Source organism: Marinobacter sp. M5B (assembly GCF_042604615.1).
GTDB lineage: Bacteria > Pseudomonadota > Gammaproteobacteria > Pseudomonadales > Oleiphilaceae > Marinobacter > Marinobacter salarius.
This window is the reverse complement of the sequence record NZ_CP156894.1, coordinates 807403-864443: the sequence shown is the minus strand read 5'-3', so window position 1 is coordinate 864443 and position 57041 is coordinate 807403. Positions and strand designations below refer to the sequence as shown.

53 protein-coding genes and 1 pseudogene (2 of these 54 only partly in view) are annotated in these 57041 nt (G+C 58.5%); 30 read left to right on the top strand and 24 right to left on the bottom strand.

The features are described from left to right. From AAGD24_RS03860 to AAGD24_RS03850, 3 genes are all read left to right on the top strand, one after another. Positions 1–33: the final stretch of an Ig-like domain-containing protein gene (locus tag AAGD24_RS03860; protein WP_379866623.1), read on the top strand. It extends 3123 nt beyond the left edge of the window; the window shows 33 of its 3156 coding nt (coding positions 3124–3156); its start codon lies beyond the left edge, outside the window; it ends in the stop codon at positions 31–33. A 279-nt stretch (positions 34–312) separates the two neighbouring features. Next, complete coding sequence (locus AAGD24_RS03855; RefSeq protein WP_379866621.1) at positions 313–2607, top strand: molybdopterin-dependent oxidoreductase; 2295 nt, start codon at positions 313–315, stop codon at positions 2605–2607. A 20-nt stretch (positions 2608–2627) separates the two neighbouring features. Beyond that, positions 2628–3089 carry a DUF2489 domain-containing protein gene (locus tag AAGD24_RS03850; protein ID WP_379866620.1) on the top strand — a complete coding sequence of 154 codons (462 nt, stop codon included), beginning with the start codon at positions 2628–2630 and terminating at the stop codon, positions 3087–3089. A gap of 336 nt (positions 3090–3425) precedes the next feature. On the opposite strand, the gene AAGD24_RS03845 is transcribed toward AAGD24_RS03850, so the two are convergent. The 3 genes from AAGD24_RS03845 to AAGD24_RS03835 form a co-directional block, all read right to left on the bottom strand. After that, positions 3426–4790, bottom strand: coding sequence for an HDOD domain-containing protein (locus AAGD24_RS03845; protein WP_379866618.1), 1365 nt, complete (start codon positions 4788–4790; stop codon positions 3426–3428). Between the two features lie 129 nt (positions 4791–4919). After that, positions 4920–6995, bottom strand: coding sequence for an ATP-dependent DNA helicase RecG (gene recG / locus AAGD24_RS03840; RefSeq protein ID WP_126810644.1), 2076 nt, complete (start codon positions 6993–6995; stop codon positions 4920–4922). A gap of 8 nt (positions 6996–7003) precedes the next feature. After that, a complete protein-coding gene (locus AAGD24_RS03835; protein WP_036203181.1) occupies positions 7004–7963 on the bottom strand; it encodes a hydrogen peroxide-inducible genes activator in 960 nt (319 codons plus the stop codon). 89 nt (positions 7964–8052) lie between these two features. On the opposite strand from AAGD24_RS03835, the gene AAGD24_RS03830 reads away from it, so the two are divergent. Continuing rightward, a complete protein-coding gene (locus AAGD24_RS03830; RefSeq protein WP_136633686.1) occupies positions 8053–8925 on the top strand; it encodes an NAD-dependent epimerase/dehydratase family protein in 873 nt (290 codons plus the stop codon). A 69-nt stretch (positions 8926–8994) separates the two neighbouring features. Here the strand turns inward: AAGD24_RS03830 and AAGD24_RS03825 are convergent, their stop codons facing one another. The 5 genes from AAGD24_RS03825 to AAGD24_RS03805 all read right to left on the bottom strand — a co-directional run bounded on the left by AAGD24_RS03825 (position 8995) and on the right by AAGD24_RS03805 (position 13729). Next, the gene (locus AAGD24_RS03825) at positions 8995–9381 is read right to left on the bottom strand and encodes a RidA family protein (protein ID WP_036205609.1); all 387 of its coding nucleotides are present in this window, start codon (positions 9379–9381) and stop codon (positions 8995–8997) included. Positions 9382–9484: 103 nt separating this feature from the next. Beyond that, complete coding sequence (locus tag AAGD24_RS03820; protein WP_379866616.1) at positions 9485–11632, bottom strand: RelA/SpoT family protein; 2148 nt, start codon at positions 11630–11632, stop codon at positions 9485–9487. Positions 11633–11807: 175 nt separating this feature from the next. After that, entirely contained in the window at positions 11808–12020 is a 213-nt protein-coding gene (rpoZ, locus tag AAGD24_RS03815; RefSeq protein ID WP_007153543.1) for a DNA-directed RNA polymerase subunit omega, read from the bottom strand. Positions 12021–12111: 91 nt separating this feature from the next. Beyond that, the gene (gmk, locus tag AAGD24_RS03810) at positions 12112–12744 is read right to left on the bottom strand and encodes a guanylate kinase (RefSeq protein WP_085681671.1); all 633 of its coding nucleotides are present in this window, start codon (positions 12742–12744) and stop codon (positions 12112–12114) included. Between the two features lie 118 nt (positions 12745–12862). Then, positions 12863–13729: a YicC/YloC family endoribonuclease gene (locus AAGD24_RS03805; protein WP_036203167.1), complete on the bottom strand. Its 867-nt coding sequence runs from the start codon at positions 13727–13729 to the stop codon at positions 12863–12865. 162 nt (positions 13730–13891) lie between these two features. On the opposite strand from AAGD24_RS03805, the gene rph reads away from it, so the two are divergent. Next, entirely contained in the window at positions 13892–14608 is a 717-nt protein-coding gene (gene rph / locus AAGD24_RS03800; protein ID WP_036203164.1) for a ribonuclease PH, read from the top strand. Positions 14609–14774: 166 nt separating this feature from the next. Here rph and AAGD24_RS03795 read toward each other — a convergent pair whose 3' ends face one another. After that, a complete protein-coding gene (locus AAGD24_RS03795) occupies positions 14775–15581 on the bottom strand; it encodes an exodeoxyribonuclease III (RefSeq protein ID WP_036203162.1) in 807 nt (268 codons plus the stop codon). An 81-nt stretch (positions 15582–15662) separates the two neighbouring features. Between AAGD24_RS03795 and pyrE the strand changes: the two genes are divergently transcribed. Beyond that, a complete protein-coding gene (pyrE, locus tag AAGD24_RS03790; RefSeq protein WP_075195032.1) occupies positions 15663–16301 on the top strand; it encodes an orotate phosphoribosyltransferase in 639 nt (212 codons plus the stop codon). Positions 16302–16380: 79 nt separating this feature from the next. Continuing rightward, positions 16381–17028: a DUF4124 domain-containing protein gene (locus AAGD24_RS03785; RefSeq protein ID WP_036203157.1), complete on the top strand. Its 648-nt coding sequence runs from the start codon at positions 16381–16383 to the stop codon at positions 17026–17028. An 86-nt stretch (positions 17029–17114) separates the two neighbouring features. Here the strand turns inward: AAGD24_RS03785 and AAGD24_RS03780 are convergent, their stop codons facing one another. Beyond that, positions 17115–17537 carry a hypothetical protein gene (locus AAGD24_RS03780; protein WP_075195031.1) on the bottom strand — a complete coding sequence of 141 codons (423 nt, stop codon included), beginning with the start codon at positions 17535–17537 and terminating at the stop codon, positions 17115–17117. A gap of 338 nt (positions 17538–17875) precedes the next feature. On the opposite strand from AAGD24_RS03780, the gene AAGD24_RS03775 reads away from it, so the two are divergent. Next, positions 17876–18400 carry a fibronectin type III domain-containing protein gene (locus AAGD24_RS03775; RefSeq protein ID WP_127402122.1) on the top strand — a complete coding sequence of 175 codons (525 nt, stop codon included), beginning with the start codon at positions 17876–17878 and terminating at the stop codon, positions 18398–18400. 16 nt (positions 18401–18416) lie between these two features. On the opposite strand, the gene AAGD24_RS03770 is transcribed toward AAGD24_RS03775, so the two are convergent. Next, positions 18417–18743, bottom strand: a complete 327-nt coding sequence (locus tag AAGD24_RS03770; RefSeq protein WP_273624496.1) for a DUF2782 domain-containing protein — start codon at positions 18741–18743, stop codon at positions 18417–18419. A gap of 129 nt (positions 18744–18872) precedes the next feature. On the opposite strand from AAGD24_RS03770, the gene polA reads away from it, so the two are divergent. Both polA and AAGD24_RS03760 read left to right on the top strand, forming a co-directional pair. Further along, positions 18873–21608, top strand: a complete 2736-nt coding sequence (polA, locus tag AAGD24_RS03765) for a DNA polymerase I (protein WP_379866612.1) — start codon at positions 18873–18875, stop codon at positions 21606–21608. 221 nt (positions 21609–21829) lie between these two features. After that, entirely contained in the window at positions 21830–22198 is a 369-nt protein-coding gene (locus AAGD24_RS03760; protein ID WP_041332636.1) for a hypothetical protein, read from the top strand. Positions 22199–22227: 29 nt separating this feature from the next. Here the strand turns inward: AAGD24_RS03760 and AAGD24_RS03755 are convergent, their stop codons facing one another. The 3 genes from AAGD24_RS03755 to AAGD24_RS03745 form a co-directional block, all read right to left on the bottom strand. Further along, positions 22228–23634, bottom strand: coding sequence for an OmpP1/FadL family transporter (locus AAGD24_RS03755; RefSeq protein WP_177190611.1), 1407 nt, complete (start codon positions 23632–23634; stop codon positions 22228–22230). A 115-nt stretch (positions 23635–23749) separates the two neighbouring features. Beyond that, positions 23750–24871, bottom strand: a complete 1122-nt coding sequence (locus AAGD24_RS03750) for a PilT/PilU family type 4a pilus ATPase (protein ID WP_036203149.1) — start codon at positions 24869–24871, stop codon at positions 23750–23752. 173 nt (positions 24872–25044) lie between these two features. Beyond that, entirely contained in the window at positions 25045–26079 is a 1035-nt protein-coding gene (locus AAGD24_RS03745; protein WP_027830795.1) for a type IV pilus twitching motility protein PilT, read from the bottom strand. Positions 26080–26224: 145 nt separating this feature from the next. On the opposite strand from AAGD24_RS03745, the gene AAGD24_RS03740 reads away from it, so the two are divergent. From AAGD24_RS03740 to AAGD24_RS03695, 10 genes and pseudogenes are all read left to right on the top strand, one after another. Then, entirely contained in the window at positions 26225–26917 is a 693-nt protein-coding gene (locus AAGD24_RS03740) for a YggS family pyridoxal phosphate-dependent enzyme (RefSeq protein WP_085681675.1), read from the top strand. An 83-nt stretch (positions 26918–27000) separates the two neighbouring features. After that, positions 27001–27834 carry a pyrroline-5-carboxylate reductase gene (gene proC / locus AAGD24_RS03735; RefSeq protein ID WP_036203143.1) on the top strand — a complete coding sequence of 278 codons (834 nt, stop codon included), beginning with the start codon at positions 27001–27003 and terminating at the stop codon, positions 27832–27834. Between the two features lie 23 nt (positions 27835–27857). Then, positions 27858–28439: a YggT family protein gene (locus AAGD24_RS03730; protein WP_036203140.1), complete on the top strand. Its 582-nt coding sequence runs from the start codon at positions 27858–27860 to the stop codon at positions 28437–28439. A gap of 243 nt (positions 28440–28682) precedes the next feature. Beyond that, positions 28683–29444 (top strand): annotated as a pseudogene (locus AAGD24_RS03725) (dynamin family protein); the annotation flags it as partial. Positions 29445–30816: 1372 nt separating this feature from the next. After that, positions 30817–31965: a homoserine O-acetyltransferase gene (locus tag AAGD24_RS03720; protein WP_036203135.1), complete on the top strand. Its 1149-nt coding sequence runs from the start codon at positions 30817–30819 to the stop codon at positions 31963–31965. Then, positions 31962–32564 carry a methionine biosynthesis protein MetW gene (metW, locus tag AAGD24_RS03715; protein ID WP_036203131.1) on the top strand — a complete coding sequence of 201 codons (603 nt, stop codon included), beginning with the start codon at positions 31962–31964 and terminating at the stop codon, positions 32562–32564. The genes AAGD24_RS03720 and metW overlap by 4 nt, the downstream gene beginning before the upstream one ends. Beyond that, the gene (locus tag AAGD24_RS03710; RefSeq protein ID WP_036203129.1) at positions 32561–33016 is read left to right on the top strand and encodes a DUF4426 domain-containing protein; all 456 of its coding nucleotides are present in this window, start codon (positions 32561–32563) and stop codon (positions 33014–33016) included. Before metW ends, AAGD24_RS03710 begins: the two co-directional genes overlap by 4 nt. Then, positions 33016–33627 (top strand): RdgB/HAM1 family non-canonical purine NTP pyrophosphatase, encoded by a 612-nt coding sequence (gene rdgB / locus AAGD24_RS03705; RefSeq protein WP_041332631.1) that lies wholly within the window; start codon positions 33016–33018, stop codon positions 33625–33627. The genes AAGD24_RS03710 and rdgB overlap by 1 nt, the downstream gene beginning before the upstream one ends. Positions 33628–33629: 2 nt before the next feature. Then, complete coding sequence (gene hemW, locus AAGD24_RS03700) at positions 33630–34784, top strand: radical SAM family heme chaperone HemW (protein WP_379866608.1); 1155 nt, start codon at positions 33630–33632, stop codon at positions 34782–34784. Further along, on the top strand, positions 34784–35317 hold the full coding sequence (locus AAGD24_RS03695) for a hypothetical protein (protein ID WP_379866607.1): 534 nt from the start codon (positions 34784–34786) through the stop codon (positions 35315–35317). Before hemW ends, AAGD24_RS03695 begins: the two co-directional genes overlap by 1 nt. Before the next feature lie 25 nt (positions 35318–35342). Here the strand turns inward: AAGD24_RS03695 and trmB are convergent, their stop codons facing one another. The 3 genes from trmB to AAGD24_RS03680 all read right to left on the bottom strand — a co-directional run bounded on the left by trmB (position 35343) and on the right by AAGD24_RS03680 (position 37973). After that, positions 35343–36059, bottom strand: a complete 717-nt coding sequence (trmB, locus tag AAGD24_RS03690) for a tRNA (guanosine(46)-N7)-methyltransferase TrmB (RefSeq protein ID WP_007154277.1) — start codon at positions 36057–36059, stop codon at positions 35343–35345. A 76-nt stretch (positions 36060–36135) separates the two neighbouring features. Further along, positions 36136–37659 carry a YifB family Mg chelatase-like AAA ATPase gene (locus tag AAGD24_RS03685; RefSeq protein ID WP_379866605.1) on the bottom strand — a complete coding sequence of 508 codons (1524 nt, stop codon included), beginning with the start codon at positions 37657–37659 and terminating at the stop codon, positions 36136–36138. A gap of 59 nt (positions 37660–37718) precedes the next feature. After that, positions 37719–37973, bottom strand: a complete 255-nt coding sequence (locus tag AAGD24_RS03680) for an accessory factor UbiK family protein (protein ID WP_036203113.1) — start codon at positions 37971–37973, stop codon at positions 37719–37721. Positions 37974–38391: 418 nt separating this feature from the next. On the opposite strand from AAGD24_RS03680, the gene glnK reads away from it, so the two are divergent. Both glnK and AAGD24_RS03670 read left to right on the top strand, forming a co-directional pair. Beyond that, positions 38392–38730, top strand: a complete 339-nt coding sequence (gene glnK / locus AAGD24_RS03675; protein WP_004578958.1) for a P-II family nitrogen regulator — start codon at positions 38392–38394, stop codon at positions 38728–38730. A gap of 72 nt (positions 38731–38802) precedes the next feature. After that, on the top strand, positions 38803–40083 hold the full coding sequence (locus AAGD24_RS03670) for an ammonium transporter (RefSeq protein WP_036203109.1): 1281 nt from the start codon (positions 38803–38805) through the stop codon (positions 40081–40083). A 58-nt stretch (positions 40084–40141) separates the two neighbouring features. Here the strand turns inward: AAGD24_RS03670 and speE are convergent, their stop codons facing one another. Then, entirely contained in the window at positions 40142–41023 is an 882-nt protein-coding gene (gene speE, locus AAGD24_RS03665; RefSeq protein WP_085681682.1) for a polyamine aminopropyltransferase, read from the bottom strand. A 198-nt stretch (positions 41024–41221) separates the two neighbouring features. Here speE and speA point away from each other — a divergent pair, with 198 nt between their 5' ends. Continuing rightward, the gene (speA, locus tag AAGD24_RS03660) at positions 41222–43132 is read left to right on the top strand and encodes a biosynthetic arginine decarboxylase (protein ID WP_379866602.1); all 1911 of its coding nucleotides are present in this window, start codon (positions 41222–41224) and stop codon (positions 43130–43132) included. 6 nt (positions 43133–43138) lie between these two features. Here speA and AAGD24_RS03655 read toward each other — a convergent pair whose 3' ends face one another. After that, positions 43139–44170: an AraC family transcriptional regulator gene (locus AAGD24_RS03655; RefSeq protein WP_036205596.1), complete on the bottom strand. Its 1032-nt coding sequence runs from the start codon at positions 44168–44170 to the stop codon at positions 43139–43141. 243 nt (positions 44171–44413) lie between these two features. Between AAGD24_RS03655 and AAGD24_RS03650 the strand changes: the two genes are divergently transcribed. From AAGD24_RS03650 to AAGD24_RS03635, 4 genes are all read left to right on the top strand, one after another. Continuing rightward, positions 44414–45013 (top strand): sigma-70 family RNA polymerase sigma factor, encoded by a 600-nt coding sequence (locus AAGD24_RS03650; protein WP_036203098.1) that lies wholly within the window; start codon positions 44414–44416, stop codon positions 45011–45013. Then, entirely contained in the window at positions 45010–45654 is a 645-nt protein-coding gene (locus tag AAGD24_RS03645) for a ChrR family anti-sigma-E factor (RefSeq protein ID WP_041332624.1), read from the top strand. Before AAGD24_RS03650 ends, AAGD24_RS03645 begins: the two co-directional genes overlap by 4 nt. A gap of 298 nt (positions 45655–45952) precedes the next feature. Beyond that, positions 45953–46780 carry a tRNA cyclic N6-threonylcarbamoyladenosine(37) synthase TcdA gene (gene tcdA, locus AAGD24_RS03640; protein ID WP_036203092.1) on the top strand — a complete coding sequence of 276 codons (828 nt, stop codon included), beginning with the start codon at positions 45953–45955 and terminating at the stop codon, positions 46778–46780. 29 nt (positions 46781–46809) lie between these two features. Continuing rightward, positions 46810–48669: a sodium:proton antiporter gene (locus tag AAGD24_RS03635; RefSeq protein WP_126810656.1), complete on the top strand. Its 1860-nt coding sequence runs from the start codon at positions 46810–46812 to the stop codon at positions 48667–48669. Positions 48670–48674: 5 nt separating this feature from the next. On the opposite strand, the gene AAGD24_RS03630 is transcribed toward AAGD24_RS03635, so the two are convergent. The 4 genes from AAGD24_RS03630 to AAGD24_RS03615 form a co-directional block, all read right to left on the bottom strand. After that, positions 48675–49664 carry an NADP-dependent oxidoreductase gene (locus tag AAGD24_RS03630; RefSeq protein WP_036203087.1) on the bottom strand — a complete coding sequence of 330 codons (990 nt, stop codon included), beginning with the start codon at positions 49662–49664 and terminating at the stop codon, positions 48675–48677. Positions 49665–49719: 55 nt separating this feature from the next. Then, entirely contained in the window at positions 49720–50196 is a 477-nt protein-coding gene (locus AAGD24_RS03625) for a thioesterase family protein (RefSeq protein WP_036203084.1), read from the bottom strand. After that, on the bottom strand, positions 50189–51280 hold the full coding sequence (locus AAGD24_RS03620; protein WP_379866598.1) for an SMP-30/gluconolactonase/LRE family protein: 1092 nt from the start codon (positions 51278–51280) through the stop codon (positions 50189–50191). The genes AAGD24_RS03625 and AAGD24_RS03620 overlap by 8 nt, the downstream gene beginning before the upstream one ends. A gap of 91 nt (positions 51281–51371) precedes the next feature. Continuing rightward, positions 51372–52163, bottom strand: a complete 792-nt coding sequence (locus AAGD24_RS03615; RefSeq protein ID WP_228210347.1) for an alpha/beta fold hydrolase — start codon at positions 52161–52163, stop codon at positions 51372–51374. 433 nt (positions 52164–52596) lie between these two features. Between AAGD24_RS03615 and AAGD24_RS03610 the strand changes: the two genes are divergently transcribed. From AAGD24_RS03610 to AAGD24_RS03600, 3 genes are all read left to right on the top strand, one after another. Further along, positions 52597–53661 (top strand): AraC family transcriptional regulator, encoded by a 1065-nt coding sequence (locus AAGD24_RS03610; protein ID WP_087148992.1) that lies wholly within the window; start codon positions 52597–52599, stop codon positions 53659–53661. Next, the gene (gene cls, locus AAGD24_RS03605) at positions 53658–55094 is read left to right on the top strand and encodes a cardiolipin synthase (protein ID WP_136634177.1); all 1437 of its coding nucleotides are present in this window, start codon (positions 53658–53660) and stop codon (positions 55092–55094) included. The genes AAGD24_RS03610 and cls overlap by 4 nt, the downstream gene beginning before the upstream one ends. Before the next feature lie 108 nt (positions 55095–55202). Next, entirely contained in the window at positions 55203–55877 is a 675-nt protein-coding gene (locus AAGD24_RS03600) for a GntR family transcriptional regulator (RefSeq protein WP_036203076.1), read from the top strand. Between the two features lie 12 nt (positions 55878–55889). Here the strand turns inward: AAGD24_RS03600 and AAGD24_RS03595 are convergent, their stop codons facing one another. Next, on the bottom strand, positions 55890–57041 hold the 3' portion of the coding sequence (locus AAGD24_RS03595) for a patatin-like phospholipase family protein (protein ID WP_199446909.1). It continues 1053 nt past the right edge of the window; 1152 of the gene's 2205 nt are visible here — the last part of the coding sequence; its start codon lies beyond the right edge, outside the window; the stop codon is at positions 55890–55892.

The following is a 57041-nucleotide window of genomic DNA, read 5'->3' as shown; positions in this document are numbered from 1 at the left end:
AACCCCATCAAGGAAATTCCAGCAGAGTACTAACTTCAGGCTCCGCTACTTATGGCCAGCCCTCGGGCTGGCCTTTTTTGTGGCCGGAAAGGCCATAAACCGGTTTTCCACTCTCCTGCGTTTCCTGCTAATCTGGTTGCCTGTTGAAACCAACTCCGAAGTCCGGGGCCAAGCGGGGACGGTGTTCCGAAACCGTGCGGAGCCATGGATGGCGGAGCCCGAGCGTTACAGGGACGTATTCAAAGCGTGTTTCGGAACACCGTCCCTGCTTGGCCATGCTCAGAACAATAACAACCAGTTTGGAGAGACCCCATGGAAAACGGCACCCACTACCGTACCTGCCATCTGTGTGAAGCCATGTGCGGCGTGGCCATCGAGGTCAGGGATGGCCACGTCGCCTCCATCAAGGGCGACGAGGACGATCCGCTGAGCCATGGCCACATCTGCCCCAAGGCCGTCGCCCTCCAGGACCTCCACGAAGACCCGGAGCGCCTGCGCAAACCGGTACGGCGCACCGCCGACGGCTGGCAGGAAATGGAGTGGGACGAAGCCTTTGACCTGGTGGCCAGCCGACTGCACCGGGTACGCAAAGAGCACGGCCGCAACAGTATTGGCGCTTACCTCGGCAACCCCAACGTACACAATCACGGCTCGCTGGTGGCTACCATGCCATTCCTCCGGGCCCTGGGTACCCAGAACCGGTTCTCCGCCACCTCCAACGACCAATTGCCCCACATGCTGGCCAGCCTGGAAATGTTCGGGCACCAGATTCTCTTCCCGATACCGGACATCGACCGCACCGACCTGTTCATCTGCATTGGCGCCAATCCGATGGCCTCCAATGGCAGCCTGATGACCGTGCCGGACTTCCGTGGGCGACTCAAGGCACTCAAGGGCCGTGGCGGCAGGATGGTGGTCGTGGACCCACGCCGCACAGAGACCGGCAAACTGGCCGACGAGTTCCACTTCATTCGCCCTGGCACCGATGCCCTGCTATTAATGGCCATGGTGCACACCCTGTTTGAAGAAGACCTGGTGAACCTCGGCCATGCAGAACAATGGACGAAAGACGTAGACCTGGTCCGGCTGGCCGCAATGGGCTTCACCCCCGAAGCCGTCAGCGAACAGACGGGCATGCCGGCTGCTGATATCCGCAACCTCGCGCGGCAACTGGCCACAACACCGAGGGCTGCGCTGTACACTCGCATGGGCACCAGTACCCAGGCCTTTGGCGGCGTTGCGACCTGGCTTGCCTACGTGCTCAATATCCTGACCGGGAAGCTGGACAGCACTGGCGGCATGATGTTCACGCAACCTGCGATTGATCTGATCGCACTCGGTGGCATGTCCGGCCAGAAGGGCCATTTCGGCAAGCGGTTCAGCCGGGTGAAAAAACTGCCTGAGTTTGCCGGCGAATACCCTTCAAGCACCATTGCCGATGAGATTCTCACGCCGGGCGAGGGCCAGATACGGGCATTCGTGACGGTGGCGGGCAACCCGGTGCTTTCAAGCCCCAACGGTGGACGGCTCGACGAGGCCTTCGGCGGCCTCGATTTCATGGTGTCGGTGGATTACTACCTCAATGAAACCACCCGTCATGCGGACGTCATACTGCCTCCCACCGCCGGGCTTGAACGCAGCCACTACGACCTGATCTTCAGCATGTTTGCCGTTCGCAACACCGCCAAATACAGCCCTGCCCTGTTCGATGCGGGCAAAGACGCCCGCCACGACTGGCAGATACTGCTGGAACTGGCCCACCGTCTGGAGAAGAAGCGAAAAGGTGGCCGCCTGCCCCTGCGTTCCGAGATGGGTTGGCGTGCGTTCAAACAGATCGGGCCGGACCCGATCCTTGATCTTATGTTGCGGGCCGGGCCCTACGGAACCGACATCGGTCCTGCACGCGGCCTGGTCCAGCCCGCCATCGACCTGGTGATGGATATACTTCCGGAGCGCCATCCCCTGCGGGGTCTGGCAAAAATGAGCCCACTGAACCGCCACTGGCAGGACCTGCCCAAGGGGCTGTCCATCAGCGCCCTTAAGGAACTACCCAACGGTGTGGATCTCGGGCCACTTCGCCCATGCATGCCCGGCAGGTTGTTTACCCGCGACGGCAAGGTAAACCTCGCCCCACGCCGCTACTTACAGGATCTGGGGCGGCTCCATGCCTTACTCACGGCACCGGCCTCCGACGGTCTGCTACTGATCGGGCGCCGGCACGTTCGCAGCAATAATTCCTGGATGCACAACAGCCAGCGGTTGGTGAAAGGCAAAGACCGCTGTACCCTGATGATCCATCCGAAAGATGCTGCTCGCTGTGGCCTTCAGGCTGGTGATTCCGCCGAGATTGGCTCCACCTCCGGGCAGATCGTATTGCCGGTGGAGATCACCGAGGATGTGATGGCGGGCGTGGTTTCAGTACCCCATGGCTGGGGCCACCATCGGAAGGGTACCGGGCAGAGTGTGGCGGTTGCCCACGCTGGCGCCAGCATAAACGACGTGTTGAGCGATCAGGAGATTGATCCGCTTGTTGGCACGTCCGTACTTAATGGGCAGACCGTGTCTGTAAAAGTCTGGCGTGCGGACCGCCAGCGTAAACAGGCCTGACATTCTCAAGGGAGACTTCTATGCCGCCGTGGCTTCAATGGACACTGATTATTGCCGGCCTGCTGGCCATCGCGCTGCTTGTCGCGTTTATCGGCCGCCAGTCCCGTGCCCTGCAGGACAGCAGGAGGCGGCAGGAGAAAGCAGAGTCTTTCCAGAAGGAACGCCGCGACAGCATGATTGAAAGTATCCGGGTATTGGCCATGGCGGTGGAAGAGAATCAGGTTGAATACTCCGAAGCCTGTCTGCGAATCAAGGGCCTATTGGACCACGTGGCACCGGAGTTGCTGGACCAGTCTCCTTTCCGGGTGTTCCAGCAAGTGCATGAGCAGATCCAGCACATGCCGACCCATCGCGCCCGCCAGGAAACGGATGCCCGCTTCGTGGAAAAGATGGACCGCGAGCGCCTGGCAGTCGAAAAGGAGCACGCCGACGCCATTCGCCGCGCCGCAACGGCCATTCGACACCATCCGTTCCAGGCCTGACCCTTACCAATATGAGTCTGACGCCCCAGTATTTTGTAACAGTTTGTAATCGAATTTCATCGCTGAAGGTTTGATTAGCTTTACAAATCAATCTCTTCAGATGTCACGAAATTATGACGCCCGGCTCATTCACCAAACACCAACGTAGCCAGCTTTTATTTCACTCCATATTGGCTAAGTTTAAAAAAGCACGTTGCCACTACTGACCCTGCAACTGCTCACGTTGTTTTCTCCTGAACACGTTTGGTTTGATCTGCAACAAGCGGGTGAGCTTGCCGGCCTTCGGGCCGGCTTTTTTGCGGGGCTAAACTAGAGAGGTTTGGCGGTAGAGAGGACCTACTGATTCATCATCCCCGCCATCGCCATAATGCTGTCCTTGTTTCCGACCAGTTCATCAAACTGCGCTTCCACCTTTTCCCTGTTCAGACCGAGAGATTCGTAGAACGCGTCCGACACCTCTTCCCCCGCACCCAACGCAACACCGCGCTTGGTCAGCAGTTGCCGACTCAGCCAGAGCAGTTTGCTGTATACCGCGTGAGGGCCGTCGTAACCAGGATTCTTCTGGTTGCGGATTGCCAGGCAGACCTCTCCAGGCATACCCCAGTTCTGCATCAGTTCCGCCGCAATCTGCTCCCGGGTCACGCCCAGCAGATAATGCTCAATCATTGAGGAGTCGAGATGGGGGTTTGCTTCCAGCGACCGGCACACCAACTTGAAATGGGGAGGAAACACCTGTGCCAGCACCAGGTAGCCAAAGTTGTGCAACAACCCCCCCAGGTACGCAAGACCAAAGATAGGACGTTCGCCACGAGGCATCATGCTGGCCAGGATACCGGCCGACTGAGCCTGCCATATCGCCTGTTGCCAGTAATCCACATAGCCTTCCGGATGATCCTGGGGCTGCTTCAGGGCACGCCCCAGAGACAGGCCCATGGCCAGGTTCATCACCAGGTCGAAGCCCAGAATCCGAGAGACCGCGTCGTGCACAGAACGCACCTGCCCCGCCGCCGCATAAAAGGACGAGGACGCCCAACTGACCACCTGAGCCGCCAGGCTGGGGTCACTTTCCACGACATCCACCAGATCCCCCATCACAGCATTGGGGTTCACCCGCAGGTGAATAATGCGCTGGGCGGTCTCGGGTAGAGGAGGCAACTCAAGAGTATCTTCCAGGCGCTGCTGAATGCGCAGCGAGGTAAACCGTCGAATGGCGGAATGCAGCTGGTCCCGGTCTTTTTCCGGGCTGTTGAGATTCACGGCAATGGTATCCCGCGCCACCGAAAACGAATGGCGGTCGGCCGCGACGGTGATTCCCCGGAACTCGTCGCCGGGCATGACCATACAAAGATTCTGCTCGCCCAGGACCAATGCCACAGACGCCAACTCATCCACCCGCGCGTCCACAATCGTGGGCCAGCCGGTCAGAGACGGTAAGGCGGGCAGCTCGGTCAGGCCAGAGCGCTCACGAACCCGGACCTGCTCCCGTCGCTTCATCACCCGCAGGTCTCGCCCCAATTGTTTGTTCAGGGCACTGATATCGAGCAGGTCACCCTCGCGGCAAATGGCCTGGAGATTCCCCTCCTCATCCGTGAGCAACACCATTCGCAACAGTTCGTCGTCCCGGGCCTGGCTCACATCCCTAAGGGAAACGCCGGCAGCAGACTCACCCAACGCCTGCCTGACTACGACAGGTAGCTCCATAAGTTTCTCCCAAAATGTAGACGGTGCCCCGTTGGACACATTGGTTTCACTCAGTATAGGGCACGAACAGCGACCCAACTTTGACATCAGGCGGGTTTTCACACGATTTTTTCTACCGGCGCGGCGCAGTTACACGTCGCCGTAACGAATTCGTTCCCCCAACCAACGGCGAATCAAACCGTTCACCAACGCCGGCTGCTTCATCAGCGGCGGCGCCATTTCACGGATTGGCTCGATCCAGCCCTTGTCCCGTTCAAAGTCTGCCAGCCGGAACTGCATCATACCTGTCTGGCGGGTGCCTAACACTTCTCCCGGCCCGCGTATTTCCAGGTCTTTCTCGGCAATCACAAAACCGTCCTGACTGTCGCGCAGGGCCTGCAAACGCGCCTTGCCATTCAGCGATAATGGTGGATGGTACATCAACACGCAAAAACTGGCCTCTTCGCCCCGGCCAACCCTGCCCCGCAACTGGTGCAACTGCGCCAGGCCCAGGCGCTCCGGATTCTCGATGATGATCAGCGAGGCATTGGGCACATCCACCCCCACTTCAATTACGGTGGTCGCCACCAGAAGGTCGAGCTCGCCGTTCTTGAACTGTTCCATGACCGCTGCTTTTTCGGCCGCCTTGAGGCGACCATGAACAAGCCCCACCTTCAGATCTGGCAGACGTTCCGCCAGCTCCTGCGCAGTCACTTCCGCCGCCTGGCACTGCAGCGCTTCTGACTCCTCAATCAGCGTGCACACCCAGTATGCCTGCCGGCCTTCCTTGCAGGCCTTTCGTACCCGATCGGTCACATCGTCACGCCGGCTGTCGGGAATGGCGATGGTTTCGATAGGCTTGCGGCCGGGGGGCAGCTCATCAATCACCGACGTATCCAGGTCCGCATAGGCGCTCATGGCCAGCGTACGCGGAATCGGGGTCGCTGTCATAATCAACTGGTGTGGCGCCATGGTGCCGCCGACGCCCTTCTCCCGCAGGGCCAGCCGCTGATGCACGCCAAAACGGTGTTGTTCGTCCACAATCACCAGTGCCAGGCGACTGAACGCAACATCTTCCTGGAACAGGGCATGGGTACCTATCACCACGGTGGCTTCGCCACTGCCAACGGCCTCCAGAGTTTCCTTTCGTGCCTTGCCCTTAATCTTTCCCGACAGCCACGCCAACTGGATGCCAAGCGGCTCCAGCCAGCCACGAAAATTCTGGTAGTGCTGTTCCGCCAGTATTTCCGTGGGCGCCATCAGCGCCACCTGCGCGCCAGCACCAATGGTCTGCAGTGCTGCCAGCGCCGCCACCACGGTTTTACCAGACCCCACGTCTCCCTGCACCAACCGCAACATGGGTACCGGCTGGCTGAGATCCTGGCGGATCTCGGTCATAACCTGTCGCTGTGCCCCGGTAAGGCTGAACGGAAGCAGATCAAGAAAACGTTCCGGCAGATCACCGGTTGGCAGTAACGGCAGCGCTTCCCGGGCCTGAACCTGTTGCCGTACCTGCAAAAGGCTTAGTTGGTGGGCCAGCAGCTCTTCCATAACCAGTCGCTGTTGGGCCGGGTGCCGCCCCTCCATCAATAGATGAACCGGCGCATTGGCCGGCGGCGAATGCACCAGCTCGACCGCTTCGGTGATACCCGGCAACTGGTAACTGGTGAGCAGTTCTTCCGGCAACCAGTCACGGATCGGGTAACGTTTGAGGTAGCCCAGCGCTTGCTGGCACAGAGCGCGCACTCGCGGCTGCTGAATGCCTTCAGTCAGGGGATAAACGGGCGTTAGCGTGGCCTCACCCTGCGCGGGCATCGGCGGCGGATTGACCTGGTATTCAGGGTGGTAGAATTCGTAACCGGCCCGCCCCGGCCGAACTTCGCCGAAACAACGCACCCTCGCGCCTTCCGTGAGTTGGTTCTTCTGGGCGGCATTGAAATGGAAGAAACGCATGACCAGGAAGCCACTGTGATCCTTCAGGGTCACCTGCAGGCTTCGGCGCCGGCCCATCACCAGATCGGTTTTCATCACCTCGCCTTCCACCACCCCGACGTCGCCAATGCGGAGGTTGCCCATGGAGATAATGCGTGTGCGATCCTCGTACCGATGGGGAAGATGGAACAGCAGATCCTGCAGCGAACGGATGCCCAGCTTCGACAGCTTGTCGGCCAGGGCATTACCGACGCCCTTCAGGGTGGTAACGGCAATGTCGTCCAGTGACATCATGGCCTGGCTCAGGCGTTTGCGGCCGCAGCCGGGGTTTCAATCTTCGCCTTCTCGATTACCCGACACTGGCTGGCCGCCAGCGACAGCACATCAATCGCCTTTGGTCGTGGGAAAGTGACCCGCCAGGCCAACGCCACCGTGCGATAGGGTACTGGCGCCGCAAAAGGCCTGACCGCAAGTATGCTCTCGTCATACTGCATCGCCGTTGCAGCGGACAAAGGCAAAACGGTGATACCCAAACCAGAGGCAACCATGTGACGTATGGTCTCCAGGGAGCTGCCTTCAGTCACCAGTGACGGCGCCGCGGCACTCGGATTACGGGTGACCGCATCCACCAACGGTGGGCAGGATTCCAGCACCTGGTCACGGAAACAGTGGCCGGGGCCAAGCAGCAGCAACTGTTCCTTCGCCAACTCCTCGGCGGTCAGGCTGTCACGCTTGGTCAGTGGATGACCTCCCGGCAGCAGCACCACGAAAGGCTCGTCGTAGAGCGGCAGGGTAACGACCTCCGGCTCTTCAAACGGCAGTGCGATGATGATGGCGTCCAGTTCTGACTGGCGCAGTTTCTGCCGCAGTGTGGCGGTGTAGTTTTCCTCAATGTAGAGCGGCATGTCAGGCGCCGCGCGGCGCAGCTCCGGCAGCAGATGTGGGAACAGGTAGGGGCCGATGGTGTAGATGGCACCCACCTTAAGGGGGGCATTGAGCTGGTTTTTGCCATCCTGAGCCATGTCACGGATAACACCCACCTGATCCAGGACCCGTTGGGCCTGGTCGATGATACGCTTGCCCGTTTCGGTGACCCGGATACTGTTTTTGCTACGCTCAAACAAGGGTATGCCGAGTTCGTCCTCCAGTTTCTTGACGGCCACACTCAAAGTCGGCTGACTGACATGACAGCGCTCGGCGGCACGGCCAAAATGCCTTTCCCGGGCAAGGGTAACAACGTATCTTAACTCGGTCAGAGTCATGGCGGGCTCCGGTCAGAATTCGTCCAGGTCAGGGATCGTACAAACGTTCCGTTAATTTATTAGCCAAAGCATAAGGATTGATATTGTCTATGGCAATCACTGAGCACCAACAAACGCCAAGAATACTGGTTGCGGGCTGTGGCAAGCTCGGTGGCGCCATTGCCTCTCAGCTTACCGGAACGGCGCAGGTATACGGCCTACGGCGCAGTCCGGACAAGGTCCCAGAGGGCATCCAGGCGCTGGGGGCGGACCTCATGGTGCCGGAGCAGGTGCGTTCAGTACTGCCGGACAACCTCGACATTGTGGTTTATTGCCTCACGCCAGCAAGCTACGACAACGAGGGCTATCACAATGCCTACGTAAAGGGCCTGCGGAACCTGATCGACGCACTGGACGGGCGCCAGCTCACGCGGCTGGTGTTTATCGGTAGCAGCAGTGTCTACGCTCAGGACGACGATTCCTGGGTGGATGAGACCAGCCCAACCGACCCCACCCGATACAGTGGCCAGGCGATACTCGCGGGTGAGAGGATCGCCCTGGAGAGCGGCAGTCCGGCAACCGTAATCCGTTTCAGTGGCATCTACGGCCCGTCGCGGGCGCGCTTCCTCGATGCCGTGATGAACGGCAACATGAACCCGACCTCTCCCGGCCCCTACAGCAATCGTATCCACGAAGCGGATGCGGCCGCGGCCACCTGCCATATCGTGGAGCGGGCACTCGCCGGCCAACCACTTGAAGACTGCTACCTTGCCAGTGATTGCGAGCCTGTGCGACTGGATGAGGTGGTGGCGTGGGTGCGTGAACAACTACCCTGCGCCAAGCCTGGCCCCGACGCCCGCCAGGGTGGTCGCGCAGGGAGCAAACGCTGCAACAACCAGCGGCTGCTGGACTCTGGTTTCCATTTCCGCTATCCGGACTTCCGGGTGGGCTACCAGGAGATGATTGCCGAAAAAACCCGGTAGGCCTGGCGAGCCCCCTACCAACGAAAAAGGCGGCCCATGGGCCGCCTTCGGTGTTTGCTTGAACGAGTATCAGCTCAGCACCATCACCGCTTCCATCTCAACCGGGACACCCTTGGGCAACGCCGCGACACCCACGGCGGCACGCGCCGGGTACGGCTCCTGAAAATAGGTGGCCATGATTTCGTTCACCGTTGCAAAGTTGCTCAGATCCGTCATGTAGATGTTGAGCTTAACGATATCCTTGAGCTCGCCGCCACTGGCCTCGCAGACGGCTTTAAGGTTTTCGAACACCTGGCGGGTCTTGGCGGCGAAATCACCCGCGACCACTTCCATGGTTTCCGGCACCAGCGGAATCTGCCCCGACAGGTACACGGTGTCCCCGGCTTTCACTGCCTGGGAGTATGTGCCGATGGCCTGTGGCGCGTTATCAGTCTGTATTACGGATTTGTTGGTCATGACCTTGGGGTCCTCTTTATCAAAACGCCAATCCTCACCTCTGGGTGGCAGGCGTGTCAACAGGCCAAACGTCGCGGCTCTGGCCCGTTGCACCACGGTTGCGTCAGTGCCTTACCCGGTTGATATGGGTGACAGCGCGAATATTCCTGATCCGCCGCATCACCCTGGCAAGATGCCGGCGACCGTTCACATGCACCACAAGGCTGACAATGCCCAGCTTGGCGTTCTGCTCTTCCACGTTGATGCGCTCGATATTGCCATCCGCCATGGCAACTGCGTTGGCAAGCTCTGCAATGACCCCGCGCTGGCGCTCAAGCTCCACTCGAAGTTCAACGGAGAATTCGTTGGCAATGTCCTTGGCCCACTTCAGATGAGTGAGGCGCGCCCTGCCTTCATCGTCCTCTGGCAACCGTGAGCAGGTATCCGAGTGGATCACCATGCCATTGCCCGAGTCCATGGCACCGACCACCGGATCACCGGGAATCGGCTTGCAACAGCTGGCAAACCGAACCAGCAAGCCTTCGGTGCCACGAATGGTGACCGGGCTGTTATCGGCCTTGTCCATGATTGTCGCGGGTGCCACGTCCGATGCCTCATCGTCTATACTGCCGCTGACCAACTGGCGCGCCACGAGATAAGCCATGCGATTGCCCAGACCAATATCGCTGACCAGATCCTCGAAACTGTCCACCTGGTTGTGGCGGACCACCGCCTGGATCTGATGCTCGTTGATCTCGGACAGGCTGGTACCAAACCCTTTGAGGGATTTCTTCAACAGGGTTTTGCCCAGGTCCAGGGATTCGGCACGCTTCTGGTTCTTGAGCACATGACGAATACTGCTGCGAGCCTTACCGGTTACCACGAAACTGAGCCAGGCGGGATTAGGCCGTGCTCCGGGTGCGGTAATGATTTCAACGGTCTGGCCACTTTGCAGCGGCTGGCTCAGGGATCCGAGGTTGCGGTTGATACGGCAGGCCACGCAGGCATTACCGATGTCCGTATGGATGGCGTAGGCAAAGTCGACGGGGGTCGCTCCGCTGGGCAACTCCATGATTTTGCCCTTGGGCGTGAACACGTAGATCTCGTCCGGGAACAGGTCGACTTTCACGTGTTCGATGAATTCCAGGGAGTCGTCCGCGCGCTCACGCATCTCCATCAAGCCCTTCACCCAACGGTCCACCCGTGTCTGGTTGACGCTGGTCACACTGGAGGGCTCGTTCTTGTACATCCAGTGGGCCGCAATACCGTTGTTGGCGATGTGCTCCATTTCCTCGGTGCGGATCTGGATTTCAATATTCACATGCATGCCGAACAGAGTGGTGTGCAGGGACTGATAGCCATTGGCCTTGGGCATGGCAATGTAGTCCTTGAAACGGCCCGGCAGCGGCTTGTAGAGGCTGTGTACGGCGCCGAGGATGCGATAGCAGTCGTCCTCGGTGTCGGTGATGATGCGGAACGCGTACACATCCATGATTTCGTGGAAGGATTTCTGCTTGAACTTCATCTTGTTGTAGATGCTGTTCAAATGCTTTTCCCGGCCCAGGATGCGGCCGGGCAGGCTTCGCTCTTCCAGCTTCTCCTGCAATTTGCCACGGATATCGTCAATGATTTCCCGGTGGCTGCCCCGAAGCTTTGCGACCGCCTTGGAAATGTATTCTGACCGCATCGGGTACAGTGAAGAGAACCCCAGATCTTCCAGTTCGGTGCAAATGGAGTGCATACCCAGGCGATTGGCAATCGGGGCGTAGATATCCAGGGTTTCGTTGGCGATGCGCTGGCGCTTCTCATAAGGCATCGGGCCCAGGGTGCGCATGTTGTGCAGGCGATCCGCCAGTTTGACCAGGATCACGCGGATATCCCGTGCCATGGCAAGCGTCATTTTCTGGAAGTTTTCGGCCTGGGCCTCGGCGCGGGAACGGAACTCAATCTGAGTGAGCTTGCTGACGCCGTCTACGAGTTCAGCCACATCCTCGCCAAACTGCTCCGACAGCGCATCCTTGGGGATGCCGGTATCTTCGATGACATCGTGGAGCATGGCCGCCATCAGGCTCTGGTGATCCAGTTTCAGGCCAGCAAGGATTCGAGCAACCGCCAGGGGATGGGTAATATAGCGATCGCCGCTTTTGCGCATCTGCCCTTCGTGGGCCTGTTCGGCATAATAGTAGGCTCTTCGCACCTGATTGATGCGATTGGTATCAAGATACGTGCTGAGTTCATTGGCCAGCACATCAACCGTTGCCTCTGCCGACACCGCGCCTCCGTGGGGATCATAAATGCCAGGGATAAAAAAACCCGAATGCAAGCATTCGGGTCCTTCCGACGTTCTTCCAGTCATGCCTATAGATACACTATAAAACCGCAAGAACAGATTTCAATGCTTTGGACGGGTAACCAGAAAATATTCCCGTCTTCGGCCACATTCAACCTTATTCGTCGTCATCCTCAGTGAGGAGATCGCGGGAGATCTTGCCTTCCGCGATTTCACGCAGGGCGATAACGGTAGGCTTGTCGTTCTCTTCGGCGACCAGCGGCTCGAAACCTTTGGTTGCGATCTGGCGGGCACGCTTGGTGGCCAGCATAACCAGCTGGAAGCGGTTATCAACGTTTTCAAGGCAATCTTCAACGGTAACTCGTGCCATAACTTCCCCGACAATAGCAAAATGACTGATTTCAGCAGACCGCGTAGTTTACTGCGGCCGGTTCAATTTGTATACAGGCAATGTGCGCCGATCAATGGCGCTCGGACAGCCTGACCAATAGCCCGGAATGCCTGACCTGCTGGGCCTGCATGCGCAGACGATGGCAACGAACAATCGCCAGCAGGTCGTCCAGCGCAGTGTCGAAATCATCGTTAACCACCAGATAATCGAATTCCACCGCGTGGCTGCATTCATCCGCCGCCTCATTGAGGCGACGCGCCACCACCTCCGGTGCGTCTGTGCCCCGGCCAGTCAGGCGGTCTTTCAAGGCCTCCGGAGACGGTGGCACGATGAAGATACTGACACAGTCTGGCATCAGGTGGCGGACCTGCTCCGCACCCTGCCAATCAATTTCCAGGATTACATCCTGACCCGTGGCCAGTGTTTGCTTCACCCAGACCTGGGAGGTGCCGTAGTAGTTCCCGAAGACATCCGCATGCTCCAGGAAGTCGCCCCGGTTGATCATCGCCTCGAAGGCCTCCCGGGTGACAAAGTGGTAGTTGACGCCATCCTGCTCCCCCTTCCGCATAGGCCGGGTTGTATGGGACACGGAAACACCCAGCTTTTCGTCCTGCTTCAGCATTTGAGCCACCAGGCTGGTCTTACCGGCTCCCGAGGGGGCGGAAATCACATACAGCGTGCCTTGTTCTGATTCCTGGCTCATGGGACTAACAACTCCGGGCATTGACGGGCTTTCAGTTGGCGCGGAACAACCCCGGCGCCACCACAATAACGAGGGCGGGATTATACGGCGTTTGCGCCGCCCCCGCATCCAAGTGAGGTTACTCCAGGTTCTGGACCTGCTCCCGCATTTGCTCTATCAACACTTTCAGGTCAACCGCTGCCCTTGTCACCCGGGCATCGATGCTTTTGCTGCTGAGCGTATTGGCCTCGCGGTTGAGCTCCTGCATCAGGAAATCCAAACGGCGACCGATGGCATCGTCGGACTGCAGAGTGTCCGACACCTCGGTGATATGGGCTTCCAAGCGATCCAGCTCTTCGGCGACATCGCTTTTCTGGGCCAGCATCACCATTTCCTGGGCCACGCGATCCGGGTCAAGCTCCACCTTCGCCTGCTCAAAGCGGTTTTTCAGATGCTCTTCCTGGGCACGAATCAGTTCCGGCATTCGCTCCCGAACCTCAGTCACCCGCTCACCCATGGTGGTGAGCCTGTCTTCAAACAGCGGCCGCAGGCGTTCACCTTCCCGCTCCCTGACCGTCACCAATTCACTCACAGTACGCTCGAATAGTTCGCCAGCCGCTTTCCTGGCGGGGCCAAAATCCTGTTCAGTGGAGGCCAGCACTCCCGGCCAACGGAGTATATCCAGTGCGCTAATGTGGGCCGGGTTGTCCAGCATCCTGTTGATGTGGTTGGCCGCCTCATTGACAGCGTTTGCCACATCTTCGTCGATCTCGAAGCCCTGGGTTGCCGATTCATTGGCCTGAAGACGAATGGCCACGTCTACCTTGCCGCGCCGCAATTGCTTGCGCAGTTGCTCACGGAAACTGTTCTCCAGCTCCCGGAGCGCTTCGGGCAAGCGAAAGGACGGCTCCAGGTACCGGTGGTTAACCGTGCGAATTTCACAGGTGAGCGTTCCCCAGTCTTCCTGGGTATCCTGGCGGGCGAAGGCCGTCATACTTCTGATCATGGTGACTCCACGTTTGCGAAGAAGCAGATTTCAAGTTTAGCAGGCTGGCCGCTCCAACATCGAACAGACGCCACAGACTGCGTGTTATACTCCGCAATCTTTCGACTTTGCAATCGACCGGGGATTCACCCCGGACACTCACCACTGATACCAGGAACAATTATGAGACCGAGCGGAAGAACGCCGGAACAATCCAGAGACATTCGCATCACCCGTCACTACACCCGCCACGCCGAGGGTTCCGTGCTGGTGGAATTTGGCGACACCAAGGTGATCTGCACCGCCTCTGTTGAAAACAAGGTCCCCCCTTTCCTGCGGGGCGAAGGCAAAGGCTGGATAACCGCCGAGTATGGCATGCTGCCCCGCTCTACCGGCAGCCGTATGGGGCGGGAAGCTGCTCGCGGCAAGCAGGGCGGCCGCACCGTGGAAATCCAGCGACTGATCGGCCGTTCATTGCGTGCAGCGGTTGATCTGAGCGCTCTTGGCGAGCATTCCATCACCATCGACTGTGACGTCATCCAGGCCGACGGTGGCACCCGCACCGCTGCGATTACCGGTGGCTGCGTGGCGCTTGTGGATGCGCTGAACCATCTGGTGAAAGAAGGCCGGCTGAAAAAATCGCCGCTGAAGCAGATGATTGCAGCGTTTTCTGTGGGCGTTTACAAAGGCACACCGGTATTGGACCTGGATTACCCGGAGGATTCCGAAGCCGAAACCGACATGAATGTGATCATGACGGATCAAGGTGGTTTCATTGAAATTCAGGGAACTGCCGAGGGTGCGCCGTTTGAACAGGAAGAACTGGACGGCATGTTGAAGCTGGCGAAACTGGGTATTGGCCAGTTGTTTGAGGCGCAGAAGGCGGCGCTGGCCGACTAAGGTGCAGCCTTTTCGCGTGTCCGGAGAGGATCTCTTTTCCGGACACGCTACAAGCACATCCCTGTGCGCTCGACTCCGGCCTTCCCTGGCCGGAGACGTTCCGGAAAAGAGATCCTCTCCGAACCCGCTTACTTTCCGATATCCCTCTACTCTGGACTAGCTCGGATCAGAAACCGATTCCGATGTCGTAATCCATGATCACCGGCGCGTGATCGGAGAAACGGGTACTGTCGTCAATCCAGCCATCCTGAATGGTCTTGCGGATACCCGGCGTCAGAAGCTGATAATCCACCCGAATACCAGCGCTCTTGCGGGACCCTTCAGCCTGCTCTGGCCACCAGGTGTACTGGTTACTCTGCTTGTTGATATCGCGGAATGCATCAACACAGCCCATTTCATCAAACAAACGGTCCAGCCATGCCCGCTCATGGGGCAGGAAGCCGGAAAAATCCAGTTTGTGGTACAGCGGGCTGGCGTCAGTTACGTGATGGGCGGTTTGCAGGTTGGCGCAGAAAATAAACTGACGGCGCTTGCGCAGGGTTTTCTGCATATGGAGGCCAAAGGCTTCCATGAAGTCGTCCTTGTGATCCAGAACCGTCAGGTCGTCCTCGCCAATCAATTCTTCTTCGCGGCCAAGTGCGCAGGGAGAGAGAACGCAGGCGACAGATACCTTGTCAAAGTCCGCCTGAATGAAACGGCCTTCGCGATCTGCCTGCTCATTGGCGAAACCGTACATAATGGCCTTCGGGAAATGGCGGGTATAGATACCAACGCCCCCATCCTCGTTACGCTCGCCATCAATAAAGTAGGCCTCATAGCCGTCCGGGATCAGGTTGAAATCCTCGACCTCGTAGGCCCGCATGCGGTGGTCCTGAACGCAAACCACGTCAGCGTCCTGCCTGGCTAGCCATTCAAAGAAACCTTTTTCAACAGCCTGGGCGAGACCGTTGACGCTGATTGTAACTACCCGCATACGTGTTCCCTGATTCGGTTTGTGTGTATGATACCGGTTTTACGCGTTAATTAAAGATCCAAACTCGCCAGAAGCCCTGTCATGCACGACTATCAGCAACAGTTCATTGAGTTCGCCATCCGCCGTAACGTACTCCGTTTCGGAGAATTTACGCTTAAATCCGGCCGCACCAGCCCCTATTTCTTCAATGCGGGGTTGTTCAATACCGGGGAGGATCTGCTTGAGTTAAGCAAGGCCTATGCCGCAGCACTCCAGCGTAGTGGGCTGGATTATGACATTATTTTCGGGCCTGCCTATAAGGGCATACCGTTGGCGACGGTCACCGCCATGGCCCTGGCCGCCGAGGGTAACAACAAACCATTCGCCTTCAACCGAAAAGAAAAGAAGGATCACGGCGAGGGTGGCAATATCGTGGGCGCCCCCCTGGAAGGCAAGGTTCTGATTGTTGATGACGTTATTACCGCTGGCACGGCTATCCGGGAATCCATGGAGCTGATCCGCACCTCAGGGGCGGAGCCTGCAGGCGTACTCATTGCCCTGGATCGCCAAGAGCGAGGCGCTGGCGAACTCTCCGCCATCCAGGAAGTCAAAGAGGAGTTCGGCATTCCTGTGGTCAGTATTATCAAGCTTGAGCAGGTGCTTGCCTACCTGCAAAGCAGGCCCGGCTTTTCAGAACATGCTGACAAAGTCGCCGCATATCGGGACGAGTACGGAGTCTGAATCCGGGCATGGTTTATCGTTCAGCTTTTGGTATGCTTCCTGACATACATTGTTTCAAGCGGAGCGCCAGTCTCTCACCATGAATCGTCTGACCAGGTTTTCAATCGCTGTATCTGCTGCGGCTGCGCTGATGTCTGCCTCTATCGTAGAGGCAAGGATGTATCGTTATACCGATGAAAACGGTCAGATTGTCATCAGCAGTACCATCCCCCAGGAAGCATCCAGACGGGGCTACGACATTCTCAGCAAGAACGGTCGGGTAATTGAAACGATCGATCCGGAACCCACCGAAGAGGAAATTGCCGCCAGGGAAGCCGAGGAAAAACGCCAGGCCGAAGCGGAACGACAGCGGGAGCTCGATCGCAAGCTTCTGGAGCGCTACAGCCACCCAGACGAAGCCGTGCGCGCCATGCACCGCAAGATACGTGAGCTGCAGGGGCTGAATCAGCTCAAGCGAGGCAACATTTCGGTGATCGTCAGCCAACTGGACAGCGAACAGAGCCGGGCTGCAGACCTGGAGCGATCCGGTCGCGACATCCCCGAAGCGACACTGGAAAAAATACGGCGACTGGAAGCCCAGATTCGTGACATCGAACGGGAAATCAACTCGCAGAACGCCAATATAAAAGCCCTGCGGGAACGTTTCGAAGCCGATATCGAACGGCTGGAAGAGATTACAGGCGAGGAAAGAACGCTTCCGCTGGACCCGGACGACCTGGAAGAATAATAAACCACACGACTCGAACAATCAGGCACAAAAAAGGTCACCTCACGGTGACCTTTTTTTATGCTTCAAAGAACTCCGGTTGCCGTTCAGGCAGTAGCGGGGCTCTTCTTGGCAGTGCTGGTGCTTTTGCGAGCTGTGGTTTTGCGTGCAGCCGGCTTCTTGGCCTGCGCAGTAGCCTTGGTTGACTGGGCGACGCTGGTCACTTCGTCCGCTGCGTCGGCAACGGTATCTGCACCTTCAGCCGCTTCTTTTTCCAGCTTGGCAACCAGGTCAGCCGCAAAGCTGCCGAAACGGGTGTTCAGGCTGCGCAGTTGCTCGAACAGGTTTTCACTGTAGCCATAGTAACGAGTGCGCAGGGTCTTTACGCTGTACTCGCGGGCTTCGGTTTCCAGCTTTTCAGCGTACTCGAACGGCTTGGAAGCCAGCTTCTTCTGCTGCTCTTCAGCTGCGTTGATGCCCTTCTCTACGATGTCCTGAAGCTGTTCCTGATAGGTCTTGAGTTTACCCATGATGAATCTCCTAAGATTGTGGATGCGTGGTTTGAAAATCTGCATCGTTATCGCCGGCAAACCGATGCCGACTTCTGATCACATGTCGAAGGTTACGGTCAAAAATTAGAATGTTCATACTAAAACCACCCCCTATTCGCCATCTGTCAACGGGGGAACAGGATCGTCTCGGAATTTACGGATAGTTCACTTGATGATTTTTTAAAGATTCGGCATGCTCTGCGCCTTGAAATGAGAAAGCCCGTCTCCCCGTTTTATTCAGGCCTCGCTTCTGACGTATCCCATTACAGTAACAACAGCACCAATAACGCGCTGACAAACGGATTGCGAGAAACACCATGCCAGGTATAAGACTCAGCCAGAACGCTGCGGGCCATCGGCAGCTTTGGAAAATGGTCGTTGCCGGAATGGCGCTGGCCATCATGGCCGGATGCCAGGAAGACTCCGGGGCATCAAGAGCCGCTTCAAGCCAAGCCAACGAAGCATCTGAACAAAGGCTGGGAGATGCCGTTTCGTCCATTCGGGACACCCTCGGGCAGCCTGAACCGGTACAGGAAGAGACATCCAACACTGGAGTTCCGGCCGACGAGGAGTCGATCACCCCTCCCACACTACGCTGGGACGCTCCGCTCACCCGGGAAGACGGCTCACGCCTCTATGCCAGCGACATCAGCGGCTATCGCATTTATTATCGCCTGCGGCACAGAGACAGTTTCGAGGTCATATCACTTTCCGGTGACGAAGACACTCGCTACCAGCTTGAGGATTTTCCGCCGGGTGCCTATGAGTTCAGCGTTACCGCCCTCGACGACAGCGGGCTGGAAAGCAAGCGCTCCGACGCAGTTACCGTCGACCTGATCTGAGTAGCATCCGAGAAATTTACCACCTGAAGATGACCCAACTGGGCACCAGCATGTCGGTCTCGCTCTCACGAATCCAGCCACCACCATCTGCTGGCACGAGGTAGTATTCGGGACCGACTTCCGGCACTACTTTGATTTCCACCAATTGACCATTCACCCGGTATTCGTAGAACACCTCGTTCTCACCCGGGCGAATCACGATCTGCGCCCCGTCAGCGGATGGCTGATAATCAGACACCACCAGGGGCTCCCTGGGTGTCTGTACAACATCGACATCCTCCTGGGCCATTGAAGGCCCGCAGAGCACAGCCAACACAAGACCCGAGCAAGCGATACGTTTCATTTTCATGGTACTCTTCGGTTCTGTTTAGAGACGTGCATAATCATGCTGACACACGGGAAATGCACCCCGTTTATGTCAGAGTTGCACAAGCCTATCAACGCTTCAATCAGAATCCGGATCCGTTTTGATATGACACAGCAGCAGACTCCGCCGGTAGTTCTTGTAGATGGCTCTTCCTACCTCTTCCGCGCCTATCATGCCCTGCCGCCACTGATGACCAGCAAGAGCCACCCCACGGGCGCCATAAAGGGCGTTATCAGCATGATCCGGAAGCTGGAACAGGATTTTCCAGGCTCAAAAATGGTGGTGGTGTTCGACGCCAAGGGTAAGACCTTTCGCAACGACCTGTACGAAGACTACAAGGCCACCCGCCCGCCTATGCCGGACGACCTGGCCATGCAGATCCAGCCAATCCACGACATGGTTCGGGCCATGGGCCTGCCCTTGTTGATCGTCAGTGGCGTGGAAGCCGACGATGTCATCGGCACCCTGGCCCATGAAGCCACCAGCAAGGGCATTGATGTGGTGGTGTCGACCGGCGACAAGGACATGGCGCAGCTGGTGAGCGATCACGTCACCCTGATTAACACCATGACGGATACCCGCATGGACCGCGACGGCGTGGTCGAGAAATTCGGCATTGGCCCGGAGCAGATCGTGGACTACCTGGCGCTGGTGGGCGACAAGGTGGACAACATTCCCGGAGTCAACAAGTGCGGCCCGAAAACCGCCGTTAAATGGCTACAGGCGTGGGACAACCTGGATAACATCATCGAGCACTCGGATGAGGTCAAAGGCAAAATTGGCGAATACCTTCGGGAAGCCATCGAAACCCTGCCGCTCAGTCGCCAACTGGCCACCATCAAAACCGACGTGGATCTTGAGTTCGGGCTGGAAGACCTCAAGCTGAGGACCCAGGACGACGGTCAGTTGCTGGAACTGTTCCGGGAATATGAGCTTCGATCCTGGATTGCCGAGCTCGAAAACGGCGACTCAGCCGATGAAAAAAGCGCGGACGATGCCGTCGACAACAGCGCCAATCCGGCCAGCAAAGAGAAAACATACACAATAGTGACCGATCAGGCAGAGCTGGATACCTGGATTGATCGCCTCAACAAGGCACCGCTGTTCGCCTTTGATACCGAGACCACCAGCCTGCGTTATATGGACGCCGATGTCGTTGGTGTGTCCTTCGCCATTGAGCCCGGCGAGGCTGCCTACGTGCCATTTGGCCACGATTATATGGGCGCCCCGGAACAACTGGACCGGGACACAGTGCTGGGCCAGTTGACACCTTTGCTGGAAGACCCGAAGAAAGCCAAGCTCGGCCAGAACCTCAAGTACGACAAGAACGTGCTGGCCAACCATGGCATCCATCTGGAAGGCATTGCGGAAGACACCATGCTGGAGTCCTACGTACTCAATTCCGTAGGGTCTCGTCACGACATGGACTCGCTGGCCAGGCAACACCTGGGCGAGCAGACCATCACTTTCGAATCCATCGCCGGCAAAGGCGCCAAGCAACTGACCTTCAACCAGATTGATCTGGAGCAGGCTGGCCCCTACGCGGCAGAAGACGCCGATATCACCCTTCGACTGCACCAGGTGCTGCGACCGCAACTGGAGAAAACCGGCCGGCTGCGGGACGTCTATGAAAACATCGACCTGCCACTGGTGCCCGTGCTATCCCGTATGGAGCAGCGGGGTGCGATGATCAGCGCCAGCACGCTGCGCAAGCACAGCCAGGAATTGGCAGAGCGTATGGCGGAGCTTGAGAAGGAAGCCCACGAGGAAGCCGGCGAAAGCTTCAATCTGGGCTCTCCCAAGCAACTACAGGCCATTTTCTACGACAAGATGGGGCTGCCGGTGGTAAAGAAAACCCCGAAAGGCGCGCCCTCCACGGCGGAACCGGTACTGCAGGAACTGGCCCACGAGCATACCCTGCCCCGATTGATCCTTGAGCACCGCAGCCTGAGCAAGCTGAAATCCACCTACACCGACACCTTGCCGGAATTGATTCACCATCGCACTGGCCGGATTCACACCTCCTATCACCAGGCGGTAACGGCCACCGGCCGGCTGTCGTCCTCGGAGCCGAACCTGCAGAACATTCCCATCCGCAGCGAACAGGGCCGGCGCATTCGCCAGGCTTTCGTGGCCCCGGAGGGCTACAAGCTGATGGCGGCGGACTACTCCCAGATTGAGCTGCGCATCATGGCGCACCTGTCGGGCGACAAGGGACTGCTCAAGGCGTTCGAAAAGGGCGAGGACATTCACCGGGCGACGGCTTCCGAAGTCTTTGGCGTGGCCGTCGACGACGTCTCCGGCGACCAGCGCCGCAGCGCCAAGGCCATCAACTTCGGACTCATTTATGGCATGTCCGCCTTTGGCCTTGGCCGCCAGTTGGATGTGGGCCGCAACCAAGCACAGGAGTATATTGACCGCTATTTCGAGCGCTATCCCGGCGTGCTGAAATACATGGACAGTATTCGCAAACAGGCCCACGACGACGGATACGTGGAAACGCTCTACGGCCGTCGCCTGTACCTGCCGGAAATCAACGCCCGCAACAAGCAGCTGCAACAGGCCGCCGAGCGTACGGCCATCAATGCCCCCATGCAGGGGACTGCCGCGGACATTATCAAGCGGGCCATGGTCAGCGTTGAGGACTGGCTACAGGAACATCACCAGGACGATGCCCGAATGATCCTGCAGGTTCACGACGAACTGATTCTGGAAGTGCGTGAATCCGCCGTGGACAAGATTCGCGAAGGCCTTGAGAAGCGGATGTCTGCTGCGGCATCGCTGGATGTACCCTTACTGGTGGAGGCCGGCGTCGGTAATAACTGGGACGAAGCCCACTGAACCCTCTCGCCCAGGTTCCGTTTTGGGGCGAACAAGGTGGTTTCGCCCCAAAACACACCATTCTTTTTGCAGTCTCACCAGTATGCTCCCAGCAACGACGGCGCTGGGCTCGACAGCCGAAAACGGCACGAAATTCGCAAGCCTTGTGAGGGTCGGCCCCGCATTCGCATGAGCGAATACCGGGGCCATGTTGTGACACTTTTCTACCCGAGGCACTCACCATGACTTTTCTGGCTTCCGAGCGCAGTTGGCTTATGAACCCTGGCTTACTGAAACTGGTTCACCAGTGTCGCCGCTTAATTCAGTCTGAGTTCGGGGTAAAGCTACACCTCACGGAAGAACACCTGGAACGGCATCTAGCGGACTATGCCAGCAAAACCCGCTCAGCCCACCTCATCCACACCTGGGAAATACTCAGACCCCAGATCCCTCACCTGGACCTGCACGACGAGACCGACAATGCGAAGCGAATGTATCGCGGACAGGAAATTGCCGAGGAAACGTCTAGGGGCGACAGTAGTGCTTCCGAAACGGAAGCAGAAAGGACGAGAAAGAAGAAGGTTATCTATCGTGGGCAGGTTATTGGTTGAGGGGCGCCGTACGCCCCTCAAGGTATCACTTAAAACTGCTTGCTGACCTGTACCCCCGCACTCCAGGCATCAAGCTCGTAGGTACCACGGTAGCGAGCCGCCCCGGGCATGGGCTCGTCGTTGACGTCATAGTTCTGTTCGTTCACCTCTTCGTCGTCGAACAGCAACACCCCGGCGGCCACGTCTACCGTCCAGCCTGAACGGGCGTCGGCGTACTGTGCGCCCAGCGTGACCCAATCGCGATCCCCTGACGGGATTCGAGCCGTACGGAAATCGTCGTTCACCGGCGACTCATCCCAGGCATAGCCAGCCTTGAATGCCCACTCCGGGGTCGCCTGCCAGATGGCGCCGACATTGGCCTGCCAGGTGTCTTTCCAGTTTTCCGAAACGTGCGTCACCAGGCGCTCATCACCAAGACCGGGCCCTGCCTGAGAAGAAATTGGGCCATTGTCCTCACGGCTGACCACATCCAATGCCTCAAACCGGCTCCACTTGGCCCAGGTCGCACCTGCCAGCAGTGTTACGGTATCGGTCAATTGGTGACGGGCACCGAAGGTAATGCTCTCGGGAATATCCAGCGGGACAGTCACCCGTTCAGTGACCGTGGACTGGCTGAACGTCAGGCCACCACCGCTAAGGCTACCCTGCGGATAGTTACGAACTTCCGCGTCGCCATCCAGCTCCAGTTCTGTTCCGGTCTGGGCGGATATACCAAACTGTGTTCGCTCCGACATTTCCCAAAGCAAGCCAAAGGCAAAGGTGAGCGCCACGTCACTGCCTTCGATATCCGCGTAACCGTCTTCCAGGGTCCCCGGGGGCAACCCGAAGCGGGCTTCCGTACCACTGTAGTCCTGGAACTTGGTCAGCCGGCCTTCGGCGTAGATCACATTGACGCCAGCACCCATGGAGAATCCATTACCGTCGTTAACGGCAATGGACGGGCTGAATGCAATGGCGGTCAGCTCGGTCTTGTCCGCGAAAAATCGCCCCTTGAAGTCATCCTCGTAATCCGCCGCAAGGCCATAGGGGGCGTGCAGACCGAAGCCCACGTCCAGCCAGTCGTTGATTTCGTGGGTCATGTAAAAATTGGGAAGGACGGCCGGGTCGGCGATATCACCACCGTTTCCACCGGCGACGGGACGGCCGTCATCGCGAACGGCACTGCCGGTGCCTTCCTTGAGCTCGGCATCAATATCCAGAACGGCGGCACCAAACGACATATTGGTGCCGGAAAGCTGGCTCATGCCGGCCGGATTGAAGAAAACCGTGGTGGCATTTTCCGGATTGGCTGCGGTGCCGGCGTTAGCAACGCCCATGGCACTGGCACTTTGCTCATTGAGTGAAAAACCGCCGGCCAGCGCTGCGGCGGGTGCCACCAACGCCGATACCGTCGCGATTCGGATAACAGAGCCGGGCAATACTTTGTTTTTGCGCATAAATCCCCCTGGATGATCGTCGGGGCGGAGTATACGCATCGCGGGCCAATGGCCTCAAATGCCATCACTACTGATTCAGATTCCTAATCGTTTACTACTTTAGTCTAATCCTCGATCAATCGTCCTGGATCGACAACTTGTCGACACTGGAAGCCAGCTTGTCAGCGCCCTGGGAATCGGCACCCAGCTTGATCATCAGGCGCAGGTCGTTGGCTGAATCCGCGTGCGCGAGGGCATCCTCATAGGTGATGGAGCCTTCGGCATAGAGTTCATAAAGCGCCTGATCAAAGGTGCGCATGCCGCTCTCGTTGGACTTGGACATCAGTTCCTTAAGTCGGTGCACTTCGCCTTTTCGAATCAGGTCCGCGACCAACGGTGTGTTGATCAACACTTCAATGACGGCTTTGCGGCCCTGCCCGTCCGGCGTCGGGATCAACTGTTGAGCGACGATGGCCTTGAGGTTCAGGGACAGGTCCATCCAGATCTGGTTGTGCTGTTCCGGCGGGAAGAACTGGATAATCCGGTCCAGCGCCTGGTTGGCGTTGTTGGCGTGCAGGGTAGCGAGGCACAGGTGGCCGGTTTCAGCAAACTGCACAGAGTATTCCATGGTCTGGCGGGTACGCACCTCACCGATGAGGATCACGTCCGGTGCCTGGCGCAGGGTGTTCTTCAGAGCCACTTCAAAGCTATCGGTATCGATGCCCACCTCTCGCTGGGTCACGATACAGCCCTGGTGCTGGTGCACGAATTCGATGGGGTCTTCGATGGAGATAATGTGGCCCCGGCTGTTGCGGTTACGATGCCCGAGCATAGCCGCCAGCGAGGTGGACTTACCGGTACCGGTGGCACCCACGAACATGATCAGGCCACGCTTGGTCATGGCCAGATCCTTGATGATTTCCGGCAGTGCCAGGTCATCAATCTGCGGGATTTTCACCTCGATCCGCCGCAGGACCATGCCGCAGAGGTTGCGCTGGAAGAAGGCGCTGACACGGAAGCGACCGATGCCTCGGGCACTGATGGCGAAGTTACACTCGTGGCTTTCTTCGAATTCGACCCGCTGCTTGTCGTTCATGGCACCATAGACGAACTCCCTCGTCTGCTCAGGCGTCAATGCATTCTTGGTGACAGGCAGGACCTTGCCGTTGACCTTCATGGAGGGTGGCACACCGGCGGTTATGAAAAGATCGGAACCGCCTTTTTCCACCATCAAACGGAGCAGTTTTTCGAATTCCATGACTTTCTACCTATTTTTCTGACTTTCGGTGTCCGGGTGTCGGGTAGGGCCCGTTCCAGGGCACGCTGTGAATACGTCCATGTACGCTCGACAAAAACATCCCTGTTTTTGACCTCCCTGGAACGGGCCCTACCCGACACCTCCCGAATTATGTGCCAAGCCCGCTACCAAGCTTAGAAATTATCCGGCATTTTTGCCTTCATTCTCGCGGCTTCGCGGGAAATCAGGCCTTTCTTCAAGAGCTTTTCCAGACACTGGTCCAGGGTTGTCATGCCCAGGGAGCCACCGGTCTGGATTGCCGAGTACATCTGAGCAATCTTGTCCTCGCGGATCAGGTTACGGATCGCCGAGGTGCCAATCATGATCTCGTGAGCCGCAATCCGGCCACCGCCCATCTTCTTCATCAGGGTCTGGGAGATAACCGCCTGCAACGACTCTGACAACATCGAACGAACCATGGATTTCTCTTCCGCTGGGAACACGTCCACCACACGGTCGATGGTTTTGGCCGCCGAGGTGGTGTGCAGGGTGCCGAACACCAGGTGACCGGTTTCAGCCGCCGTCAGGGCCAGGCGGATGGTTTCCAGGTCCCGCAGCTCGCCGACCAGGATAATGTCCGGGTCTTCCCGCAGTGCGGAGCGTAGGGCTTCGTTGAAGCCCAGGGTGTCACGATGCACTTCCCGCTGGTTCAGCAGGCACTTCTTGGATTCGTGTACGAATTCGATGGGGTCCTCGATGGTGAGGATGTGCTCATAGCGGCTGTCGTTGATGTAGTCGATCATCGCCGCCAGCGTGGTGGACTTACCGGAGCCTGTTGGGCCCGTAACCAGCACCAGACCTCGTGGCACAGAGGCGATGTCCTTGAACACCTGCCCCATACCGAGGTCTTCCATCGTCAGTACCTTTGACGGGATGGTCCGGAAGACAGCACCGGAGCCACGGTTCTGGTTAAACGCGTTAACACGGAAGCGGGCGACACCAGGCACCTCGAAGGAGAAGTCGGTCTCCAGGAACTCTTCGTAGTCCTTGCGCTGCTTGTCGTTCATGATGTCGTAGATCAGCCCATGGACTTCTTTATGCTCCATTGGCGGAAGGTTGATGCGGCGGACATCGCCATCAACACGGATCATCGGGGGAAGGCCGGCAGACAGGTGCAAGTCTGATGCGCCCTGTTTGGCCGAAAAGGCAAGCAGTTCAGTAATATCCATAGGGGTCCTCGGAAGGCTTTTTTCTTTTATCCCGGTATGCGCCGGCTCCGGTCATTGGCACTGAACGGCTTCACTTGGCATTTCAGTAACCTGCGGGTAACGTGTCAGCGTATCAGAGACTGACCGGAATCGGCGGATTCGCACTATGAGCAGCATAGCAGACAACATCGGGAGCGTAACCCGACGCATACAAAAAGCAACATTGAAGGCCGGCCGCAGCGCGGGTTCCGTGCATCTGCTGGCGGTCAGTAAGACGCGCCCGGCCGACGAGCTTCGCACGGCTTACAGCGCCGGCCAACGGGCATTTGGTGAAAACTACGTTCAGGAAGCTCTGGACAAAATGGAGGAGCTGAAGGAACTGGACGCCATCGAATGGCACTTTATAGGCCCGATTCAATCCAACAAGACCCGCCAGATTGCCGAGGCATTTGCCTGGGCACACAGCGTTGACCGACTCAAGATTGCTCAGCGCCTGAACGATCAGCGCCCTTCCACTCTCCCGCCGTTGAATATCTGCCTTCAGGTGAACATCAACAATGAGGAGAGCAAGTCCGGTTGCGCCCTGGAGGATCTCACCGACATGGCAGACGCCATCGAAGAGATGCCAAATCTCTCGCTCAGGGGGCTGATGGCGATTCCGGACCCGGATCAGCCCGAGGCGGAGTTGCGCTCAAGCTTCCGCAAGTTGGCCAATGCGCTTAAACACATGCGCCAGGAGGCCCCTGGTTGCGGCCCGCTGGACACCCTCTCCATGGGCATGTCCGGTGACCTTGAGATGGCCATTGAGGAGGGCGCAACCTGGGTAAGAGTCGGTACCGCCCTGTTCGGCCCTCGGTAACCGGAGGCTGACAGCCCCAGATCCTGTTATCATCAGCGGCAGACTGACAACTGACCACTACTGATCCAAACGTGGAGTGAACCTTGAGCACATCACCAACGATTTCGTTTATCGGTGCCGGCAACATGGCCAGCGCCATCATCGGTGGCATGCTGGACAGCGGCTTCAAGGCCGCCAACATCTGGGTCAGCGCCCCCGATGACAACCATCTTCAATCCATCCGCAAACAATTTGGTGTCAGCGTCACCACCGACAATCGTTACTGCGCCGAGCAGGCGGACATGGTGGTTCTGGCGGTGAAGCCACAGGTTATGGCAAGTGTTTGCTCAGACATCGCCCCGGTGGTGCAGAACACCCGCCCGCTAATGGTGTCGATCGCGGCCGGGCTGGAAGCTTCCACCCTGGACGAGTGGCTCGGTGGCGGACTGCCGCTGGTGCGCGTGATGCCCAACACACCATCGCTGGTTGGTAAAGGGGCTGCCGGGCTCTATGCCAATGATCAGGTCAAGGAAAAGCAGAAGACCATGGTGGAGTCGGTCTTTAACAGCATTGGCTCGGCGCTCTGGGTGGAGGACGAATCCCTCCTGCATGCAGTGACTGCACTTTCTGGCAGCGGCCCCGCCTATTTCTTCCTGATGCTGGAAGCACTGGAAGAGGCGGCCACCGATGCCGGCATTGCCGGCGAGACCGCACGCGCACTGGCAATCCAGACCATGGCCGGCGCCGCCGAAATGGCAGGACGCAGTGAACACGACCCCGGCCAGCTCAAACGCAATGTCATGTCTCCCGGTGGCACCACAGAACAGGCCATCCAGACCTTTGAAGAAGGTGGCATGAGAGATCTGGTCAAGAAGGCCTACTCAGCCGCTTACAAGCGCTCCGGAGAAATGGCCAAAGAACTCGCCAATAAACAGTAACCAATAACGGGAGACACGGCTTCATGCTGGCTGACATTCTGATCACCATTCTGCTCATTGCCTCGACGTTCTACCTGACGATCGTGCTGCTGCGCTTTTTGCTGCAACTGGCCAGGGCGGATTTCTACAATCCGATCTCGCAGTTTGTTGTGAAAGCCACCAACCCGCTGCTGCGCCCGCTTCGCCGCTTTATTCCCGGTTGGGGCGGTATCGACGGCGCAGCCCTGGTGCTGGCGGTCATCATCCAGGCGATCACCTTCTTCCTCATTCTTGTGGCCCTGAACAGCAGCATACCGGCGATCAACCCGCTCACCCTGCTCAGCTGGGCTATCCTTAACGTTCTTGATCTGATCGTTAAGATCTACTTCTGGTCCGTCATTGCAGTCGTGGTCGTCAGCTGGATTGCGCCACAAAGCGGCCACCCTGCTATCCAACTGGTTGCGCAGATCACCGAACCCGTGATGCGCCCCGTACGCAATGTGATGCCATCCATGGGCGGCCTGGATCTGTCCCCGATTATCGTGTTCCTGATCCTCAATGTGGTTTCGGTGGTGATCGACCACATGAAGGTAGCCGCCGGCATGGGCTCCATCGTCGGAATGTAGACCACCTCTCAAAAACACATTCCGTTACATATCAGGACAATAAACTACTCTCACCTGCAGCTGGTTCATCTATCTGAATCAGCTGCATTTTTTGCCTTCTACACGTCGCCCTGCTATACAGACCCGTGATCGCCGCCGCAGATTTGCCGCGCCAATGCGGTAACATTAGCTATATTTTTGGCACAACTTTAACCAACCAAGATCCAACGCAGTCGCCCGGAAGTCGCGCAGAAGGATGGTCCGATGAACAAGCAAGGAACCCTGTCGCAGCAGGTAGAGGCCTACCACGGCTGGAAAAAAGAACTGATCAGGCAGATCGGTCGCTACCGTCTGTGGCTGCAGGACAACAACCTGTTTTCAGACGATGTCAGCAACCGCATTCGTCACGGCCTTGAGCTGCTGATCGAAGACGAACTCACCATTGCTTTCGTGGGTGAGTATTCCCGTGGCAAGACGGAACTGATCAACGCCCTCTTCTTTTCAGAATACGGCCAGCGCATGCTGCCATCCCAGGCGGGCCGCACCACCATGTGCCCGACCGAGCTGTTCTTTGACCGCACGTCAAACAGCAACTACCTGTTGCTGCTCCCGATCGAAACCAGGACCGGCGAGCTCTCCCTGCAGCAACTGCGCAAACAGCCCGAACGCTGGGTCAAACACGACCTGGACGAGCGCGACCCGGAAATCATGCGGGAAGTTCTGGCGGAAGTGGCTCGCGTAAAGAGCGTCACTCCGCAGGAAGCCCGCAAACTGGGTTTCGACGAGGACATGCTGGAGCATGACCGCAACAAGCCGGGTAATGTCGTGGTGCCGGCCTGGCGCAACGCCCAGATCAGCATTCGCCATCCGTTGTTCGAACGCGGCCTGCGCATACTGGACACCCCGGGGCTCAACGCTCTCGGCTCAGAGCCAGAACTGACCATCAGTATGTTGCCTCGCGCCCACGCCATTATCTTCCTGTTGAGCGCGGATACCGGCGTCACTGCCAGCGACATGACGATCTGGAAGGATCACATCGACACCGAGCACGCCGACCACCGCGCTGGCCGATTCGCAGTGCTCAACAAGATCGACGTGCTCTGGGACGACCTCCAGGGCGAGAAGCATACCCAGGAAGCCATTGACCGGGTGCGTGGCTACACCGCTGACCACCTCGGCATGCGCCAGAACGACGTGATACCGCTGTCCGCCAAGCAAGGTCTGCTGGCCCGGGTCAAAGGCAACGAAGAACTGCTTGAACGTTCGAACCTCGCCCAACTGGAACAGTTGATCATCCAGCGCATCCTGATGCACAAGGAACAGCTGATTACACAGAGCCTGATCAACGACCTGTTGGGCATGCTGCAGAACAGTCAGGCCGCCATGCAAAACCGGCTGGACGCACTGGAAGAAGAGCTGCAAGCCTGTTCTGGCGTCACCATGGACACTGACGCACTGCGGCGCTTGGCCGACCGCGCCCAGCGGGACTATGACTTCTACTACAAGAAGCTGATTACGCTCCGGTCCAGCCGCCGGCTGATGGATTCCCAGGGCGAGATGCTCAAGGGGCTGGTCAGCGAGGATCGGTTTGAGTCCCATGCCGAGAAAGTCCGCCAGAAGATGTCGAAGAGCTGGACCACTGCCGGCATGAACCACAGCATGGATCATTTCTTCGAGCTGCTGGAAAATGATCTGAGCAACCTTCTCAGCGAAGGGCGGCTGGCCGAAAAAATGGTGGGCGCCATCTACCGCCGCTACAACGAAGACACCCGGGCCCGTCACCTGGAGCCAATTCCATTACGGGCAGGTCGTCACGTTATTGCCATCCGCGAACTGCGCAAGAAGGCAAAACGCTTCCGCATCAGCCCCAAAAATCTGTTGACGGAGCAGTCGCTTCTGGTCAGGCGCTTCTTCAACGTGATGGTGGGCGAAGCCCGAACACTGCATCTGCGCGTGCGGGCCGATGTCGAACGCTGGCCATCGGAAGCACTACTACCAATCATGCAGTACTCCATGGAACAGAAACAGTTGCTGGAGCACCAGATCCGCCGCCTCCGGGACATGGTTCGCAGCGACCGCGACAGCCGGGCCGAACGCGAACGACTGCAGAACACCATCAGCGATCTGATGCGCCAGCTTGAACTGGCTGATGCCATGCAGCGGCAAATCCGTAAACCGGCACCCACCCTGATCCAACAGAAGGTGGTCAACATTTCCGGCGCGGTCTGACCGGCGCCGGAAATGGCGGTTGCAGCCATGCAGGCCGGCCTTTAAACTGCTTGGCTGGCAATCGCCTGGCCATATCAATTAGGCCTGCACTTACATGCAGGTTTCCGCCCGGCCATTGCCTGAAACGTCTTCCAGATAATACGGACTGAATCAGGAACCTGTCGCGCCAATGCCCGATCCCTTGCCAACGGATTCTGTCGGGATAGTCACCCCACAGACACTGCACTTCGATACACCGATCACTCTCGCCTGCGGTCAGACGCTGGAGAGTTACGATCTGGTGATTGAGACTTACGGCAAGCTGAATGCGGATGCCACCAACGCGGTATTGATTTGTCACGCCCTCAGCGGCCACCACCATGCCGCCGGTTATCACAGCAAGGAAGACCGCAAGCCGGGATGGTGGGACAGCTGCATTGGCCCCGGCAAGCCCATCGATACCAACCGGTTTTTCGTTGTCAGCCTAAACAATCTGGGTGGCTGCCATGGCAGCACCGGACCCGGCAGCGTCAATCCGAAAACCGGCCAGCCCTACGGCCCTGATTTCCCGGTGATCACGGTACGCGACTGGGTCCACAGCCAGGCGTTACTGGCTGATCGGCTCGGCATTGAATGTTGGGCCGCCGTAGTGGGAGGCTCCCTCGGCGGGATGCAGGCGCTTCAGTGGAGCCTGGACTACCCGGACCGTTTGCGGCATGCCGTGACCATTGCTTCCACACCACGCCTGAGTGCCCAGAACATCGCCTTCAATGAAGTGGCGCGACAGGCGATCACGTCCGACCGTGAGTTCCACGACGGCCGCTACTATGAGCACGACACATTGCCGCGCCGGGGGCTGATGCTGGCACGCATGGTGGGCCACATTACCTATCTGTCCGACGCCTCCATGGGCGAGAAATTTGGCCGCGAACTGCGCGACCAGGCCTACAAGTTCGGCTATGACGCAGAGTTCCAGGTGGAGAGTTACCTGCGTTACCAGGGTGAGCGCTTCTCGGAGTCATTCGACGCCAATACCTACCTGCTGATGACCAAGGCTCTGGATTACTTTGACCCAGCCTACGAGCACGACAATGACCTGGCAAAGGCGCTGCTCCGTGCGCGCTGCGAATTCCTTGTCGTGTCGTTCAGCACCGACTGGCGGTTTACCCCGGCACGGTCCGAGGAATTAGTAAATGCCATGATCGCGGCCCGCTGCAAGGTCAGCTATGCTGAAATCGACGCACCCTGGGGGCATGACGCCTTCCTGATTCCCACACCACGTTACACCGCCATCTTCCATTCCTACATGGACCGGGTCGCACGGGAGGTAGGCGCATGAGAACAGACCTGAAAATCATCGAGCAATGGATCAGCGCCGGCAGCCATGTACTGGATCTGGGCTGCGGCGACGGCACCCTGCTGGACTACCTGCAGCGGGAAAAAAGAGCAACAGGGTTTGGCCTGGAAATCAATCCGGACCATATCACCACCTGCATGGGTCGCGGGGTGTCCGTCATTGAGCAGAACCTGGACACCCAGGGCCTGGGGAACTTCGAAGATCACTCCTTCGACACCGTGCTGATGACACAAGCCTTGCAGGCGGTCCGGCGCCCGGACATGGTCCTCGACGAGATGCTTCGCGTGGGCCGCGAGGGCATCGTAACCTTCCCCAACTTCGCTTACTGGCGATTGCGCTGGTACCTGATGCGCCGGGGTCGTATGCCTGAATCCGAAACGCTACCGTACAAATGGTACAACACCCCTAACATCCACCTGTGCACCTTCAAGGATTTTGAAGCCCTCTGCTTCCGCAAGGACGTCCGGATACTGAACCGCACGGTGGTTGACGGTGAACACCAGGATCGTTGGCTCAGCCGCCTTTGGCCCAATATGTTGGGGCAGATCGCCATTTACCGGATAACCCGGGAGGAATCATGACCATACATAGTCGCAATCACTGGCAGGCGATACTGTCGCTGGCGTGCCTGATTCTGTTCGCCAGCCAGAGCCATGCCGACTCAAAGGATTTTGGTGAATTCGAAGTACACTGGAGCGTTTTCCCAAGCACCTTCCTGGCCCCGGAAATTGCCCGCGAGAACAACCTTAATCGCAGCCGCGGCATCGGTATCGTCAACATATCCATCATGAGGGAAACCGAGGATGGCGGCCTGGAGCCGGTATCAGGCCAGGTGGAAGGCAAGGTCATGAACGATATCCAGCAGGCCCGGTTCCTGGCGTTTCGACGCATCCAGGAAGGCAACGCTGTCTATTTCATCGCCGAATACCAATACAGCAACGCCGAGTTGATGACCTTCCAGATCACCACCCGTCCCACGGGTGCCAGACAGGATCTGCCCATCCGTTTCACCCACACGCTGTTTAACGACTGATGACTAACGCCACCAACAGACTGGTCATTGCCAGCAACAACAAGGGCAAGATCGCCGAACTCACAGACTTGCTCGGCCCACTCGGGCTGACGCCCGTAGCCCAGGGTGAATTGGGGGTTGGCGAGGCGGAGGAGCCAGCGGTCACCTTCGTGGAGAACGCCATCCTCAAGGCACGCCATGCCGCCCGGATCACCGGGTTGCCGGCCCTTGCCGATGACTCTGGCCTGGCGGTGGATGCCCTTGGCGGGGCACCCGGCGTCCGTTCGGCCCGCTACGCCGGTGACACAGCCAGCGACGCAGACAACGTCCGGGCACTGCTCGACGCGCTGAAAGACGTTCCCGAGGGCCAACGCACGGCCCAGTTCCACTGCGTACTGGTCTACCTGCGCCATGCCGATGACCCCACACCGGTGATCTGTCATGGCCGCTGGCCAGGAAGCATCCTGCCAGAGCCCCGGGGTGAGGGTGGTTTCGGGTACGACCCGGTGTTCCTGGTACCGGAAACCGGCACCAGTGCCGCTGAACTGCCCCGCGCCGAAAAAGGCCGTATCAGCCACCGCGGGCGGGCACTGGCGCTGCTTCTGGACCAGTTGGGGAAAGAGCCGGGGTGACCATGACCCCGACGCACGACACAGCGGTGAGCACCCTGCCCCCGCTAAGCCTGTATATTCACGTACCCTGGTGCGTGAAAAAGTGCCCTTACTGCGACTTCAACTCCCACGCACTGACCGGCGACATTCCCGAGAACGACTATCTTGATGCAATCATGGAGGACCTTGCCGGTGACCTCGCATTAATTCAGGGGCGCCCGATCGAAACTGTCTTCATCGGCGGCGGCACGCCTTCGTTAATGTCGCCGGACTTCTACAACATACTGTTCGACCGGCTGCGCACTCACCTGTCGTTTACTGACGATGCCGAGATTACACTGGAGGCCAACCCGGGCACAGTGGAACAGACTCGCTTTAACGGCTTCCGTGGCGCCGGCATAAACCGGCTCTCACTGGGCATCCAGAGTTTCAACCCCCTGCGATTGAAGGCACTGGGGCGTATCCACGATGACAAGGCGGCCCACAGGGCTATCGAGGCGGCCCGCAATGCCGGCTTTGACAACTTCAACCTGGACCTGATGCATGGCTTGCCGGGCCAGACACCGGCAGACGCCCTGGATGACCTGCGGGCGGCCATGTCGTGGCAACCCCCGCACCTGTCCTGGTACCAGCTGACCCTGGAGCCCAACACCGAGTTCTACAGCCGCCCGCCCCAACTGCCCGACGACGACCACCTCTGGGAAATCTATTGCCAGGGTGCCGACTACCTGCATCAGCAGGGGTTTACGGACTACGAGGTATCAGCCTGGAGCAGGCCTGGAATGGCGTCCCGCCACAACCTGAATTACTGGATGTTCGGGGATTATCTGGCGCTGGGCGCTGGTGCCCATGGCAAGGTTACCTTCCGCAACGGCGATATCCGGCGTTTCTGGAAAACCCGGCAACCCGAAGCCTACATGAACCGCATCGGCAGCCGCACCGCGGGCAGCCAAATGGTCGAACTGGAAGAAAGGCCACTGGAGTTTCTGATGAATGCCTTGAGGCTGACGTCCGGTGTGCCGGAAAACCTGTTCACAGAGCGTACAGGTTTACCGTTGAGCAGAGTTGCGGTAAAACTTGAGGCGCTAAGAAAAGAAAACATGCTGGAACCGGGACGGATACAGACCACGGAACTCGGACAGCGTTATCTGAACAGTCTGCTGGAGCGCTTCCTCTGATGTCACTGCCGCGCCTTATGACCCTGTTGCCCAAACGGCTCAACCTGAGCCTGGCGGCCACCGCCGTCCTGTTGCTGGTCCTGGTTGTGGTCAATCAGCCCCTGCAGACCGGTTCGGCTCCCCAGGGCATCGTCAGCCTTCAGATGGCCGCCACGGCGGACCAGTCCATGGCCATACTGCGCAGCTGGCGACAGGACGGCATGCTATGGGCACAGATATCCCTTTGGCTGGACTTCCTGTTTGTACCCGCTTACCTGGCCACGCTGATTTTCCTGACCAATCACCTGATGCGGGACCGGCCGGGCGTTCGGGAACGTAACGTGGCACGCTGGGTGAAGGCCCTGTTTGTGACCGCGGGGGCCGGCGATCTAGCGGAAAACATCTTGCTACTCAATAACATGGACCCGCCCACGGATATGGTCAGCCTGTCCGCCACGCTCTGCGCATTGGTGAAATTCACCGGCCTGATGCTGGGCTGCGCCGGATTGGTGATCATTCGTGCCGCCCGGCGCCATCCGCTGGCCCACGAGTAGCAACTTCCGTCAGCGTACCGACAGCCTAGTTGGTGCGGTAAAACACCAGATCCCAGACGCCGTGCCCCAACGTCTCGCCCCGTTTCTCAAACTTGGTGATCGGGCGGTCTTCCGGGCGCGGCGAATATTCGCCGATGTCCTGTGAGTTCGCAAAACCCTCGGATTCTCCCATGATCTCCATCATGTGTTCCGCGTAGTTTTCCCAATCGGTGGCCAGGTGCAGGATCCCGCCCACGCGCAGTTTATGGCGCAGGCGCTGGACGAATTCGTGCTGGATCAGCCGGCGTTTGTGGTGGCGCTTCTTGTGCCACGGGTCCGGGAAAAACACCATCACCCGGTCCAGCGCCGCATCGGGCAGGCACCGGTCGATCACATCGTTGGCATCAATGGCGTAGACACGAACATTCTCCAGCCCCCGGTCTTCAATCTCTTTCAGCAGTGCACCAACCCCGGGCAGGTGCACTTCCACGCCGATGAAGTCCTGCTCCGGTGCCGCTTCCGCCATGTCTGCCAGGGACTTGCCCATACCAAACCCGATCTCCAGGTTAAGCATGTTGTCCCGTCCAAAGATCTGGCGTGGGTCAATCATGCCCTGTTCACGGGTCAGGCCGTATTTGGGCCAACTGCGGTCGTAGGCCTTTTTCTGGCCTTCGGTCATCCGCCCCTGGCGCAGCACGAAACTGCGTACGCCACGGCGGGTCGTCACGGGTGAATCGCCGGAAACATCGTTGTGATCGGTCATCTGACGTCCTCAACCGCCCTGTGCGGTTTTCCTTCAATGGGTTATGGCGACAGTTTACCAGAGGCCGCCCAGCGGACTATACCGAAACCTGCGCATTCCGGGTCTGCTGCCGGTCCAGCTTGCGGTAACCCAACGCCTCAACCAGATGGCCCTTGCCAATGTGGTCGAGGCCGTCCAGGTCCGCCAGGGTCCGTGCCACCCGCAGGATGCGATGCAATGCCCTGGCAGAGAGCCCCAGCCGCTCCATGGCGGCGGATAACATGGCCTCGCCTGCTGCATCCACGCGGCAGTGCGTCTGCAGCTCACCGCCACTTAACGCGGCGTTTCCGGATCCTCGCTGCATTTGCCGCTCGCGGGCCTGATACACCCGATCCCGCACAACCGTGCTGGACTCACCCCCACCGTCACGCTTCATCAGCACTTCCCCGCTCTGAACCGGCACTTCCACATGCAAATCGAACCGGTCCAGCAGTGGCCCTGATATCTTTGCCCGATAACGGAGCACCTGCGGGGGCGTACACTGGCACTCAATCGTCGGATGCCCCAGATAGCCACACGGGCACGGGTTCATGGCCGCCACGACCTGGAAACAGGCTGGAAAAGTCACCTGCCTTGCTGCGCGACTGATGGCAATCTCGCCGGACTCCATGGGTTCCCGCAGCACTTCCAGCACCCGGCGCTCGAACTCTGGCAGTTCGTCGAGAAACAACACACCGCGGTGCGCCAGGGAGATTTCTCCGGGGCGCGGACTGCTACCGCCACCCACCATGGCAACCGACGAGGCAGTATGATGGGGCGCGCGGTACGGCGGCCGGCACCACTCTCCGTCCCGTACGGGATGACCGGCCACGGAGTGGATGCTTGCTACCTCAAGCGCAGATTCGGTGGTTAGCGGCGGCAAAATACCCGGCAGACGGCTGGCGAGCATGCTTTTACCAGTGCCCGGTGGACCAAACATCAGCAGGTTATGCCCGCCGGCGGCGGCGATTTCCAACGCCCGCCGCGGCACGCTCTGACCATGCACGTCCGCAAGGTCCGGACCGGCGTTCACGCCCGTTTCCGGCACCGCTGGCGGTACCGGGGAAATCCTTGCCCGATCACACAGGTGTTCGCAGACCGTCAGTAAATGGCCGGCTGGCAACACATCGTCCTGACTGGCCAGTGCGGCTTCCGCGGCATTGGCCTGGGGGATCAGCAACCGACGCCCCTCGTTGCGGGCTGCCAGTATCGCCGGGAGCACACCTTTCAACGGTCTCAGCGCACCATCCAGGGAAAGCTCTCCCACGCATTCATACTGTGCGAGGCTTTCCGCCGGAATCTGTCCGGAAGCGGCAAGAATGCCCAGGGCAATGGGGAGATCGAAGCGGCCGCCCTCCTTGGGCAGGTCCGCAGGAGCCAGATTGATGGTGATTCGGCGGGCGGGGAATTCAAAGCCGGCGTTCATCAGCGCACTGCGAACACGCTCCCGGCTTTCACGAACCCCCGTTTCGGGGAGCCCGACGATGGACAGCGCCGGCAGGCCGCCTGACAGGTGGACTTCAACGGTAACGGAGGGTGCTGAAACGCCAATACTGGCGCGGGTATGGACAACGGCAAACATGACAACCTTCCATGGTTATAGGGAATAGCGGCTTGGCCGCCTGACGGGCGTCCTGCCTGTCAGCTACTCGGGAACTGCTTTTCCAGGTCAGCCACGCGCTTTTCCAGCGCTTCGACCTTTTCGCGGGTTTTCATCAGTACAGCTTGCTGGGCATCGAATTCTTCTCGGGTGACCAACTCAAGGCGCGACAGAACCGTCATCACTGTGGCGCGGGCCTGAGCTTCAAAGTCCTCACGGGCGGCACGGGCCATATCGGGAACGAACTGGCCGAACTGTCCCTGAAGCTGGGAAAAGAAATCCTGTGGACCTTTCACGAGTCACCTCTCAAAAATCACCGGTCAAAATCGCTGCGCTGGACTATACCTCGTCCTCGGCGGGCTTTTCGTCGTGCCTGAACGACGGTTCGGAGTGTAACACTAATGCCTCCCCTGCCATACTGTGGCCGTCGACAGTATAATGTGGCTCAGGCACCCCTAATGCTTGCACCGAGTTCGTGCATCATTATGGTTCGCCCAAGACAGACAAGCCCCGAAATGGTGCGCCCTGACGATCCATTCTGGATCAACAGACAGCCAACTGTCTGATAGTTATATTATTTTTTGCGTTGGCACACCCGATGCTAAAAGCCTTGTACGCAATCCGCACAATTGGTGTGCGAGGTGGCAGCATCCCGACCTCAACAACGGGCCGAAGAGTTCCAGATGTTGAGACGGCTTTACCAAGGAGAAAGCAATGAAACTTGTGACAGCGATCATCAAGCCTTTCAAGTTGGATGATGTCCGTGAGGCACTATCCGAGATTGGCGTACAAGGCGTAACGGTCACTGAAGTCAAAGGCTTCGGTCGCCAGAAGGGTCATACCGAACTCTACCGAGGCGCAGAATACGTGGTGGACTTCCTGCCCAAGGTCAAGGTTGAAGTTGCTATCGGCGACAACCTGCTGGATCAGGTCATCGAATCCATCACCAAGGCAGCCAACACCGGAAAGATCGGTGACGGCAAAATTTTCGTGACCGAACTGGAACAGGCGATCCGGATCCGAACCGGGGAAACCGGCGAAGAAGCGGTTTGATCAAAGCCTGATCAACCAGACAGCCAACGCAAAAAATTTATAACTTGAAAAGCCTCGTGCGGAGGGCTTCACATGGAAAGCAATCTCAATCATATTTTTGAACTCCAGTATGCGCTGGATACCTTCTACTTCCTTATTTGCGGTGCCCTGGTCATGTGGATGGCCGCAGGCTTCTCAATGCTTGAAGCAGGCCTGGTACGTGCCAAGAACACCACTGAAATCCTGACCAAGAACGTCTCCCTGTTTGCCATTGCCTGCACGATGTACCTCATCTGCGGCTACGACATCATGTACGGTGGCGGTCTCTTCCTCAGCGGCGTTACCACGGTCGCTCAAATGGACGATGCGGCGATTGCCGGAGTCCTTGCTGCTTCCAACGAAGCCGGTTTTGGTGAGATGGGTGAATACGCCGGGGCTTCTGATTTCTTCTTCCAGGTTGTCTTCGTTGCAACCGCCATGTCCATCGTTTCCGGTGCCGTGGCCGAGCGCATGAAGCTCTGGGCCTTCCTGGCTTTCGCCGTTGTCATGTGTGGCTTCATCTACCCGATGCAGGGCTCCTGGACCTGGAACGGCGATGCCGTATTCGGTATCTATGAGCTGAGCTACAGCGACTACGCAGGTTCTGGCATCGTACACATGGCGGGTGCCGCTGCGGCTCTGGCCGGTGTCCTGCTGCTGGGCGCCCGTAAAGGCAAGTACGGCGCGGATGGCCAGATCAAGGCCTTCCCTGGTGCCAACCTGCCGCTGGCGACTCTGGGCACCTTCATCCTGTGGATGGGCTGGTTCGGCTTCAACGGCGGTTCTACCCTCAAACTGGGCGGCATCGGTGTTGCCAACGAAGTGGCCAACGTGTTCCTGAACACCAACGCGGCCGCTGCCGGCGGCCTGATCGGTGCTCTGATTGTAGCCCGCATCATGTTCGGCAAGGCTGACCTGACCATGGCCCTGAACGGTGCATTGGCTGGCCTGGTTGCGATTACCGCTGAACCCGCCGATCCTTCGCCTCTGCTGGCGACCATTATCGGCGCCATCGGCGGCATTATCGTGGTGTTCTCAATCGTGACACTCGACAAGATGCGTATTGATGACCCGGTCGGTGCCATCTCCGTACACGGTGTGGTTGGTATCTGGGGTATCTTCGCGGTACTGCTGTCCGACGCGGACGCGACCTTCATGGGTCAGCTGGTTGGTATGCTGACCATCTTCGTCTGGGTCTTCGTGACCAGCCTGATTGTCTGGGGCGCCCTCAAGGCAATCATGGGTATTCGGGTGACCGAAGAGGAAGAGTACGAAGGTGTGGATCTGTCCGAGTGTGGCATGGAAGCCTATCCGGAGTTTGTCAGCAGCAAGTAATATGGGCTGACACTGGATCGAAAGAGGGGCGCCCACGGGCGCCCCTCTTTTTTCCACTTTACCGCTCGCTCGACATCACCTCATCTTCCAGTGCATCCACCATGAACTGCGGCATCGCCAATGCCCCACGGTGGATGTCGGCGTTGTAATAGCGGGTCACAAACGGCCGCTGATCCGCGTCTTCCTCACGGAAGTACACCACCGGCTTTTCCTTACCCGCCATAGTGCAGCTCCACCAGCCAGTGGGATACACCGGTTGCGGGAACGGCAGGGTGCGAACGTGGTCGAAACCGGCCTTTTTCATGTCGTCGTGAATGGTTTTGATGATGGTGTTGGTGTGCAGCAGCGGCGATTCGCTTTGCTGGACGATGATGCCACCGTCGCGCAGGGCGATCATGCAGTCGCGATAGAAGTCCAGGGCGAACAGACCTTCGGCGGGACCGACCGGATCGGTGCTGTCGATGATAATGACGTCGAGACTTCCGGGCACCGCATCACGTATCCATTGGATACCATCGCCAAAGAAGAAGTTGGCGCGTGGATCAGTGTTGGATTCGCATAGCTCGGGGAAGTACTGTTCCGAGAGGCGAGTGACGCGTTCGTCGATTTCCACCTGCCAGGCCTCTTCCACACCGGGGTGCTTGAGGACTTCTTTCAGGGTTCCACAATCACCACCGCCAACAATGACCACTTTCTTCGGGTCTTTATGGGTAAACAGGGCCGGATGAGTCATCATTTCATGATAGAGGAAGTTGTCTCTGGTGGTCAGCATCACGCAGCCATCGAGCACCATCAGGTTGCCGAAGGTTTCGGTTTCCCAGATTTCCAGTTTCTGGAACTCGGTTTGTTCTTCGTGCAGCTTTTTCTTTACCTGCAGGGAAAAGGCGGTTCCCTGATCCTGGAATACTTCGGTAAACCAGCCATCGTTCAGTGCAGTCATGTCGTGTCTCCGGATGTGCGCGTTGAGCCTGTTCGTATTGAGGCTATTGTAGGTGCGTAACCAGCACACCTAAAGGACTATCATTACCCCCGGGCCGTGTTTTTCGGGTGTTGTTCTTTTAGCGGGGCGGTGGAATCCATACAATGAGCGCCATAGGCCGGCCCGTTGCCGGCTGCGGACTCAGCACAGGAAAGCCCCATGAGTGAACCAACCCTCAGCGCCGCCCACAAGGTGTACAACATCGCCCACTGGAGCGATGGCTATATCGATGTAAATGCCCGTGGCGAGGTACTGATAAGACCCGACCGGGGGCACAGCGGCGAGGACATCAACCTGCCCGACCTTACCCGCTCCCTGGTCAGTGAGGGGGTTCAGCTTCCGGTGTTAATCCGTTTTACCGATATTCTCCATGATCGAGTCAACAAACTGTGTGGCGCGTTTAACAAGGTCGCTCGCGAACACGGCTACCAGGGAGGCTACACCGCCGTCTACCCGATCAAGGTCAACCAGCAGCGCCGGGTGGTTGAGGAACTGCTCTGCGCCGAACCGGCCGCCAGCGACAACCAGATTGGCCTCGAAGCCGGCAGCAAGCCGGAGTTAATGGCGGTTCTGGCACTGTCGCGCCAGCAGGAGTCGGTGATTGTCTGCAATGGCTACAAGGACCGCGAATATATCCGGCTGGCGCTGATCGGGCAGAAACTGGGGCACCGGGTGTTCATTGTGGTTGAAAAACAGTCCGAGTTGCCGCTCATCCTCGAGGAAGCACGCCGTCTGGGAGTGACTCCGCTGATTGGCGTGCGCGCACGGCTGGCCACCATCGGCAAAGGCAACTGGCAGAACACCGGCGGTGAGAAGTCGAAATTCGGCCTGTCCGCAAGCCAGGTACTGGATGTGGTCGAAACCCTGCGCCGTGCCGAGGCCCTGGAATCCCTTCAGTTGCTGCATTTTCACCTGGGGTCACAGATAGCCAATATCCGAGACATCCAGACCGGACTGCGCGAGTGTGCCCGTTTCTACAGTGAATTGCGCCACATGGGGGCACCGGTAGGCACGGTCGATATTGGCGGCGGGCTCGGTGTGGACTACGAGGGCACCCGTTCACGCAGCAGTTGTTCGATGAATTACAGCGTACACGAATACTCTTACAACGTGATTCATATCCTGCAATCGGAGTGCGATCGGGCGGGCATCCCCCATCCCAACCTGATCAGTGAATCCGGCCGTGCGCTGACGGCTCACCACTCGGTACTTGTGACCAATGTGATTGACCGGGAGATACCCGACAAGCGTCCGCCTGAACAACCGGTCAGTGATGCCCCGGCACCGCTGCAGGATTTGTGGCGCGACCTAGAGAGCCTGCGGGATGAGGCATCGCGCCGTTCCCTGGCTGAGATCTACCACGACGTGCTCCACGCCATGGCGGATGTCCACACCCAGTTTGCCCACGGCCTGTTGTCACTGGCGGACCGCGCACGGGCGGAAACGCTCTACACCACCTGCTGCCGGGCTCTGAGAAAACAGCTGAACTCCGCGAATCGCGCGCACCGGGAGATCATTGACGAGCTCAATGAAAAACTGGCGGAGAAGCTCTTCGTGAATTTTTCGTTGTTCCAGTCACTGCCGGACGTGTGGGGTATTGATCAGATCTTCCCGATCATGCCTGTGAACGGACTGAATCGCCCCCTCACCCGTCGTGCGGTCATCCAGGATATTACCTGTGACTCCGACGGGCGAATTGACCGGTACGTGGACGGCCAGGGCATCGAAACCACCTTCCCGCTGCCTGAAGAGGCGCCGGAAGAACCCATGCTGATGGGCTTTTTCATGACCGGTGCCTATCAAGAGATCCTCGGTGACATGCACAACCTGTTCGGCGACACTCATTCGGTGGATGTGCGACGCAATCCCGGCGGCGGCCATACCGTCAGTGAGCCAATCCATGGCGATACCGTGGCCAAGGTGCTGCAGTATGTGAACTTCGAACCCACTGCCCTGCTTCGGGCCTATCAGCAGAAATTTGCCGCCAGCGGATTGCCGGAAGACATACAGACGAGCCTGCTGGAAGAACTGGAGAATGGCCTGGGCGGCTATACCTACCTGGAAGAGTAACCCGGATCAGACCCTGCTTGCGCGCCAGGCTGAGGGTGACAGACCCTCCCACTTGCGGAAGGCACGGCCGAAATTCGACGGGTCGCTATACCCCAGGCGATAGGCAATGTCATCGATCCCGAGGTCGGTGCGCCGAAGCAGCTCCAGGGAGCGCCGGTGGCGGATGTCATCAAGGATGCCCTGAAATTTCACGCCTTCGGCACTGAGCTGACGGCGCAGCGTCCTGGGTGACACACCCAGTTGCGCCGCCACGGAATCAATACCCGGAAGCCGGCCATCCCGTACCGATTCCAGCAACCGCCCCACACGCTCGGGAATCGATGTGGTCGCCTCCAGCGATCGCATTTCCTCCTGGCATTGCGCTTCCGCTACCCGACGCGCCACAGGATTGGACAGGGAAATTGGCAGTTCCAGAAATTCCTTGCGAAAACGGAGCTGATTGGCGCCGGCGTCAAACCGGATACGATTGCCGAACAGGGATTCATAGGCCTGGGCATACTCCGGTGGCGGATAATTCAGTCGACAACTTCCACCATCAAGCAGGCGGCGTCCGAACAGGAGCAAGTTCACATCCATAAGCGAGGCCAGCACTACTTCTGCATTGAACCGATGCAGATCATCCAGGGCGTGCACGATATCGAGTTGCAGCACAGCGTCGCTGCCCTCGGTAAAGAAACTCAGATTCATATACACAAATCGGATACGGAAATACTTGATCAGCACCGTAAGAGCTTGGCCAATGTTGTCACAGCTGATGGCGGCCTGTGACAGGGAACCATGGGTAGTGAACTTCAGGCGCTTGCCATATTCCAGCCCCAGGGCCGGATCGTGACTCAATGCCAATGCCGAGCGACAAAGACTACTGAACTGCTCCACGGTGATGAAGTTGTCGGGGTGCCCCAACATGGCCGGACGAATATCGGCCGAGCGCAGCAACTCGGGACGCGCAGCACCCTTCTCTTCCGCCAACTGGCAAAGGATATCGGCGTAGTGGGCGCGAATAACGGGCAGATTGCCGGTCTTTCCGGGAGCATTCATGTTGGCCAAGCGTTCCTGAATAAATACCTGCAAAAGATTAGCCGTGATGATAGCGGTCGGCAATCTCCCTGCAGACGACACCGAGCGGCGGAGAAGCCAGCCAGTACAAGTGGGGAAAAAATACCGCCCAACAGATCCGTCTGCCCATCGCCCCCGTAAATATCGTGACTGACAAACCCGGGGCGAGTGCATAGAATGATGAACACAACAATGCCAAATCATGCGACTGTCAAGGAGCGTCCGGTGTCCACACTGGATCAGAAGCCAGCACGAGCCGAGGGCCGCAAGGACCCCTGGAGCCAATTGCTGGAGAAAGTGGGAAAGAACCAGGATCGGCAGGCCTACCACGCTTTGTTCGAGCACTTTGGTCCCCAGATCAAGTATTACGCCATGGCCAATGGCATGGCGAGTCACGCCGAGGAGCTGGTACAGGAGGTTTTCGTATCGATCTGGCGGCGCTCCTGCTTGTACGACTGGAGGAAGGCAGCCGCGTCGACCTGGATTTTCACCATCGCCCGTAACCAACGCATTGATATGCTGCGCAAGATGAAGCGCACGAGTGCGGAGATGCCGGTTGAAACGGAAGATCTGTGGCAAATTCCCGGCGAAAACGAAGACGAGCCGGTTACGTCGCTGCACCGCCTGATGTCTGAACGTCGCGTGCGAGAGTCCCTCAGCCACCTGCCGGAAGAACAGATTACAGTAATCGCCAAGGTCTACATGGAAAGCAAGTCACACCAGATGGTGGCGGACGAGCTCAACATACCGCTAGGTACCGTAAAAAGCCGGGTACGCCTGGCGCTGAACAAACTGAAAGTGATTTTGCAGGACCAGAACGTATGACACGGCACCATCCAGACACACTTACCCTGATGGAATTCAGTGCGGGCAACCTCAGTGAGCCCCACGCACTGTGCATTCGTCTCCATCTGGACCAGTGCCCCCATTGTCGCAGCCGTGTGGATACGCTCGACAGCCTGGGGGCCGTCATGATGGAAAGTCAGCCCCAGGTCGGTGTTTCATCGGACATGTTTGACGCTATCCTGTCACGCATAGACAGCGAGCCTGACATGACGGAGACCTACATCAGTACACAAGCCAAGCGCATGAGCCCTCTTCAAAAGTTGTTGGGCGACGATCTCAACTCGCTGCCCTGGAAACGTCAGCTCGGCGATGTCAGTGTGCTGGATATCAGCGAACGGTTTCCCGGCCAGAGCGAGCAGGTGGTGCTTCAGAAACTGGCCGCCGGTGGGAAGGCACCCGCGCATACCCACAGAGGGAGTGAAACCACGATAGTTCTTCAGGGTGCATTCTCAGACCAGAAAGGTGTGTTCAACCAGTGGGACTTCGTGGTACTCAATCAGGAAGACGAGCACAAACCTGTGGCGGTTGGCTGCGAAGACTGCATCACCCTGTCGGTGCTCAGCGCACCGGTTAAATTAACCGGCACGTTCACTCGCTTATTGAACCCCTTTATACGCTGAGGCGGATGGACCGGAAACTGTACCGGCCTGGCCGAAGCCTTGGCCGAAAATGACCGGCCTTTGTCAGTTTGTGACCTTCCGGACGACACGTTGATAAACGATACTGATTACGTTGATTAGTGTCTCTGAACTAGTCCGGCCCACCCCCCGTCGGGTTGGGCACTTGCTTACAGGCCACGCTCTTGCGTGGCCTTTTTTATGCTTGCTCACCTCACCCCATGAATACGATATCCGACGACTGATTAGAGACAGCCGGCAGGGCTGGGTTACAATCGTGACTTTTCTCCGGAGATGCAGCATGACGGGTGACGACTTCCATTTCCGCTTCGGCGGTATCGAACGACTCTATGGCCGCCGGGCACTGGAGCACTTCCGTCACGCTCACATTGCCATCGTTGGATTGGGTGGCGTGGGCTCCTGGGCGGCTGAAGCCCTTGCCCGCTCCGGCGTCGGCACCTTGACGTTGATCGACATGGACGATATCTGCGTGTCCAATACCAATCGCCAGCTCCACGCGCTTAGCGGGCAATACGGGCGCACCAAGACGGACGCCATGGCAGACCGTTTGCGGTCGATCAACCCGGAGGGTGACATTCGGGTCCATTTCGGGTTCCTGAACACGAAAAACGTCGATGAACTGATTACCCCGGAGATGTCAGGGGTGGTCGATGCCATCGACAGCGTCAAAGCCAAGGCCGGGCTGATTGCACACTGTCAGCGTCGCAAGATTCCATTGGTGTGTGCTGGCGGCGCCGGCGGTCAGATGGACCCAACCCAGATCCGCGTCAGTGACCTGAGCAAAACCACACAGGATCCATTGTTGGCCAAGGTGCGTAATACACTCCGTCGGGAGTACGGGTTCTCACGCAATCCCAAACGGCGTTTCGGAATTGAAGCCGTGTACTCCCTGGAACAGCTCACGTATCCTGCAGGGGACGGTGAGGTTTGCCTACAGAAGCCTGCCACCGAAGGCCCGGTCCGTCTGGATTGCGCCTCCGGGTTTGGTGCTGCCAGCCCCGTCACCGCCAGTTTTGGTTTCTTCGCGGCGGCGCGGTTGCTGGCTCGCCTGGCGCGCAAGGCCAGTTCCGACAAGACGGCAGACTTTCCTGCAGGACTACAGAATTAAACCCATACTTCAACGGAACTGACCCCATTATGACCGTCAGCACTGTCTTTCTCCTTGCCTGTATCGGTGTGCTCTCCCTGTTTTGCCAGTGGCTCGCCTGGCGAGTTCGCATGCCGGCCATCCTGTTCCTGCTGGCCGGCGGCATTGCCGCAGGGCCGCTGCTGGGATTTCTGGACCCCGAAATCGTGTTTGGAGACCTGCTGTTCCCGGTCATCTCCCTGGCCGTTGCCATTATCCTGTTTGAAGGCAGCCTGACGCTCCGCTACGACGAAATACGTGGCCATGGCAAGATGGTTCGCAATCTGATTCCCGTCGGCTCCATTGTCACCTGCATCATTGGCACCCTGGCCGCCCGCTGGATCCTTGATGTGTCATGGGAGGTGGCCCTCCTGTTTGGCGCCATATCCATCGTCACCGGCCCTACCGTCATCGCCCCTCTGCTCCGATCTGTGCGACCGGACGCAAAACTGGCCAACATTCTGCGCTGGGAGGGCATCATCATCGACCCAGTGGGCGCCCTGCTGGCGGTGCTGGTCTTCGAGGGCATTGTGTCCTGGGGCCAGGGCAACGTGTTCAGCCACTCGCTGTATATTTTTGGCAAGACCCTGGCAGTGGGTTTCCTGATTGGCGCTGTCGCGGGCTGGCTGAACGGCATTGCGTTGCGCAAGCACCTTCTGCCGCAATACCTGCACAACGCCGGCACCCTGACGTTCATGCTCGGGGTCTATGCCCTGTCGAATGAAATGGCCCACGAGTCCGGCCTGCTGACGGTCACTGTGATGGGCATCTGGATGGCCAACATGAAGCAGGTCCCCATCGACAGCATCCTGGAGTTCAAGGAATCCCTGAGCGTGCTGCTGATTTCCGCTCTCTTCATTATCCTGGCAGCACGGGTGGAGTTCGAAGCCATCGCTCAACTGGGCTGGGGGCTGGTGGCCGTGTTGGCGTTGCTGATGCTGGTTGCACGCCCGGCAAGCATCTTCCTGTCGGCCATTGGCACCAGTCTCAACTGGCGCGACAAACTGTTCCTGAGCTGGATCGCCCCCCGAGGCATTGTAGCTGCTGCCGTATCCGCCCTGTTTGCGTTTCAGTTGCAGAAACTGGGCTACGAAAGCGCCGGAGCCCTGGTGCCACTGATATTCATGCTGATCATCGCCACCGTCACCCTGCAGAGTCTTACCGCGAGGCCTCTGGCGAGGCTTCTGAAGGTCGCCGAGCCGGCGGAATACGGCTTCCTGATTCTCGGCGCCAACCCGGTGGCCCGAAAAATCGGCCTGGCACTGAAAAAGCTGGAGGTCCCCGTTACCCTGGCGGACACCAACTGGGAGAACGTCAAACAGGCGCGCATGGAAAACCTCCAGGTGTATTTCGGCAACCCCGTGTCGGAGCATGCGTCGACCCACCTGGATCTCACCGGCATTGGCAACCTGCTGGTTATTTCCCCTTACAAGCACATGAATTCCCTGGCCACCTACCACTTCCTGGACTGGTTCGGAAAAGACTCAGTGCTAACCCTGGCCGAAGGGGATCAGGACCAGAAGGCCCGGCACCAGACCGCCGAGAAAATACAGCTTACGAGAGGACTCTTCGACGGAGTGAGCTACGCCAAGCTGGCCAGTTTGGCCAGCCAGGGGTATACGGTGAAGACCACCCAGCTCAGTGACGAATTTACGTTCGAGGATTTCCTGGACAAGTACGACCGTCAGGCCATGGTACTGTTCGTGGTGAACACGCGCGAACATATCACGCCGGTCAAGAGCATGGAGGCCATCAAGCCCGAGAAAGACTGGACATTGGTAAGCCTGGTGCCACCCCAGGCGAGGAAGGAACGCAAGGAGCGGGATACCGGGGAGTCGCCGGAACAGCCACCGGAACCCGCTCCAACCTGAGCGTATCAGCGGGCCCCGCAGTCCAGGACCAGTTTACCCCGAACGTGCCCACCCTCCAGCAAGCGGTGGGCATCAGCGACCTGATCCAGCGGGAAGGCCTTGTCGATATGGACACGCACCTCGCCGTCCTCGATCAGTTCGGCGATCTCATCGAGATGAAACACATCGGGGCGGACGGTCATGCCATGGGCTCTCAACCCAAGGGACTCAGCCGCGGTTATGATCTCATCTGCCGTCACGGTGGGAATCGTGACCAGTACGCCGTGCTCACTCAGGGTGTGCAGGGAACGCTTGCCCGCTTCGCCGCCGACCAGATCCAGCACCACGTCCAGACCATAGCACTCGTCTACAACGTCGGTGGTGTGGTAATCAATCACCTCATGGACGCCAAAAGCCGCCAGGAAATCGCGATTACTGGCTGAAGCAGTGGCGATCACATGGGCGCCCCGTTCAAGCGCAAACTGCACGGCGAAATGCCCGACTCCGCCAGCACCGGCGTGAATCAGCACTTTCTGACCAGCCTCCAGTTCCGCCACTTCGAACAATGCCTGCCAGGCGGTCAACGCGGCCAGCGGCAAAGCGCCGGCAGTCATCAGGTCCAGTTCCTCGGGCACAATGGCCAACTCGTCGGCGCGAGCCACTGCGTATTGGGAATAACCTCCTCCGCCAGCCGGGAAGCCCACCATACCCATCACCCGATCGCCTGGCGCCAACGTCGTCACGTCAGCACCAACCGCAATCACTTCGCCCGAAACATCGTAGCCGGGCGTCCATGGCAGGTGGTCTTCAATCTGCCGGGCGGCAAATCCCAGGCCTTTCCGCGTCTTCCAGTCGATGGGGTTCAACCCCGCGCCCGCCACCCTGAGCAAAACTTCCTCGGCGCCCGGTTCGGGAATGGTGGAACTTTCGATCCGCAGTACGTCAGTATCGCCAAAGTGGTCATAGACCACGTGACGCATGGCATGACCAGAATTCGGATCAACGGTGTTTTCCATGGGGCTCTCCAGACAGCTTCAGGGACAGGATCATTTGTTCAGACTAGCAGAATCCTCAAGGTGTGGTATCAAAGCCTCGACCACCGGGCACCATCGCTCCACCGAGGATGTCGGCGTATTCCGCGGGCATCCGGGAGGGCCTCTGGCTCTTCATGTTGACACAGGCATGGGTGGATACCGCGCGCACCAGGGTCTTGCCATCGGATTCACGCACCAGTTGGAACTGCCGCGCCGAGCGAAAGCGCCCATCGAACCCAGTCAGCCAGGTGCCCAGCACCAGCCGGTCGCCGGCATTGGCGGACGCCAGGTAATCGATTTCAGTACGGGTAATGGCCATGGCTTTGCCAGTTTTTTCATGCAGCTCCCAGGTCATGCCGAGGCTGTCGATGTGCTGCCAGCTGATATCTTCAAGCCAGCGCACGTACACCACGTTATTGGCGTGCCCGAGCCTGTCAGTGTCCGCGTCCCGGACGTCGATGGTCATGGTGAATGGTTCGGGAAGATCCCAGTTCACCGGATCAAACTCACTCATTGTCGCTGTCTCCCAACCCCGGAATAGCCGACAAGGCTAGCCGGCCGATGCGGTCGTTGTGAAGTGAACCAAAGTAGAGGTGACCGTCATGGGGGTTGACCGACGTGATCTCCTGCAGATGGGTACCCTTGGTGTCGTGAAGACTGGTAATCACGCTGCCGTCCGCGTCCATGGCCACTACCAGCCCGTATTCCTGGGGCTTCGGCTTGAAGTAGTCTGGCAGTTTGGCCAGCAGGTCTTTCAGCCATGGCTGCCGATGCAGGGCATCCACCTGGGCATTCCGGAGCGTGGGAAACGCAACCCAGTAGCGGCCCTTATGGTCGACCGCCAGGTTGTCGGGGAACCCGGGCAGGTTGTCGGCAAACACTTCCGCCTGTCCGGGATAGCGGCCACCAATCCAGTACTTGAGGATTCGATACTTCCAGGTTTCATTCACCAACAGGTACTCGCCGTCCGGCGACACCGCCACGCCGTTGGTAAAATGCAGGTTGCTGAGCAACACCTCGGTTTTACCGGTGGCCGGATCATAACGAAGCAGGCGACCGTGAGGGCGCATCTCAAGCAAATCCAGCTGATACTCAGGCTGACGGAATCGCGAACTGGCATCCGTAAAGTAGATGCGGCCGTCCGGGGCAATATCCACATCGTCGGTGAAACGGAATGGCAAGCCTTCTGCCTCTCGGGTCAGTACGGTGACGGTCTTGTCCGGCGCTATGGAGAGAAGCCCCTTCCAGGCATCCGCCACGATGAGATTGCCGTGGCGATCAAACACCATCCCCAACGGCCGGCCTCCGGTTTCCAGCCACTTCTCCGTCTGGCCATCCGGTTTGACCCGCACGATCCAGCCATCCTGCGTGCCAGTGTAGAGAATACCGTCGTCATCCACCGTGGTGTCTTCAGGGCCGAACACCTCTCCCCTCGCCAGCAGGTCTGCCAGTCTCAGGCGTTCGTTGGGCGCCAGCTTACCGGTCAATGGCTGCGGCGAAGGGGCATTCCAGGCCTGGCTATTAATGGGAGATGGCGACAACAGGAAGCCACCCAGCACCAAAAAACCAATCAGCAATGCGCCCAGAAGCCACTTCATAGAGGATGCCTGTTCCTGTCAGATACGATTCCGTAACCTTATCAGACACCCGCCAGCGGCTAAACTGGCAGGTACCCGCCGCTACCAGGCGCTAATCCGTGAGAAAACGACGACACAGTGCCGCAAAGCTGTCGGGTTTCTCTGCGTGCAACCAGTGCCCTGTGCCGTTGATGATTCGCAAATCCGCTGCGGGAAAGCGCTGACGGATGTCGTCGCGGTGTTTCTCCTGGATATAGGCCGAATCGGCCCCCTTGATAAACAATACCGGACCTTCAAACGGCCCGCCCCCCTCCGGTGCCTGCGCAAGGCGGGGATAACATTGCTCTATCACCGGCAGGTTCAGCCGCCAGCGGTACGGTCCGGGATGCTGGCCTTGTTCGTCATCCCCCACCCGCACCAGGTTCTTCAGCAGGAACTGCCTGACACCAAGCTCCTCTACATGGTCTGCCAGCACCCTGTCGGCATCCTGTCGCGTGCGGATAGAGCCCAGATCCACTGAGGTCAGCCCCTCCAGCACCGCATCATGACGGGGTTTATAGGTCACAGGTGCGATATCCGCCACGATAATTCGCTCAACCCGGCCCGGAGCTTGCAATGCCACCTGCATCGCGGTCTTTCCGCCCATGGAGTGCCCCAGAATAGACGCCTTTTCCAGCCCCTGAGCATCCATGTAAGCCAACACATCGTCGGCCATAGCCGGGTAATCCATGGTGTCGGTATGGGGCGAAGCGCCGTGATTGCGCTGATCCAGAGCATGAATCTGCCACTGGTCCTGCAGGCGACGGGTGATGCCTCCCAGATTTTCCAGCGAGCCAAACAGGCCATGGAGAAGGATCAATGGCGGGCCTTCGCCGGTAATGCGGTAATTGAGTTCAACACTCATGGTCATGACCTCCTGGAGTCGCCGGACAGGTTCGTGTGAGAACGGGCTGCTATCGTTACGCCGACTACATTACCATCGAATGTTATTGGAACAAGGGCAAGCCGCAGGCTTACCCGACAACCGGTCAGATAATTCAGGAAAAAAAAAGCCGGGGTCTCCCCCGGCTCAGGTCATAAACGTTTGCTGAAACTGATTAGCAGTAGTACATGCTGTTCAGGTACTCAGCCAAAGCGGCAATATTGGAGCGCTCCAGCTCGTTATGGGGCACAAAAATTTCCAGTTCCATGAAAACACCTCCAATCCAGATGTGCGAGTGAGAATCCTCGATGACTTAATGCTATCGTTGTTAGGACAATAAACCGTTGACAGGCTGTCCCACAGGTTTGACATTTTGTATCAGCACCGATGAATTCCTGTTAACCCTCAATCATAGGTGACCGTGAACTCACCCCAGGCAAAAGCCACCACATCGCCACTGGTTGCAGCCTCGAGCACGCTGGCCCTGGTTCATTACCTGGACCGCCAGGGCGTGCTGGACATCCCCACCGTTGAGCGGATCGCCGGGTTCAACAAAAACGAGCTGGCAGACCCGGACCTGCGCATTCCGGCCGAGCGCCATTACCGCCTGTGGGAACACGCTGAAAAGGTCACCGGAGACCCTGCCGTTGGCCTCCATGCCGGCCAGGTGGTCGATCCTGACCGAATGGGCCTGGTCGGCCACGTGTTTTTCAATTGCGACACTCTCGGCGAGGCCGTTACCCAGTATGTTCGCCTGCACCGGTTGATTAACGAATCGGTGATCCTGAGTTTTGAACAAACCGGCGAGCAGGCCATCCTGACCTGGCAGGCGGACACCCCCGGGCACTACTGTCGCCAGGATATGGACCGGACGCTGGCGGCGGCTCTATGCCGCACCCGGCATTTCATCCACCCATCCATCGTTGCCGAGTGGGCCGAGATCGCCCACCCGAAACCGGGCTATGCCGATGAATACCAGCGATTACTGGGTGGCCCGGTGTTTTTTGGCTGTGGTGCAACTCGCCTGGCCTTCAGTAGCCACCACCTGAGCCATCCGATTCCCCATCGCAACCCCTACGTTTATTCCGCCGTGCTGAAGCAGGTCAACGCAGTGCTGGCCCGGCTGCAAAGCAGGCGTACCTTCGGCCGCAAGATCCGGCGACTGATTTCACGCCAGATGTCCACCGATCGCATCGACGCCGACACACTGGCGAAACAGTGCCATATGAGCCGACAAACCCTATATCGACGGTTAAAGAAAGAAGGGCTTGGATTTCACGAGCTGGTGGAGGAAGTCCGCAAGGACAAAGCCATGCGCTACGTGGCGTCGGACCACTACGCATTGGGCGAAATCGCTTTCCTGCTGGGTTTTTCCGAGCTCAGCGCCTTCAGCCGCGCGTTCAAGCGCTGGACCGGGATGGCACCGGCCCAGTACCGCGCCCGCCACCTGAACATCGACAATGGAGACGCGCCGGAATGAGTATCGCTGACGTGCCCTGGCTGCCCCTCGCACTGGCCCTGATCTACCTGGCCGCGGCTGCCTGCATCTATCGGATACTGATGACCTACCGCGTGGCACAGGGAGCCATCGCCTGGATTCTGGCACTGATCGGCCTGCCCTATGTCGCCGTTCCCATGTTCCTGTTGTTCGGACGCAACCGGTTCGGCGGCTATATCAGGGCCAGACGCACCGGCGACGCCGCGCTGACGGAACTACTCAACCATTTCGAACAGCAGACGGCAGCGGTCAGCAAACGCAACGATGAACATGTTCCGGACGAACTCCAGGTCCTCTGCAAGCTGGGCCGACAGCCGTTTACCACCGGGAATCGATGCGACCTCCTCAAGAATGGGGAAGCCACCTTTGAGGCGCTGTTCGATGCCATGGAAAACGCCCGACACTACATTCTCCTGGAGTTCTACATTGTTCGCTCCGACAAGGTCGGCCAACGCATCAAGTCGATCCTGAAACGCAAGCTGGCCCAGGGCGTTCAGGTCTGGTTCCTCTATGACGACATTGGCAGTGTCTGGCTACCGCGGAAGTACCTCCGGGAACTGGCCGCCGCCGGTGCAAAGGTTGCCTCGTTCGGAGACGGCAATTTTCGTCGCATGCGCCTGCAGGTCAACTTCCGCAATCATCGGAAACTGCTGGTCTGTGATGGTGAGGTCGGATTTGTCGGAGGCATCAACCTCGGCGACGAGTATCTGGGCACTGCCATGGACGAGGAGCCCTGGCGTGACAGCCACTGCCGCATTACCGGCCCGGCGGTGACCGGGCTGCAACTGGCCTGGCTCGAGGACTGGAACTGGGCCAGTGAGGACTTCCCGACGCTCAACTGGACGCCTTCCCAACCGACGCCTGGCAACCAGGAAGTTCTGATTCTGCCCACCGGCCCGGCGGATACCTACGAAACCTGCACGCTGTTTTTCCTCAATTGCATCAACAATGCCCGTACGCGGATCTGGATCGCTTCGCCCTATTTCGTGCCCGACGTTCAGATCATGAACGCCCTGCAACTGGCGGCCCTGCGGGGTGTGGACGTGCGAATCATTATCCCCGAGAAATCTGACAGCCGGCTGATCCGACTGGCTGCGTACTCATACCTGGTACAGGCATGCCGCGCCGGCATTGGCATCTATCGCTACCAGCCGGGCTTCATGCATCAGAAAGTCGTATTGGTGGATGACCGCTACGCGGCCATCGGCACCGCCAACCTGGACAACCGCTCGATGCGACTGAACTTCGAGATAACCGCCATCAGTACCGCCGTTGAGTTTGTGAGCGGCATTGAACATCTGCTGGAACAGGATCTCACCACCAGTCGACTGATGACGGAACGGGATTACCGGGACCGTTCTGTGGCCTTCCGGTTGACGTGCCGCACCATACGGTTGCTTGGCCCCCTGCTCTGAAACCCTCCACCAGGGCCTGGCCCGTTTTGGTGTGCCCATTTTCCATACGCAAAGAATGTGAGAGTATTCCAGAACCATTGAGCCAGCATGCTGTAACGAAGCAGGACCATGACCACATTCAAGCCTCGCGAAACCCTGACCGAACAGGTCGCCCGTCACATCGAAAACCTCATCGCTTTCGGTCAGCTTCGCTCCGGCGAACGCATCTACGAAAGCGCCATGGCAAAGCAAATGGACGTAAGCCACGGGTCGATCCGCGAAGGCTTGCTGCTGCTTGAAAAACGCCATCTGGTACAGAACGTGCCCCGCAAGGGCGCATTCGTTACGCCGCTGGACGACTATTTTGTACGCAGCCTGTACGAAGTGCTGCAACTGTACCTGACCCATACCGGTCGCAAGCTGGTGCGGCAGTGGCAGGCAGCCGACATGGACAAACTCGAATCCCTCTACCAGCGTATGAAAGGCTGCCATGACAATAACGACCTGCTGGCGTTTCTGGAGCTGGGCATAGAGTACACTCAGGCCTCACTGGCCTATGCCGACAACTATTTCATCATTTCCGCCATTGAGGATCTGTGGCCATCGGCAAAACGTTGCGCCTTTGTGGCGTTCCAGCGTGGTGGCAACCGGGTGCTGGAAGACAACCTGGCCCATGTGCGGGAATCGATCGGTGCGATCAAGGAACGGGACGAGGAACGTCTTGCGGCCATTCTGGCCGGGTACGCGGAACAACAGTGTCAGCAGGTGCTTGACGCTATTCACAGCGCATCGGCTACGGCTTGAGCAACGGGCGGCTCATTCAAACAACCGGGTAAACGAAAAGCCGACGTTGAGGTAGGCACTCCAGTCATCCCGGTTGTTGTAGGCCGTGGCAATCTGCACCGGTCCCAGAAAGGTTTCAACGCCGGCAAACAGGCTCCCAGAGCGCAACAGGTTGTTCCAGCGGGCCTCCCCCAGCGAGGACCAGGCGTTACCAGTCTCGAACCCGGCTCCGGCAAACCAGGGCACAAACGGCCCGCCAAATTCCTGCCGGACAAAGACGCCTGCCAGAGCCGCATCCTCTCCCGCCACTTCGCCCTGGCTGTATGCCGATAGCCGGTGAAAGCCGCCCAGCAGTACTGAATTCTCGATGCCGGCAACGCCCTTGGTGACCGCGTTGGCATACAACAGGCCGGTGATACTCGCCCGTCTCCAGCTTGCGGTGCCCAGGGCCATGACGGTGACCGAATCAAAATGACGGTCGGACCCAAGGCCCGGGCGCTCGAACCGGCCACGGATGCCGGCGAACCCGCCGGACTCCGGCAGGAAGGTATCGTCGAGGGAGTCGTGAACAAGCTGGAGCCGGAGACTGCCACTCTGGATGGAGCCGGAGGGCGCCATCGGTTCGCCGATCTGCTCGTCGACGGTGGCGTAGCCCCGCACATACTCAAGACGCACCTCTCCGTTTACACCCAGTTCGGTACCCAGGGCCAGATCCACCTGGCGATTGGTGATATCCACTTCGGTTATGCGCTCGCCTTCGCCATCGAACGCACTCAGGCTTTCACGGGAATAGGCACCGCCCAGCGTGAGGAATCTTTCGAAACCATAGTCCAGTGGCTGGAACCATTCGGTTCGAACCCGGGGCTGGGTGCCCAACTGAAGCCCGGTCGTCCACTCACCGCCCAGGGCATTCAGCCCCGTCATCCGCAACGACGTGGCGACATTAAACCGAGTATCGTTCTCGAAATTGTCTTCGTAGTTCAGGCCAAAGGACAGGTAGTTCGGCCCCCAGCTTTTCTCGCGAACCCGGATAACCAGGTCCGTGCCGGGGCCGTCGGTCGGCACCAGCGAATAGGAAACGGTTTCATAGTAACCAAGACCGTAAATACGCTTGAGATCCTCCTCCAGTGCATCCACATCCAGAGGCTCACCCGTCTGCTGGCGTATGCGCTCACGAAGGAAATC

What these genes read in the sequence shown, in the direction of transcription:
- AAGD24_RS03635 (WP_126810656.1), top strand. Translation starts at nt 46,810, where the DNA reads ATGACCGTCAGCACTGTCTTTCTCCTTGCCTGTATCGGTGTGCTCTCC.
- AAGD24_RS03805 (WP_036203167.1), bottom strand. Translation starts at nt 13,729, where the DNA reads ATGATCAGAAGTATGACGGCCTTCGCCCGCCAGGATACCCAGGAAGAC.
- AAGD24_RS03845 (WP_379866618.1), bottom strand. Translation starts at nt 4,790, where the DNA reads ATGGAGCTACCTGTCGTAGTCAGGCAGGCGTTGGGTGAGTCTGCTGCC.
- hemW (WP_379866608.1), top strand. Translation starts at nt 33,630, where the DNA reads ATGACCCCGACGCACGACACAGCGGTGAGCACCCTGCCCCCGCTAAGC.
- AAGD24_RS03850 (WP_379866620.1), top strand. Translation starts at nt 2,628, where the DNA reads ATGCCGCCGTGGCTTCAATGGACACTGATTATTGCCGGCCTGCTGGCC.
- AAGD24_RS03730 (WP_036203140.1), top strand. Translation starts at nt 27,858, where the DNA reads ATGCTGGCTGACATTCTGATCACCATTCTGCTCATTGCCTCGACGTTC.
- trmB (WP_007154277.1), bottom strand. Translation starts at nt 36,059, where the DNA reads ATGACCGATCACAACGATGTTTCCGGCGATTCACCCGTGACGACCCGC.
- metW (WP_036203131.1), top strand. Translation starts at nt 31,962, where the DNA reads ATGAGAACAGACCTGAAAATCATCGAGCAATGGATCAGCGCCGGCAGC.
- AAGD24_RS03745 (WP_027830795.1), bottom strand. Translation starts at nt 26,079, where the DNA reads ATGGATATTACTGAACTGCTTGCCTTTTCGGCCAAACAGGGCGCATCA.
- speA (WP_379866602.1), top strand. Translation starts at nt 41,222, where the DNA reads ATGAGTGAACCAACCCTCAGCGCCGCCCACAAGGTGTACAACATCGCC.
- AAGD24_RS03770 (WP_273624496.1), bottom strand. Translation starts at nt 18,743, where the DNA reads ATGAAACGTATCGCTTGCTCGGGTCTTGTGTTGGCTGTGCTCTGCGGG.
- tcdA (WP_036203092.1), top strand. Translation starts at nt 45,953, where the DNA reads ATGACGGGTGACGACTTCCATTTCCGCTTCGGCGGTATCGAACGACTC.
- AAGD24_RS03780 (WP_075195031.1), bottom strand. Translation starts at nt 17,537, where the DNA reads ATGGGTAAACTCAAGACCTATCAGGAACAGCTTCAGGACATCGTAGAG.
- AAGD24_RS03775 (WP_127402122.1), top strand. Translation starts at nt 17,876, where the DNA reads ATGCCAGGTATAAGACTCAGCCAGAACGCTGCGGGCCATCGGCAGCTT.
- AAGD24_RS03755 (WP_177190611.1), bottom strand. Translation starts at nt 23,634, where the DNA reads ATGCGCAAAAACAAAGTATTGCCCGGCTCTGTTATCCGAATCGCGACG.
- gmk (WP_085681671.1), bottom strand. Translation starts at nt 12,744, where the DNA reads ATGAGCCAGGAATCAGAACAAGGCACGCTGTATGTGATTTCCGCCCCC.
- AAGD24_RS03760 (WP_041332636.1), top strand. Translation starts at nt 21,830, where the DNA reads ATGACTTTTCTGGCTTCCGAGCGCAGTTGGCTTATGAACCCTGGCTTA.
- pyrE (WP_075195032.1), top strand. Translation starts at nt 15,663, where the DNA reads ATGCACGACTATCAGCAACAGTTCATTGAGTTCGCCATCCGCCGTAAC.
- rdgB (WP_041332631.1), top strand. Translation starts at nt 33,016, where the DNA reads ATGACTAACGCCACCAACAGACTGGTCATTGCCAGCAACAACAAGGGC.
- AAGD24_RS03600 (WP_036203076.1), top strand. Translation starts at nt 55,203, where the DNA reads ATGACCACATTCAAGCCTCGCGAAACCCTGACCGAACAGGTCGCCCGT.
- glnK (WP_004578958.1), top strand. Translation starts at nt 38,392, where the DNA reads ATGAAACTTGTGACAGCGATCATCAAGCCTTTCAAGTTGGATGATGTC.
- AAGD24_RS03615 (WP_228210347.1), bottom strand. Translation starts at nt 52,163, where the DNA reads ATGAGTGTTGAACTCAATTACCGCATTACCGGCGAAGGCCCGCCATTG.
- AAGD24_RS03620 (WP_379866598.1), bottom strand. Translation starts at nt 51,280, where the DNA reads ATGAAGTGGCTTCTGGGCGCATTGCTGATTGGTTTTTTGGTGCTGGGT.
- AAGD24_RS03625 (WP_036203084.1), bottom strand. Translation starts at nt 50,196, where the DNA reads ATGAGTGAGTTTGATCCGGTGAACTGGGATCTTCCCGAACCATTCACC.
- AAGD24_RS03710 (WP_036203129.1), top strand. Translation starts at nt 32,561, where the DNA reads ATGACCATACATAGTCGCAATCACTGGCAGGCGATACTGTCGCTGGCG.
- rph (WP_036203164.1), top strand. Translation starts at nt 13,892, where the DNA reads ATGAGACCGAGCGGAAGAACGCCGGAACAATCCAGAGACATTCGCATC.
- AAGD24_RS03655 (WP_036205596.1), bottom strand. Translation starts at nt 44,170, where the DNA reads ATGAATGCTCCCGGAAAGACCGGCAATCTGCCCGTTATTCGCGCCCAC.
- AAGD24_RS03830 (WP_136633686.1), top strand. Translation starts at nt 8,053, where the DNA reads ATGGCAATCACTGAGCACCAACAAACGCCAAGAATACTGGTTGCGGGC.
- AAGD24_RS03695 (WP_379866607.1), top strand. Translation starts at nt 34,784, where the DNA reads ATGTCACTGCCGCGCCTTATGACCCTGTTGCCCAAACGGCTCAACCTG.
- AAGD24_RS03720 (WP_036203135.1), top strand. Translation starts at nt 30,817, where the DNA reads ATGCCCGATCCCTTGCCAACGGATTCTGTCGGGATAGTCACCCCACAG.
- AAGD24_RS03855 (WP_379866621.1), top strand. Translation starts at nt 313, where the DNA reads ATGGAAAACGGCACCCACTACCGTACCTGCCATCTGTGTGAAGCCATG.
- AAGD24_RS03670 (WP_036203109.1), top strand. Translation starts at nt 38,803, where the DNA reads ATGGAAAGCAATCTCAATCATATTTTTGAACTCCAGTATGCGCTGGAT.
- cls (WP_136634177.1), top strand. Translation starts at nt 53,658, where the DNA reads ATGAGTATCGCTGACGTGCCCTGGCTGCCCCTCGCACTGGCCCTGATC.
- AAGD24_RS03835 (WP_036203181.1), bottom strand. Translation starts at nt 7,963, where the DNA reads ATGACTCTGACCGAGTTAAGATACGTTGTTACCCTTGCCCGGGAAAGG.
- AAGD24_RS03645 (WP_041332624.1), top strand. Translation starts at nt 45,010, where the DNA reads ATGACACGGCACCATCCAGACACACTTACCCTGATGGAATTCAGTGCG.
- AAGD24_RS03685 (WP_379866605.1), bottom strand. Translation starts at nt 37,659, where the DNA reads ATGTTTGCCGTTGTCCATACCCGCGCCAGTATTGGCGTTTCAGCACCC.
- AAGD24_RS03740 (WP_085681675.1), top strand. Translation starts at nt 26,225, where the DNA reads ATGAGCAGCATAGCAGACAACATCGGGAGCGTAACCCGACGCATACAA.
- rpoZ (WP_007153543.1), bottom strand. Translation starts at nt 12,020, where the DNA reads ATGGCACGAGTTACCGTTGAAGATTGCCTTGAAAACGTTGATAACCGC.
- AAGD24_RS03630 (WP_036203087.1), bottom strand. Translation starts at nt 49,664, where the DNA reads ATGGAAAACACCGTTGATCCGAATTCTGGTCATGCCATGCGTCACGTG.
- AAGD24_RS03750 (WP_036203149.1), bottom strand. Translation starts at nt 24,871, where the DNA reads ATGGAATTCGAAAAACTGCTCCGTTTGATGGTGGAAAAAGGCGGTTCC.
- AAGD24_RS03795 (WP_036203162.1), bottom strand. Translation starts at nt 15,581, where the DNA reads ATGCGGGTAGTTACAATCAGCGTCAACGGTCTCGCCCAGGCTGTTGAA.
- polA (WP_379866612.1), top strand. Translation starts at nt 18,873, where the DNA reads ATGACACAGCAGCAGACTCCGCCGGTAGTTCTTGTAGATGGCTCTTCC.
- AAGD24_RS03825 (WP_036205609.1), bottom strand. Translation starts at nt 9,381, where the DNA reads ATGACCAACAAATCCGTAATACAGACTGATAACGCGCCACAGGCCATC.
- AAGD24_RS03785 (WP_036203157.1), top strand. Translation starts at nt 16,381, where the DNA reads ATGAATCGTCTGACCAGGTTTTCAATCGCTGTATCTGCTGCGGCTGCG.
- recG (WP_126810644.1), bottom strand. Translation starts at nt 6,995, where the DNA reads ATGATGTCACTGGACGACATTGCCGTTACCACCCTGAAGGGCGTCGGT.
- speE (WP_085681682.1), bottom strand. Translation starts at nt 41,023, where the DNA reads ATGACTGCACTGAACGATGGCTGGTTTACCGAAGTATTCCAGGATCAG.